The 57,671-nt window shown below is 61.1% G+C and carries 45 protein-coding genes and 2 pseudogenes (1 of these 47 running past the window's edge); 13 read left to right on the top strand and 34 right to left on the bottom strand.

Annotation, left to right across the window (positions count from 1 at the left end; genetic code table 11):
• The 3 genes in view from CF137_RS09060 to CF137_RS09050 are tightly spaced (at most 43 nt apart) and all read left to right on the top strand, a layout consistent with a single transcriptional unit that may run on beyond the window.
• A protein-coding gene (locus CF137_RS09060; protein ID WP_101317835.1) for a YggT family protein crosses the window boundary here: on the top strand, positions 1-451 show its 3' portion. It extends 101 nt beyond the left edge of the window; only the last 451 of its 552 coding nucleotides appear in the window; its start codon lies off the left edge, out of view; its stop codon occupies positions 449-451.
• Positions 451-753, top strand: coding sequence for a DUF167 family protein YggU (gene yggU, locus CF137_RS09055; protein WP_098972109.1), 303 nt, complete (start codon positions 451-453; stop codon positions 751-753). Before CF137_RS09060 ends, yggU begins: the two co-directional genes overlap by 1 nt.
• A 43-nt stretch (positions 754-796) precedes the next feature.
• Entirely contained in the window at positions 797-1,216 is a 420-nt protein-coding gene (locus tag CF137_RS09050) for a DUF4426 domain-containing protein (protein ID WP_101317833.1), read from the top strand.
• Between the two features lie 101 nt (positions 1,217-1,317).
• Here CF137_RS09050 and CF137_RS09045 read toward each other — a convergent pair whose 3' ends face one another.
• The 7 genes from CF137_RS09045 to CF137_RS09015 form a co-directional block, all read right to left on the bottom strand.
• Entirely contained in the window at positions 1,318-2,514 is a 1,197-nt protein-coding gene (locus CF137_RS09045) for a NupC/NupG family nucleoside CNT transporter (protein WP_139718805.1), read from the bottom strand.
• A gap of 182 nt (positions 2,515-2,696) precedes the next feature.
• Entirely contained in the window at positions 2,697-3,632 is a 936-nt protein-coding gene (locus CF137_RS09040; RefSeq protein ID WP_162515907.1) for a LysR family transcriptional regulator, read from the bottom strand.
• Positions 3,633-3,714: 82 nt separating this feature from the next.
• Positions 3,715-4,251, bottom strand: a complete 537-nt coding sequence (locus CF137_RS09035) for a glutathione peroxidase (RefSeq protein WP_139718803.1) — start codon at positions 4,249-4,251, stop codon at positions 3,715-3,717.
• 58 nt (positions 4,252-4,309) lie between these two features.
• Positions 4,310-4,873 carry an NnrU family protein gene (locus CF137_RS09030; protein WP_139718802.1) on the bottom strand — a complete coding sequence of 188 codons (564 nt, stop codon included), beginning with the start codon at positions 4,871-4,873 and terminating at the stop codon, positions 4,310-4,312.
• A 227-nt stretch (positions 4,874-5,100) separates the two neighbouring features.
• On the bottom strand, positions 5,101-6,234 hold the full coding sequence (locus CF137_RS09025; protein ID WP_139718801.1) for a glycerate kinase: 1,134 nt from the start codon (positions 6,232-6,234) through the stop codon (positions 5,101-5,103).
• A gap of 9 nt (positions 6,235-6,243) precedes the next feature.
• Complete coding sequence (locus CF137_RS09020) at positions 6,244-7,506, bottom strand: GntP family permease (protein WP_042024193.1); 1,263 nt, start codon at positions 7,504-7,506, stop codon at positions 6,244-6,246.
• 117 nt (positions 7,507-7,623) lie between these two features.
• On the bottom strand, positions 7,624-8,739 hold the full coding sequence (locus CF137_RS09015) for a sugar diacid recognition domain-containing protein (RefSeq protein ID WP_139718800.1): 1,116 nt from the start codon (positions 8,737-8,739) through the stop codon (positions 7,624-7,626).
• Between the two features lie 209 nt (positions 8,740-8,948).
• Between CF137_RS09015 and CF137_RS09010 the strand changes: the two genes are divergently transcribed.
• Positions 8,949-9,323, top strand: a complete 375-nt coding sequence (locus CF137_RS09010; protein WP_042024453.1) for a YacL family protein — start codon at positions 8,949-8,951, stop codon at positions 9,321-9,323.
• 53 nt (positions 9,324-9,376) lie between these two features.
• Complete coding sequence (locus tag CF137_RS09005) at positions 9,377-9,673, top strand: hypothetical protein (RefSeq protein ID WP_042024188.1); 297 nt, start codon at positions 9,377-9,379, stop codon at positions 9,671-9,673.
• A 117-nt stretch (positions 9,674-9,790) separates the two neighbouring features.
• Here the strand turns inward: CF137_RS09005 and CF137_RS09000 are convergent, their stop codons facing one another.
• Positions 9,791-10,537 carry a substrate-binding periplasmic protein gene (locus CF137_RS09000; protein ID WP_139718799.1) on the bottom strand — a complete coding sequence of 249 codons (747 nt, stop codon included), beginning with the start codon at positions 10,535-10,537 and terminating at the stop codon, positions 9,791-9,793.
• 119 nt (positions 10,538-10,656) lie between these two features.
• Here CF137_RS09000 and CF137_RS08995 point away from each other — a divergent pair, with 119 nt between their 5' ends.
• Positions 10,657-11,487 (top strand): CPBP family intramembrane glutamic endopeptidase, encoded by an 831-nt coding sequence (locus CF137_RS08995; RefSeq protein ID WP_101317822.1) that lies wholly within the window; start codon positions 10,657-10,659, stop codon positions 11,485-11,487.
• 3 nt (positions 11,488-11,490) lie between these two features.
• Here CF137_RS08995 and CF137_RS08990 read toward each other — a convergent pair whose 3' ends face one another.
• Positions 11,491-12,720: a DEAD/DEAH box helicase gene (locus CF137_RS08990; protein ID WP_139718798.1), complete on the bottom strand. Its 1,230-nt coding sequence runs from the start codon at positions 12,718-12,720 to the stop codon at positions 11,491-11,493.
• A gap of 140 nt (positions 12,721-12,860) precedes the next feature.
• On the opposite strand from CF137_RS08990, the gene CF137_RS08985 reads away from it, so the two are divergent.
• Positions 12,861-13,688: a type 2 periplasmic-binding domain-containing protein gene (locus tag CF137_RS08985; protein WP_139718797.1), complete on the top strand. Its 828-nt coding sequence runs from the start codon at positions 12,861-12,863 to the stop codon at positions 13,686-13,688.
• Between the two features lie 76 nt (positions 13,689-13,764).
• Here the strand turns inward: CF137_RS08985 and tpx are convergent, their stop codons facing one another.
• Entirely contained in the window at positions 13,765-14,265 is a 501-nt protein-coding gene (gene tpx / locus CF137_RS08980; protein WP_139692225.1) for a thiol peroxidase, read from the bottom strand.
• 229 nt (positions 14,266-14,494) lie between these two features.
• Here tpx and CF137_RS08975 point away from each other — a divergent pair, with 229 nt between their 5' ends.
• Together CF137_RS08975 and CF137_RS08970 are read left to right on the top strand one after the other, a co-directional pair.
• Positions 14,495-16,915, top strand: a complete 2,421-nt coding sequence (locus CF137_RS08975) for a zinc/cadmium/mercury/lead-transporting ATPase (RefSeq protein WP_162515899.1) — start codon at positions 14,495-14,497, stop codon at positions 16,913-16,915.
• Between the two features lie 414 nt (positions 16,916-17,329).
• A complete protein-coding gene (locus CF137_RS08970) occupies positions 17,330-17,743 on the top strand; it encodes a hypothetical protein (protein ID WP_101317812.1) in 414 nt (137 codons plus the stop codon).
• Positions 17,744-17,798: 55 nt separating this feature from the next.
• Here the strand turns inward: CF137_RS08970 and dmeF are convergent, their stop codons facing one another.
• The gene (gene dmeF / locus CF137_RS08965) at positions 17,799-18,749 is read right to left on the bottom strand and encodes a CDF family Co(II)/Ni(II) efflux transporter DmeF (RefSeq protein WP_139718795.1); all 951 of its coding nucleotides are present in this window, start codon (positions 18,747-18,749) and stop codon (positions 17,799-17,801) included.
• Between the two features lie 71 nt (positions 18,750-18,820).
• Between dmeF and CF137_RS08960 the strand changes: the two genes are divergently transcribed.
• The gene (locus tag CF137_RS08960) at positions 18,821-19,096 is read left to right on the top strand and encodes a metal/formaldehyde-sensitive transcriptional repressor (protein WP_139718794.1); all 276 of its coding nucleotides are present in this window, start codon (positions 18,821-18,823) and stop codon (positions 19,094-19,096) included.
• A gap of 39 nt (positions 19,097-19,135) precedes the next feature.
• Here the strand turns inward: CF137_RS08960 and bcsC are convergent.
• The 7 genes and pseudogenes from bcsC to bcsG form a co-directional block, all read right to left on the bottom strand.
• Positions 19,136-22,582: pseudogene (bcsC, locus tag CF137_RS22255) on the bottom strand (cellulose synthase complex outer membrane protein BcsC).
• On the bottom strand, positions 22,564-24,024 hold the full coding sequence (gene bcsZ, locus CF137_RS08935; protein ID WP_139718793.1) for a cellulose synthase complex periplasmic endoglucanase BcsZ: 1,461 nt from the start codon (positions 24,022-24,024) through the stop codon (positions 22,564-22,566). Before bcsZ ends, bcsC begins: the two are co-directional and overlap by 19 nt.
• Positions 24,025-24,027: 3 nt before the next feature.
• On the bottom strand, positions 24,028-26,271 hold the full coding sequence (gene bcsB / locus CF137_RS08930) for a cellulose biosynthesis cyclic di-GMP-binding regulatory protein BcsB (protein ID WP_139718792.1): 2,244 nt from the start codon (positions 26,269-26,271) through the stop codon (positions 24,028-24,030).
• Entirely contained in the window at positions 26,268-28,871 is a 2,604-nt protein-coding gene (gene bcsA / locus CF137_RS08925) for a UDP-forming cellulose synthase catalytic subunit (protein WP_240038533.1), read from the bottom strand. Before bcsA ends, bcsB begins: the two co-directional genes overlap by 4 nt.
• On the bottom strand, positions 28,844-29,506 hold the full coding sequence (gene bcsQ / locus CF137_RS08920) for a cellulose biosynthesis protein BcsQ (RefSeq protein WP_139718791.1): 663 nt from the start codon (positions 29,504-29,506) through the stop codon (positions 28,844-28,846). The genes bcsA and bcsQ overlap by 28 nt, the downstream gene beginning before the upstream one ends.
• Positions 29,503-29,706, bottom strand: a complete 204-nt coding sequence (locus CF137_RS08915) for a cellulose biosynthesis BcsR family protein (protein WP_101323548.1) — start codon at positions 29,704-29,706, stop codon at positions 29,503-29,505. Before CF137_RS08915 ends, bcsQ begins: the two co-directional genes overlap by 4 nt.
• Positions 29,707-29,721: 15 nt before the next feature.
• Positions 29,722-31,380: a cellulose biosynthesis protein BcsG gene (gene bcsG / locus CF137_RS08910; RefSeq protein ID WP_139718790.1), complete on the bottom strand. Its 1,659-nt coding sequence runs from the start codon at positions 31,378-31,380 to the stop codon at positions 29,722-29,724.
• A 316-nt stretch (positions 31,381-31,696) separates the two neighbouring features.
• On the opposite strand from bcsG, the gene CF137_RS08905 reads away from it, so the two are divergent.
• The gene (locus tag CF137_RS08905; RefSeq protein ID WP_139718789.1) at positions 31,697-32,893 is read left to right on the top strand and encodes an amino acid aminotransferase; all 1,197 of its coding nucleotides are present in this window, start codon (positions 31,697-31,699) and stop codon (positions 32,891-32,893) included.
• Between the two features lie 168 nt (positions 32,894-33,061).
• Entirely contained in the window at positions 33,062-33,994 is a 933-nt protein-coding gene (locus tag CF137_RS08900) for a LysR family transcriptional regulator (protein ID WP_139718788.1), read from the top strand.
• 63 nt (positions 33,995-34,057) lie between these two features.
• Here CF137_RS08900 and CF137_RS08895 read toward each other — a convergent pair whose 3' ends face one another.
• From CF137_RS08895 to CF137_RS08870, 6 genes are all read right to left on the bottom strand, one after another.
• Positions 34,058-34,381 (bottom strand): DUF1820 family protein, encoded by a 324-nt coding sequence (locus CF137_RS08895; RefSeq protein ID WP_042024162.1) that lies wholly within the window; start codon positions 34,379-34,381, stop codon positions 34,058-34,060.
• A gap of 138 nt (positions 34,382-34,519) precedes the next feature.
• A complete protein-coding gene (locus tag CF137_RS08890; protein ID WP_139718787.1) occupies positions 34,520-35,422 on the bottom strand; it encodes a YjjW family glycine radical enzyme activase in 903 nt (300 codons plus the stop codon).
• An 11-nt stretch (positions 35,423-35,433) separates the two neighbouring features.
• Positions 35,434-36,960 (bottom strand): YjjI family glycine radical enzyme, encoded by a 1,527-nt coding sequence (locus CF137_RS08885; RefSeq protein ID WP_139718786.1) that lies wholly within the window; start codon positions 36,958-36,960, stop codon positions 35,434-35,436.
• A gap of 122 nt (positions 36,961-37,082) precedes the next feature.
• Positions 37,083-37,418, bottom strand: coding sequence for an AzlD domain-containing protein (locus tag CF137_RS08880; protein WP_139718785.1), 336 nt, complete (start codon positions 37,416-37,418; stop codon positions 37,083-37,085).
• 1 nt (position 37,419) lies between these two features.
• Positions 37,420-38,127, bottom strand: a complete 708-nt coding sequence (locus CF137_RS08875; RefSeq protein ID WP_101323542.1) for an AzlC family ABC transporter permease — start codon at positions 38,125-38,127, stop codon at positions 37,420-37,422.
• A gap of 123 nt (positions 38,128-38,250) precedes the next feature.
• Complete coding sequence (locus CF137_RS08870) at positions 38,251-38,727, bottom strand: L,D-transpeptidase family protein (protein ID WP_042059638.1); 477 nt, start codon at positions 38,725-38,727, stop codon at positions 38,251-38,253.
• Positions 38,728-39,006: 279 nt separating this feature from the next.
• Between CF137_RS08870 and CF137_RS08865 the strand changes: the two genes are divergently transcribed.
• On the top strand, positions 39,007-42,174 hold the full coding sequence (locus CF137_RS08865; RefSeq protein ID WP_139718784.1) for a S41 family peptidase: 3,168 nt from the start codon (positions 39,007-39,009) through the stop codon (positions 42,172-42,174).
• A 10-nt stretch (positions 42,175-42,184) separates the two neighbouring features.
• Here the strand turns inward: CF137_RS08865 and CF137_RS08860 are convergent, their stop codons facing one another.
• The 10 genes and pseudogenes from CF137_RS08860 to CF137_RS08815 all read right to left on the bottom strand — a co-directional run.
• Positions 42,185-43,489: a ferredoxin reductase family protein gene (locus CF137_RS08860; RefSeq protein ID WP_139718783.1), complete on the bottom strand. Its 1,305-nt coding sequence runs from the start codon at positions 43,487-43,489 to the stop codon at positions 42,185-42,187.
• A gap of 183 nt (positions 43,490-43,672) precedes the next feature.
• Positions 43,673-43,987 carry a hypothetical protein gene (locus CF137_RS08855; protein WP_139718782.1) on the bottom strand — a complete coding sequence of 105 codons (315 nt, stop codon included), beginning with the start codon at positions 43,985-43,987 and terminating at the stop codon, positions 43,673-43,675.
• Complete coding sequence (gene pgaC / locus CF137_RS08850) at positions 43,974-45,224, bottom strand: poly-beta-1,6-N-acetyl-D-glucosamine synthase (RefSeq protein ID WP_101346208.1); 1,251 nt, start codon at positions 45,222-45,224, stop codon at positions 43,974-43,976. The genes CF137_RS08855 and pgaC overlap by 14 nt, the downstream gene beginning before the upstream one ends.
• A complete protein-coding gene (gene pgaB / locus CF137_RS08845; RefSeq protein WP_101346207.1) occupies positions 45,221-47,179 on the bottom strand; it encodes a poly-beta-1,6-N-acetyl-D-glucosamine N-deacetylase PgaB in 1,959 nt (652 codons plus the stop codon). The genes pgaC and pgaB overlap by 4 nt, the downstream gene beginning before the upstream one ends.
• A complete protein-coding gene (pgaA, locus tag CF137_RS08840; protein WP_240038532.1) occupies positions 47,179-49,563 on the bottom strand; it encodes a poly-beta-1,6 N-acetyl-D-glucosamine export porin PgaA in 2,385 nt (794 codons plus the stop codon). Before pgaA ends, pgaB begins: the two co-directional genes overlap by 1 nt.
• Before the next feature lie 703 nt (positions 49,564-50,266).
• Positions 50,267-51,154 (bottom strand): DUF4434 domain-containing protein, encoded by an 888-nt coding sequence (locus CF137_RS08835; RefSeq protein WP_162515898.1) that lies wholly within the window; start codon positions 51,152-51,154, stop codon positions 50,267-50,269.
• Entirely contained in the window at positions 51,154-54,093 is a 2,940-nt protein-coding gene (locus tag CF137_RS08830; RefSeq protein ID WP_139718779.1) for an NfrA family protein, read from the bottom strand. Before CF137_RS08830 ends, CF137_RS08835 begins: the two co-directional genes overlap by 1 nt.
• Positions 54,093-56,336: a cyclic di-3',5'-guanylate-activated glycosyltransferase NfrB gene (gene nfrB, locus CF137_RS08825; RefSeq protein WP_139718778.1), complete on the bottom strand. Its 2,244-nt coding sequence runs from the start codon at positions 56,334-56,336 to the stop codon at positions 54,093-54,095. The genes CF137_RS08830 and nfrB overlap by 1 nt, the downstream gene beginning before the upstream one ends.
• 5 nt (positions 56,337-56,341) lie before the next feature.
• The gene (gene wecB / locus CF137_RS08820) at positions 56,342-57,424 is read right to left on the bottom strand and encodes a non-hydrolyzing UDP-N-acetylglucosamine 2-epimerase (RefSeq protein ID WP_204787365.1); all 1,083 of its coding nucleotides are present in this window, start codon (positions 57,422-57,424) and stop codon (positions 56,342-56,344) included.
• Between the two features lie 111 nt (positions 57,425-57,535).
• Positions 57,536-57,671: pseudogene (locus tag CF137_RS08815) on the bottom strand (IS5/IS1182 family transposase); the annotation flags it as partial.

Genomic DNA, 57,671 nt, shown 5'->3' with positions numbered 1-57,671 from the left:
CCCGATGAGCCAGATGGTGGTCAAGTTGACCAATCCGCTGGTGATCCCGCTGCGCCGTGTTATCCCCGGCTTTGGCGGCATCGATCTCGCCTCCATAGTACTGGCGCTGCTGATCGCGTTTGCCAAGCTGGCGCTGCTCAAGAGCATGAACGTACTGCTGGCCGACTGGCTCAACATCAGCCTGTTCGCCGCCCTCACCGTACTGAAGAAAGCCGGTTCGATGATCTTCTGGGTGCTGCTGATCCGCGCCATCCTGAGCTGGGTCAGCCAGGGTCGCAACCCCATCGAATACGTGATGCATCAGCTGACCGAGCCCTTCCTTGCCCCTATCCGCCGCATCCTGCCGGCACTGGGTGGACTGGATCTGTCGGTACTGGTCGCCTTTATCGGCCTGCAAGCCATCAACTACCTGCTGGGCGACCTGTTCGGCCAGCTGTGGTGGATGATTTGATGCCAGCCGTCCTGCAACAAGGGGATGAACTGGTACTGCATCTGGTGATCCAGCCCAAGGCGAGTCGGGATCAGATCATCGGATTACACGGCGAAGAGCTGAAAGTGGCCATCACGGCGCCGCCGGTCGATGGCCAGGCCAACAGCCATTTGATCAAATTTCTGGCCAAGCAGTTCAAGGTGGCCAAGGGACAGGTCACCATAGTGCGGGGCGAGCTGGGGCGGCACAAAACCGTCGCCATCGACAGCCCCAAACAGTGGCCGCCAGAAGTGAGTGCACTGCTGAATGACCCGCAAGGCTGAATGAGTCGGCCTGTGCCAACCGTAGATATGAGAGGGATGACAGATGAAAACAGTCTGGATGAGTGGCTTACTGGCACTGCTGATGACCCTGCCACTCAAGGCAGAACAGATGAAGGAGCTGGGGCCCTGGCAGGTTCACTACAACGCCTTCAACTCCAGCTTCCTCACCCCCGAGGTTGCCAAAGCCAACGGGCTGGAGCGCAGCCGTTACAACGCCATCATCAATATTGCGGTGCAAGACAAACAAGGGAAAGCACAGGCGGTCGGCATCACCGGTGAGGCCAAGAACCTGACCGGCACCATCCGCACCCTGAGCTTTCAAGAGGTAAAAGAGGGTGATGCCATCTACTATTTGGCGACCCTCCCCTACCGCAACGAAGACACCTATCAGTTCACTCTGAAGATCATGGGCGGCGGGCAGCAGCAGAACCTCACCTTCCAGCAGACCTTCTACGTCGACTGAGTACCAACAAGAAGCCCCGACCAAGGTCGGGGCTTCTTTTATCCATATGACAAGGGCGCCATCAGGGCGCCCTTGTTGCATCCAGTTCGTGCTGCCGTCAGTTACAGGGCGAGGAACAGGCCAGCCAGACAGGCGCTCATCAGGTTCGCCAGCACGCCGGAGAGAATAGCGCGCATGCCGTAACGGGCGATGAAGGATTTGCGCTCCGGCACCATGGAGCCCAGACCGCCGATCAGGATCGCCATGGAGGAGATGTTGGCAAAACCGCACAGGGCAAAGGTCACAATGGCCTTGCTCGACTCGCTCAGGGTTTGATCCTGCACCAGACCAATGAAGGCGACAAACTCGTTGACCACGATCTTGGTACCGATCAATGCGCCAGCGGCCTGCGCCTGCTCCCAGGGTACACCGATCAGCCAGGAGACGGGGGCAAACAGCCAGCCCAGAATGATCTGGAAGCTCAGATCCAGCCCCACCAGACCGCCAGCCCAGCCGAGCAGTCCGTTCAGCATGGCAATCACACCGACGAAGGCCAGCAGGGTTGCACCGACCGCCACCGCGATATTGAGGCCGGACATGGCACCATCGGCCGCCGCTTCAATCACATTGGTAGCGCGGGGGATCACCACATCCTGATGATGATCGACCTCGCCTTCGCTCGGCGGCACCAGGATCTTGGCCATCGCCAGACCGGCTGGCGCCGACATGAAGGCGGCGGCGATCAGGTATTTCAGCTCAACCCCGAGGCTGGCGTAGCCCACCAGCGTACCACCGGCGACTGAGGCCAGGCCGCAGCTCATCACCGCGAAGAACTGGGAATCGGACATCTTGGAGAGGTAGGGTTTGACCACCAGCGGCGCTTCCACCATACCGACGAAGATATTAGCGGTGGCGGAGAGGCTCTCGGCACGGCCGGTACCCAGCAGCTTCTGCAAGCCACCACCCAGCAGGGCGATCACCCGCGGCATGATGCCGATGTGGTAGAGGATGGCGATCACCGCAGAGAAGAAGATGATGACCGGCAATACGTTGAAGGCAAAGATGAAGCCCAGTTTGAACTTGGCCAGATCGCCGAACAGGAAGGCGATCCCCTCCTGACCATAACCGATCACGCTGCTGACGCTCTCGCTGACCCCGTTCAGCACGTGCTGACCGGCAGGCAGCCAGAGCACCAGACCGGCAAACATGATTTGCAGGCAGAGGGCAAGGCCAACTGTTCGCAGCGGGATACGACGACGATTATCAGAGCAGATCACGGCAAGCGCCAGGATACTCAGGATGCCGAGCAGGGCAATCATAGGGACTCCATCAGGTGGGGCAAAAGATGGGCGCGGATTCTGCGCCTCTCCCCCCGTCACTGCAAGTCCGCTTGGTTACAAGCTTGTTGGAAAAAACGTTTGCACGATATCGGTTGCGCCAACTGGCTGATTTGGTTCAATTTTAGTATCAGGAGAAATCAAGAGTTCTTATATGGAAACAATCATTCCTCACTGCCGGACAATTTCCCCCCGAGCCAGGGAGCCAGCCGCTGCTCCCAATAGGGTTCGGGGCCAAAGCGGGCCTTGAGGAAATCGATGAAGAGACGGATCTTGGGATCCAGATGTTCGCGCCGGGCGTAAACGGCGTGCACCGCCATCTGCTGGTTCGGTCGCCACCCGGGCAACACCGGGATCAGCTTGCCGCTCTGCAGCTCCTTGTCCAGCAGGTAGTTGGCGATGTAGGCGATGCCCAGACCAGCCAGGGCCGCATCACGCACCGCCTCCGCCATATCCACCCGATAGTTGCCCGCCACCTGCACCGTCTGACGATCCTTGCCCTGACGGAACGACCACTGATGATAGCGCCGCTCCCGGCTCTGGTAAGTAATGCAGTTGTGCTGGCCCAGATCCTTCGGATGTAGCGGGGTACCGTGGCTCATCAGATAATCTGGCGAAGCCACCACCACGAAGCCGATGTCGGCCAGCCGCTGTCCCACCAACCCCTCCGGTTTGTCCTCATAGGTGGTAAGCCAGAGGTCCAGCCCCTCATCCACCAGATTGGTTCTGTGGTCGAACAGGGATACCTCCAGCTCCAACTCGGGATAGCGATCCTGAAATGCCTTGAGATGGGGAATGACATGCATGCGGCCGAAGGATTGGCCCACCCCGAGATGGAGCACGCCGCTCACCTTGCCGCGCCGCTCGGCGATCATGGAGTCCGCCTCCTGCGCCACCGCCACCAGCGCATGGCAGTGACGGGCATACTCCTGACCCAGCTCCGTCAGGACGAAGCGGCGGGTGGTGCGCTGCACCAGTTGGGCGCCGAGGGTGGTCTCCAGCAGCGCCAGCTGTTTGCTGATATGGGATTTGGAGACCCCGAGACGGCGGGCGGCGGCAGAGATCCCCTGCTCGCGCACCAGCGCATCGAAGATCACCATTTGGGGAAGACGTTGCAGCACAAAATAACCAGATTGAGTGGCGGGAGCCCATTATTCCAGAGCCGCCCGCCAAGGGGTAGGGTCAGAGCCCCAGCGCCCGGGTGATCTGCAACTTGAGGGGGTCGTCGGCCGGATTCTGATTGGAGCCATAGCTCGCAATCAACTTGCCATCGCGTCCCACCAGATACTTGTGGAAGTTCCAGTTCGGCTCATCCCCGTCGGCGGCCGCAGCCAGCCCCTTGAATAGCGGCACCGCATCGGAACCCCGTACCGCCACCCGATTGAACATCGGGAAGGTCACCCCATAGTCGCGGCGGCACACCTCGGCCGTTTTGGTCTCGTTGCCCGCCTCCTGCCAGAAGTCATTGGAGGGGAAGCCCAGAATAATCAGCCCTTTATCCTTGTAGCTCTGGTAAAGCTTCTCCAGATCCCGGAACTGGCCGCTATAGCCGCAATAGGAAGCGGTATTGACCACCAGCACCACCTTACCCTCGGTCAGCTGACAGAGGTTGTGGCGCTGGGCATTGTTGAGCTCCCGCATCTCCACATTGAAGTAATCGGGGCACGCCGCAGAGGCCGCACCAGCCCCCAATAACAGCAACAGAGTAAACCATTTCATCGCCAAAACTCCTTTTGTTTTGTCCGTCATACGCGGTTACCGGGCCTGCAGTTCACTCTCAATGCAGGGGAATGCCGGTCAGCCAGCCGTGGCCCCAGAAAACCAGCAGGGCAGTGGCCGCCAACCCGGCTCCAACACTGATTCCTGTTCCCGTCCAGTTAGCCGCCGGACGGGGATATCGCTGCCAGTCCCGCACCGAAATCCAGACGATGCTCACCAGCGCCCACAACCCGATACCGCCAAACAGCAGTAAAGAGCGCGCCTCGCTGTTGACCAGCAGATGGGCCACCGCCCACATCAGGGTGCCGAGCAGTTGAGGATGCACCAGCCAACGGCGCAGATGGTTGGGCCCCTGACCGGAGAAGAAGAGGATCAGGGCAAACGGCATCATCACCGTTATGGTCATCGGCCCCCATTCGGGCAGGAAGTAGAGCGGCAACGAACTGGCACTGCGCCAACCGGCGATGATGCAGGCGATGGCGACAAACACCAGCAGGGAGAAGAGCCCCTTGTAGCGGTTCTCTCCCAGGCGTTCCCGCACGCGCGCCCGATGGGCCACCGCAAAGCAGGGGTAGAGATGGATCAGGGTAAACAGCGCCACCCCCAGAGTCAGCAGGAACATGAGTCTCTCCTTGTACTTGGTTCGACCACTATGCCGTAAAGGGAGAGATGCGCCTATAGAAACCAATGGGACGGCAAAACGCAGTGAGCGCAAAGGAGATAAAAAAAGCCGATCTCGATGGATCGGCAAAAGTGCTAAGGGCAACCGGATTTCTCATGAGATGAGAATGGCCCCCTCACGGGGCAAGGAATGGTCGATGCCCGGATAGCAGGCACCGGCCAAAAAAATCAGCGGGGCAACCGATAGAGCGCAGCCACGTTGCGCGCGGTCAACTCGATATTGGTGCTGGCGCTGGCCAGTGCTTCCGGCAGGGACATAGCGCGGTTGACCACGGCGAATACCGCGTCCAGCCCGTGCTCATGCACCACACCACAGTCATCGGTCAGGCAACCGGAAATACCGATCACCGGCTTGCCGAACTGCTTGGCGCAACGTGCGACACCGATTGGCGTCTTGCCATGGATGGTCTGGCTGTCGATGCGACCTTCGCCGGTGATGACCAGATCCGCATCGGCCACTTCATCGGCCAGCTTCAAGGCTTCGATCACAATCTGGATGCCGGGCTTGAGCTCGGCGCCGAGCAGGCCAACCAGCGCAGCGCCCATGCCACCGGCGGCTCCGGCACCGGGCAGATCCTTCACCTGCTTGCCGAGCACCCGCTCGATGCAATCAGCGTAGCGGGCAAGGTAGCCATCAAGCTGCGCCACCATCTCGGGGGTCGCCCCCTTCTGCGGGCCAAACACCGCGGAGGCCCCTTTCGGACCGCACAGCGGGTTATCCACATCGCAAGCCACTTCGATAGCCAGATCGCTCAAACGCGGATCCAGGCCACTCAGGTCGATGGTCGCCAGTTCGGCCAGACCAGCACCACCCAGCGCAATAGAAGTGCCATCTGCTTTGAGCAACTTGCCGCCCAGCGCCTGGATCATGCCGGCACCGCCGTCATTGGTGGCGCTGCCGCCGATGCCGAGGATCAGGTGCTTCACCCCCATCTCCAGCGCAGCCAGGATCAGCTCGCCGGTCCCGAAGCTGGAGGTGAGCAGCGGATTGCGCTGCTCGGGAGCCACCAGATGGATGCCGGAAGCGGCCGCCATCTCGATGACAGCGCGCTCGCCATCTCCCAGCAGGCCGACGAAGCCCTGCACCTTGTTGCCAAGGGGCGCGGTCACTTCGACCGGCAGGATGTGACCACCGGTGGCATCTACCAGTGATTGCACCGTGCCTTCGCCGCCATCGGCCATCGGCAATTTGATATAGGTGGCATCCGGCAACACCTGCTTGAAACCGGCCTCGATGGCATCAGCCACCGCCATGGCACTCAGGCTCTCCTTGAATGAATCGGGGGCAATAACAATTTTCATATCAATTCCTTAGGCGAGGCCAAACACGCCAAACATCAGGGTGGAGACAGTTGCAATGGTCAGACCGACCGCAGTTTCGTACGGGATCAACTTGAGGCGCTCGCCCACCCCCATGTGGACGCTGCCACCGGTGGCGTGGAAGAAAGAGCCGTGGGGCATGTGGTCAAACACGGTAGCACCGGCATGGATCATCGCCGCCCCCGCCAGACTGCTGATCCCCAGTTCAATCAGGGTGGAGCTGAATACATTGGAGGCCACCACGGTACCGGCAGTGGTCGAGGCGGTCGCCAGCGACATCATGGCACCGGAGATGGGCGCCAGCAGGTAGGAGGGCAGACCGGAAGCGGTCAGGCCGCTGATCAGCACATCTTTAAGACCGGAGTTGGCGATGATGCCCGCCAGGGTACCGGTACCCAGCAGCATGATGGCGACCGGCGCCATGCGAGCAAGACCCGCGACCGCAAACTGATTCACCTTGCTGAACTTGCCCATCATCAGGGCACCAACCAGACCACCGAGGGGCAGTGCAATCAGCGGGTCCACCACGATACCGGCGACCGGACGCAGAGCCAGCAGCAGGATGGCAACCAGCGGCGCACTTATGGCAGCGGCAAAGCCCGGCAACTTGGCACCGTCAAAGCTCACCACCTCGTCGGCGGCAACCTTGCTGCCCTTGTTGTTCAAACGCTTGGCCAGCCAGTAGGCCATCACCAGACCGAACAGACCCGGGATGATGCCCGCCGCCATCACCGAAGTCAGGGGCAGATGGAAGGCATCCGCCGCGGCAATGGCGTTGGGATTGGGGGACATGACGTTACCCGCCTTGCCGCCGCCGATCATCGCCAGCAGGATAGCCGCCTTGGAGAGGTCGGCACGGCGGGCAATGGCCAGCGCAATGGGGGCGACCGTGATGACGGCCACGTCCACGAACACGCCGACCGCAGTCAGGATCAGGGTCGCCAGCGCCAGTGCCAGCAGGGCGCGGGTTTCACCGAGTTTCTTGACGATGGTTTCGGCGATGGTGGTGGCCGCACCCGATTCGATCAGCACGCCAGCCAGCACACCGGCCGCCAGGATCCGCATCACCGCCGTGGTGATCCCCTGGGCGCCACCGATCATCAGGGCCACAGTCTGGGTCAGATCGGCACCGCCAATCAGGCCACCGGCCAGGGCACCCACGATCATGCCGTAAGCCGGCGGAACCTTCTTCAGAATAAGGAAGATGGCGATGGAGAGCGCAGCGATAGCGCCAAGCGCGGTAACTGGGATCATGACGGGCACCTTGGATAGATAGAGTGCTCGCCATTATGGGGATGCAAAACGATAAATCTTTAGACGAAACGACAAATAACAGGCACTGAAAAGCAGGTTAATTGTAATTAATCACAATCACATGCTCAGGTTAAGCCCGAGATAAAGCTGAAATTTGTCGTCTAACTTGTTGAAATTCAACCCGGTTATCTGCTCGATCCGCCCCAGTCGATAACGCAGGGTATTGGGGTGGATAAACAGCGCCTCGGCACAGCGATGCAGATCACAATCCTGCAAGAAATAGTGGCGCAGGGTCTTCTGCAAAGCGCCTTTGGAGTCCTCTTTGGCAAGCCTCAGTAAGGGGGCGCGCAACTGATCCGCCTGCCAGGAGTCCATCAGACTCCCCAGCAGCACCGGCAAGCGGTAATCCTCGAAGAAGTAGACCTGCTTGCGCGGTGCCTGCCGCATGCCACGGCGCAAGGTATCCCGCGCCGTCTGGTAAGAGCGCGTCAACCCGTCGATGCCGGTGAAATAATCGCCCACCGCGATATGCACCTTGAAGTGGGGAATCCGCGCCAGCAACTGCTTGATCCGACTGCGCTCCTGATCCGATTGCCAGACACCGTTGCAGAGCTGGGCCGGTTTGAGCACCACTATCTCGTCGAGCCCATGGATAGCCACTAAATTGTCCCGCTCCGGGTTTTCCAGCTGATGCACCAGCTCTCTTAACCGGGCGGGATCCGCCTCCTCCAGCGCCAGCACGGCCACCACCCGAGGCTGGGCCAGATCCAGCCCGAGAAAACGGGCCGCCTGCTGCAGCTGATCGACTCGCCCCTCGCCACGGATCAGCTGCAGCACCAGCTCCTCCTTGTGGCGCTTGTCCCACTGCAACTGTTCGGTGAGCGCCGCCTGCTCCATGATCAGCTCGGCGGTCATTCGCACCAGCTCGGCGTAAGCGCGAACTTCCTCCGGATCGCCGGAAATACCGATCACCCCGAGCAGTTCCCCCTGATAGGAGATGGGTAGATTGATGCCGGGCCGCACCCCCTTGAGCTGCAGAGCGGTCGCCTCGCTGATCTCCACCACCCGGTTCTCGGTCAATGCCAGCACGGCCCCTTCGTGGCGCTGATGGATCCGCTCCGGATTACCAGAAGCGATAATGATGCCGCTCTCGTCCATCACGTTGACCGAGAACGACAGGATCTTCATCGCCCGACTGACAATCTGATGAGCAAGGCTCTCATTTAGCTGCATAACATCTCCGGACAATTGGCGGTTTGGACGGTGCTGCCTGGCACCAACCCGCAGCAGATGGGCGCAAAGATGCCACATCATCAAGACAAGCGAGAGGGGGATCGCTAGAATAGGCCACTTTACCCGATGTGTGCCCCGCCATGGAGCAGGAATTGCGTGCTTGCACCCGCCTGTCCGTGATGGCCCATCCCTCCGATATGGACTGCGCTATGGATTATGAGTTTCGCCGCGACCCGTTTGGTGGCTATCGCGCCCGGTTCTCCATGGGCCATGAAGCCATCGGTCAGTGGCTGATCGACGAAGTTGGCAAGGATGAAGAGAAGCTCGACGAGCTCTTCTCCATCATTGACCAGCTATCCAACCGCACCCGAGTCGAATACCGGCTCAATGGCGGTGACTACTCCCTGCTGCTGACCCACGAAGAGGCGGAGGTGAAAGCCAACGCCCTCAATATCGAGCTGGATGAGGATCTTGACGATCTCGCCTACTACGATGATGAACAGCTGGCCATGTGCGGGCTGGAAGATTTTGCCCAGGTGCTCGGCTCCTGGCGCGCCTTTATCCGTAACGAGGATATGGGCTGATTAACCCAATGTCGGGCAAACTTGCCCTTTTGCCTAACCCAACAGGATTGACTATGTCTATTTACGATTTTGATGACGAACTGCCGGAAGACGAAGAACAGGAATCTACCCAGAAAGCGGCTGTGCCTGCCAAGAAGAAAGGCAAGCAAGTGATGAACACTCAGGTTAACTTGAGCCCGCGCGATGCCAGCCGTCTGAATGGGATCCATATTGAAGCGATCGCCACGCTGGACGACGTCAGCCTGCCGAAGAACGTCATCTTCAAAGCTGGCCTGATCGCCCTGGGCGAGCTGAAAGCCGACAAACGTGCCGATATCATCGCCCGCGTGATCGCTGAATCCGGTCGCTAATCCCCCGGGAAAACCGACTGGCCAGCCTATCGCCCATTGCGGCGATACGAAACGCCATAAAAATCAAAGCCGGAGCCACTGCTCCGGCTTTGTTGTTTCTGTCATCCCCTTCCGCACTTACTGTGGCTCACAGCGCAGTAAGCGGGGCTGCTCCCTGGGCACCAGCTTGTCGTAATGCCCGCTGGCACGAGCCGCCGCCAGTGCTTCGTTGAACCGCTCGATCAGCTCGATCCCGCCAGGCATCTGACGTGAAACCAGCAGATAGAAGGTATCACTCTGGCGAAAATAGGGTAACGGCTGCAGGTGATGGGGATCGCCGAAGACCGCCATGCTGGCATCTGCCGTGACGGCATCGTTCATCGGCATCAGGTCAACCCGCTTGAGTTCGAGCATGCGCAAGCACTGCGCCAGCGTTTTGGGGCGAGTGAGCTGCAAAGAGAAACGGGCAATCACCTCATCCGCGTGGCTGGTACTCCAGCCCGCCGGAATGCAGACCCGCAGCCCCTGCCACTTGCCATCAAGCACAGCCTCGCTGCCTCGATAGGTAAACCAGGAGAGGTGATCAATATGGATGGGGGCACTGTAGTAGAAGAGTTTTGCCCGCGCCCGCGTCCAGGCGTAGGGGTAGGTGGCGGATGCCAGGCCATTGCGAGTCAGCTCATAGCCCCGGTTCCAGGGCAGGTAGTCCACCTTCAGATCCTGATAACCCGCCTCGTGCAGCAGGGTCGTCACCAGCCGGGTACTCTGACCGCCATCCGCCAGCGCAGCGCCGGTATAGGGTGAAAAATCCCCGGTCACCAGCGACAACGGAGCACCGGCCCCCCATCCACACCAACAACAGAACAACCACCCATAGCGCGTCATCACCACCCCCTTCTTACTCTGTTACTGAGTATAGGAGAGCGGCTTGGAAAACCCGGTCGAGTTGCCTTGCGGACGACGCCCCTGCTAAGGTGCAGCCCTTTCACTACAGAGGTGTTTCGATGTTACCCCTACCCGATACCCTGATCTGGGGCGCACTGGCGCTGGCCACCCTGCTCTGTCTGGCACGACAACGGCTGCCCGGTTTCCTGCTACTGGCGGTGGCACTGCTGCTGGCGCTCTGGCTGGATCGCATCACCACAGCGGCCCTGCCGGTGACGCTGGTAGCCCTGCTGCTGGCCTGGCGTCTGCCGTCACTGTCAGGCCATCGCCGTACTCTGGCATGGAGCGCGCTGTTGGCATGGGCAGTGGCACTGACCCTGCACCTGGTTCCCGGTTTCAATAATCTCAAGGTGCTGGATCAGGCGCTGGCGGGCCCCGCCAGCGTGCCGTTCAACATGTACCTGAACCTCGACAAACCGCTGCTCTTCTTCGGCTTGCTGCTGGCCTGCCCGACCCTGCTCGGCAAGGGAGGTGCCATCCGTTGGCGGCCACTGGCCATGTTGCTACTGCCGCTGGGGGCCCTGCTGGTGATCGCCTGGCAGTTGGGGGCACTGCGACCGGAAGTGGGACTGCCCCACTGGTGGTGGCTGTTCGCCCTGAACAACCTGCTGTTCACCTGTGTGGCGGAAGAGGCGCTGTTTCGTGGCGCGATCCAGCAGGGGCTGGCAGAACGCTACCGCCCCTGGATGGCCATAGTGGTGGCCGCCATGCTGTTCGGCGCCATCCACCTGCCCGGCGGCCCACTGCTGGCGCTGTTTGCGACCCTGGCGGGCGTTTGCTACGGCTTGGCATTCCAGCTAAGCGGGCGGCTCTCGGTGGCAATCCTGATCCACTTCGCCTTCAACTTCGCCCATCTGGCGCTGTTTACCTACCCGTTGGCACGCACCTGACCCTCAGCCGCGCGGCGTCTTGCCCTTGAACTGCTTGACGCTGCGCTTGGCCTGAGTACGGCGATTGGCCTGCTTGTCACGAGGGGTGCGCTTGCCCTCGCCGCTGGCGGGCTGGTCGGTGACCGGAAATCCCGCCAGCTCCTGCAACACCAGCTCGCGGCCGGTCAGGGTCCGAATAGCCGTCAGGATCTCGTTCTCACCATGGCAAACCAGCGAGATCGCCAGCCCCTCGCGGCCCGCCCGGGCAGTACGACCGATGCGATGTACGTAGACAGGGGCGCTGGCGGGTAAGTCCAGATTTATCACCACCGGCAGCGCCTCCACATGGATACCACGCGCCATCAAGTCGGTAGCCACCAGCACCCGCACCTTGCCAGCCTTAAATTCGGCAAGTGCCTGCTCCCGCACCGCCTGCTCTTTCTCGCCATGCAGGGATGCAACCGCAATGCCGGCTTTGGCCAGCTTCTTAGCAACCCCATCGGCGTCATCCCGCGCACTGATAAAGACCAGCACCTGCGGCCACCCCTGCTCCTTGAGCACACTGATGAGCGCGGGCACCTTGCTGCTCTTGTTGACCAAAAAGAGCCGCTCTTCAATCTCGTTCACCACGCTGTTGAGGGGATTTGCTTCGAGGCGGATGGGCTCGCGCAACAGGCCGTTGGCCAGCGTCTCCAGTTCGACCGGCAAGGTGGCCGAGAAGAGCAGGGTCTGGCGATCCGCCGGAATAAAACCGAGCAGCGCCTTGATATCGGGGGCAAAACCCATCTCCAGCAGGCGATCCGCCTCATCCAGCACCAGCAGTTGCAGACCATCCAGCCCCAGCAGTTGCTGGGTCAGCAGATCCCGCAGCCGCCCCGGCGTCGCCACCAGCAGCTGTGGCCCCTGCGCCAGCTCGGCCTGTTGCCGCTCCTGCGCAACGCCCCCACACAAGGTCACTATGCGTAGCCCCAGCGCCTCGGCACCCTCTTTTAGCGCGGCTGCAACCTGAGTCGCCAGCTCGCGGGTCGGCACCAGCACCAGGCCTTGCACCTGACTGGAGGCAGGATCCAGCCGTTGCAGCAGCGGCAGGCCAAACGCCAAGGTCTTGCCGCTGCCGGTCTGGGCCAGCGCCAGCAGATCCTGCCCCGCCAGTGCCGCCGGTATAGCCAGCTGCTGGATGCGGGTCGGGCTGTGCAAGGTCGCTGGCAAAGAGGCCAGCAGAGCGGGATGGAGGGCAAGTTCGCTAAAGGTCATGGCGCTACGTCAACAAAGAAGTGGGAGGCGAAGTCTAGTGAGCGGGGAAAGAGAAGTAAAACCCTATCCACCATGGCCCGGCAGAGCGCGGATGGCAACAGACTACACTTGAGCTGACTCATTGGACAAAGAGACACGCCATGACCAGACATATCCCCCTCCTGCTGCTCGTGGCCGTCCTGCTCGGCAGTACCACCCTCGGCTTGTCGCAGACCCCGGAGAACGACCCCACCCCCGAGCCGCCCAAACCGCTGCGCATCCTCAATGCCCACCTTGGCGAGCTGCCGGGGCTGATCAACGCCGACAAGACGGGCCCCTTCGTCGATCTGGTGCACGCCATCGACGATCTCTACCCCGATGTGACCATCAAGATCACTATCTACCCCATCGCCCGCGCCATGGCTGGCGTGATTGCCGGCAAGGCGGATCTGGGGCTACCCGCCATCCGCAACCTCAAGGATGTCGATATGCTGGCTTATCGTTTCAGTACCCGCAGTTTTGGCAAGGTTGCCCATGTGATTTACAGCAACACCACCCAGCCGGTCAGCACAGATATGGCCTACGGCATTGTGCCCACCAAACGGGACCTGCTGATCGAGGCCGTTCCCGACTATATGCCCTTCCCGGTACAGCGCTCGATGAGTATCGAGCAGTCACTGCGCAAATTATCGCGCGGTCGTATCGACGCCTTTGTCTGGGCGCAGGAGGAGGCCGACCTGATGCTCAGGCAGCTGGGGCTGACCAATATCAGGCGAGAGTTTTTCGGGAATTTCGAAGATGTCTTCATCATCCAGAAAGGGGCAGATGGTGATGAGATGGACGAATTTCTCCGCCAAGCCATCGATCAGCTGGCCGCCACCGGCAAACTGGCCGAGATCTACGAGAAGATCCACCGCCCCTATGTGGAGTGGCAACCATCCCCGCCCGCCAAAGCTGAATCGGCGACCACCCCGCCCGCAACCCCCTGAACAGGCCATTCCCGCATAAAAAAATCCCGCCAGGGCAGAAACCCTGGCGGGATTTTTCATTTAGCGTAGCGGGAGCTTACAGCACAGCGAGAGCAGCGGCGTAGTTCGGCTCGTCGGCCACTTCGGCAACCAGCTCGCTGTGCAGCACCTTGTTGTCACCATCCAGTACCACGATGGCACGAGCGGTCAGCCCTACCAGCGGGCCGGAAGAGAAAGCCACACCATAAGCCTGCATGAAATCAGCGCCACGCAGGGTGGAGAGGGTCACCACCTTGTCCAGACCTTCGGCGCCGCAGAAGCGGGACTGGGCGAACGGCAGATCGGCGGAGATGCACAGCACTACTGTGTTCTCCAGCGCGCTGGCCTGCTCGTTGAACTTGCGAACAGAGGTGGCGCAAGTCGGGGTATCAACGCTCGGGAAGATGTTCAGGATTTTGCGCTGACCGGCAAAGCTTGCCAGGGTCAGGTCGGCGAGATCCTTGGCCACCAACGAGAAGGGCTTGGCTTGCTCACCGGCTACCGGGAAGTGACCAGCGACGGAGACCGGGTTGCCTTGCAGAGTGACTGAGTTGCTCATGTGTTATGTCCTTTTTATTGGTGTAGTAAAAATCAGGCCTCCAGTATAAGCGTGGCCAACGCTTACAAACACCCGCCAACCACAGGGATATATGCGGTAAAAAACCGCTCTCCCGTCGCGACGTCAACACCATAAAAGGGGGTTGACCTTGGATATAACACCAAGGTTTACACTCACCTCAGTTATTCAGGTTCCCGCAGGGGCGGGAGCCAGCCAAGAGGAACACTCCATGAGCAAATCCTGCTGCTCCACCCAGCATGCCGCTGCCCCCATCAAGGCCGTCAGCAAGACCAGCCCCATCGAGCACAACCATGACAGTCACTGCTGTGACAGTGCCGCGCCGGTCAGCTGCTGTGGCGGCTCCGCCCCCCATGATCATCAGGATCATGAGCAGTGCGACCCACAGGGAGATGAAGAGCCCCCCCTGGGCGGCGCACAATCCCGGAGCTGCGGCACAGCGAATTCATCCCATGACCATCATGATCATGCAGCGCAGACTCCTGCCGATCCGCTGGTTGCACCGGAGCAAGGCAACAGCCGCCACAGCTGGCAAGTCATGGGGATGGATTGCCCCAGCTGCGCCCGCAAGATCGAGACCGCCGTCAGCCGGGTGAACGGTGTGCAGCAAGCGCGCGTGCTGTTTGCCACCGAGAAATTGGTGGTGGATCTGGCCCCTGGCCTCTCCCCCGATCCCGTCACCGCCGCCGTGCTGGCTGCAGGTTTCCAGCTCAAAGGGGAAAGCACTGGCAAGCAGGCAGCTGGCCGCGAGCACACTCCGCAGCCAACCCGGCTCGGCAACTTTCTCAATAAATACTGGCAACCCCTGTCACTGGCCAGCCTGATGCTGGTCGCCGCCCTGTTGCCAAGCGAGATTGATCAGCCGCTGTTTACCCTGGCCACCCTGTGGGGGCTGTGGCCCATCTCCCGCAAGGCATGGGCGCTGACCAAAAGCGGCTCCCCCTTCGCCATCGAGACCCTGATGACGGTGGCAGCGCTTGGCGCCCTCTTTCTCGGTGAAACCGCCGAAGCGGCCATGGTGCTGCTGCTGTTTATGCTGGGGGAGCATCTGGAGGCCTACGCCGCCGGGCGCGCCCGGGCCGGAGTCACCGCCCTGATGGCACTGGTGCCTGACAAGGCGCTGCGCATCCGCACCACTGCCGAGGGCGAAGTGCGGGAAGAGGTGGCGGCCGATGAGCTGCGTCCCGGCGATATCATCGAAATCGCCCCCGGTGCCCGCCTGCCCGCCGACGCCCGCCTGCTCGACCCCCTCGGAGCGTTTGACGAGAGCGCCCTGACCGGTGAATCCATTCCGGTGGAGCGTAATCAGGGTGACAAGGTGCCGGCCGGTAGTCTGGCTGCCGATCGGGTGCTGCGTCTTGAGGTGGTGTCCGAACCCGGCAACAACGCCATCGACCGCATCCTGCACCTTATCGAAGAAGCCGAGAGCCAGCGCGCCCCCATCGAGCGCTTTATCGACCGCTTCAGCCGCTGGTACACCCCGGCCATGATGCTGATCGCCCTGCTAGTCGTCATTGTCCCGCCGCTCGCCTTCGGCCAGAGCTGGGACGAGTGGCTCTATCGCGGACTGGCACTGCTGCTCATCGGCTGCCCCTGCGCGCTGGTCATCTCCACCCCGGCAGCGGTTACCTCGGCGCTGGCCGCAGCTACCCGTCAGGGGGCGCTGATCAAGGGCGGTGCCGCGCTGGAACGGCTGGCCCATATCGATACCGTCGCCTTTGACAAGACCGGCACCCTGACACTGGGCAAGCCGCAACTGACCGAGCTGGTCAGCCTCAATGGCCAGCCGGAGGCCGAGCTGCTGGCGCTGGCGGCCGCCATCGAGCAGGGTTCCCACCACCCGCTGGCCCGCGCCGTGGTGGCCCAAGCCAATGCACAAGAGCTGACGCTGGCCGACGCCCGCGACCTGCGCGCCCTGCCGGGCATGGGGGTTGAGGGACGCATCAACGGCGAGCTGTGGCAACTGCTGGCGCCGAGCCGGGTGACAACCCTCAATGCTGAACAGCAGATCCTGATTGGTACGCTGGAGCAGCAGGGCAAGACCGTCGTGATGCTCTGCCAGAGCAGCGGCGACAAGACTCTGCCAGTCGCCCTGCTGGCGCTGCGGGATCAGATCCGGCCGGAGGCGGCTGCTGCGCTGCAAGAACTCCATCAGCTTGGGCTCCAGAGCATCATGTTGACCGGGGACAACCCCCGCGCCGCCGAGGCGATCGCCACCGAGCTGGGCATGGGCTGGCGTGCCGGTCTGCTGCCGGAGAACAAGGTAGAAGAGATCGCCAAGCTGGCCAGCACTCGTAAGGTCGCGATGATCGGCGATGGCATCAACGATGCCCCCGCCATGAAGCGGGCCAGCATCGGCATCGCCATGGGGGGCGGCACCGATGTGGCGCTGGAGACCGCCGATGCGGCACTGACCCACAACCAGCTCGGCGGTATTGCCGCGATGATCCGGTTGTCGCGGGCGGCGCTGGCCAATATTCACCAGAATATCGCGCTGGCACTGGGGCTGAAGGCCATCTTCCTGGTCACCAGCCTGCTCGGCATCACCGGCTTGTGGATTGCGGTGCTGGCCGATACCGGCGCCACCGCCTTGGTCACCGCCAACGCCCTGCGACTGCTGCGCAAACGCTGATCCCGCACAGCCAGAAACCCTGAAATGACAACCGCCGCCCCCAACAGGGGCGGCTTTTTGCATCCGATGACGGAAAAGAAAAAGCGCGCCTGCCGGTCGGCAGTCGCGCTTTGTTTACTCTCTCGGAGTTATCCCACCCTTGGCAAGGTGGAATTCAACCCGGGGGCGCCGAGCCATCCCCCGAGCTCAATGAGCATCAGTTCCAATTTCCAGCGCGCAATTCTAATCAGCTGCAATCATTACAAATGTGAGCGGAAGGACAAAAACCAAACTTTTTCAACAAGATAACGTTTTCAGGTTGAAACTTCGATCCGGCTCACAGACCTCACGGCCATTTGGCCTCATATCTGGAAAATGGCAGTCACGGGGTCAGAAAAGCAATGTCTGATCAAGTGGATAGACAAGGAGCAAACAATGAAACGGATTGAAGAACAAGCCAGGCGGCTGGATGAGGAGTATCAGGCGATCGGGCAGCTGTTCGATCAGTTTTGCCAGCAGGCAGGCGCCCTGGCCGAGCAGTATCACTTCTTCAACTGGCCCGATTATGAAGACTCGCCGCCGCTGAGCCGCGCCTTCACTCTATTGGGGGAACCCCGCGAACTGCGGCTGCGCTGCCAGCCCGGTGAGCGCTCCGCCCTCAATGGCCTGATCCAGGTGATAGCAGCAAATGGCACCATAGATGCCAGCCTCGGGTTTCGCGCCGATGGCCAGCTGCTGCTGGAGTCCGGCAAGCTGCTGGACAACCCGCCCGGACTGCTGCTCAAGCTGCTGCTCGGCGCTGTGTGGCAACACAAACCCCAGGAGGAGAGCACCGGGCAACCGCACTGACATCAGGGGCCAACGGCACTGAAACAAAGGGGACCAACGGTCCCCTCTGTTTACCCTATTCGCTGGCGATCTCGATGGTCACATGCACCAGCTCTTCATGGATCACCAACCGTTCGCGGATCTGCTGCGCCGGTAGCGGATTGACCATCAGCAAAGAGAGCACGCAGGCATACTGCTGCTGCCCCACCCGCCAGACGTGCAGATCGCGGATCTCGCTACCCGGCAGCTCGGCGATCACCTCGCGGATCTCCGCCACCAGCGGGGTATCCATCTCGGCATCCAACAGCACCCGACCGGAGTCCCGCAGCAGACCCCGGGCCCATACCGCCACCAACCCGGCGCCCACTATGCCCATCAGCGGGTCGAGCCAGTCAGCCCCCCACAGCATGCCCCCTACCAACGCCAGAATTGCCAGCACGGAAGTGGCTGCATCCGCCAGCACGTGGATATAGGCGGCGCGCAGATTGAGATCCTGATGGCCGTGGTGATCGTCATGGTCATGATGATCATCATGGTGGCCATGCCCATGACCGTGCTGATGGTGGTGATGACCGTGATCACCCTTGAGCAGCCAGGCGCAAGCGAGGTTCACCAGCAGCCCCACCAGCGCGATGGCGATCGCCTGTTGATAGTGGATCGGGCTGGGATCGAGCAGCCTAAACACCGACTCGAACAGCATCAATCCGGCCACCCCCACCAGCAACAGGGCGCTGGTGAAGCCACCCAGCACCTCGATCTTCCAGGTGCCGAAGCTGAATCTGTGGTCGCGAGCAAAGTGGCGGGCGGCACGATAGGCCAGCACCGAGAGACCGAGCGCCAGCGCGTGGGAGCTCATGTGCCAACCATCCGCCAGCAGCGCCATGGAGTTGTAAAACCAGCCGCCGCCGATCTCCGCCACCATCATGATGACGGTGAGCAACACGGCCCAGCGGGTCTTCTGTTCGGCCAGTGGATTACCCTCGTGAATGACGGGGTGATGGCAGTGTGATTGAGCGAGGGATGACATGGATTTCTCCTGAGAGCGATGATGCAATATACTATACCCCAGTATAGTTTTATTGATCGAGAGGATCCGCCATGTCCCATACCATTCACGACAAAAAGAAGCTGCTGGCACGGGTGCGCCGCATCAAGGGACAGGCCGGTGCGCTGGAGAGCGCGCTGGAGCAGGAGAGCGACTGCGCCGCCATTTTGCAGCAGATCGCCGCCATCCGCGGCGCCGTCAACGGCCTGATGCTGGAGGTGCTGGAGGGGCATATGCGCGAGCACCTCGGCGCCGCCAATGCCACCCCTGCCGAGCGGCTGGAGGATCTGGATCAGGTGGTCAGCGTCCTGCGATCCTATTTGAAGTAGCGCAATGCAAAGACGCCCGGCAGCAAGCCGGGCGTCTCGTCACTCAAACTCCCCGTAGGGGGTCAGGGGCAGCGGTGGCATATCGAGATCCCCCCGCCACGGCTTGAAGGTGTAGCGCAAAAACAGGGTGGCATGGCTGGGGGCGTAGTCATCCGCCTGCTGGATATCGATCCGGCCACCGATGCGCCAGTGATCGGTCAGCCGGTGCTCGACCAGCGCGTTGACGGTATAACCCGTGCCACGGCTGCTGCCACCGGCCACGGTGGCATCCTGATCCGGCAAACCATCCGGCAGCAAACCGGGCAGAGGATAGCGGCGACTCGCGTTGCTGTGAGAGCGGGACCAGGCGAGCGTCCCGCCCAGATCCCATGATCAGTCGCCACTGCGTTGACTGAATCGCACTGGCACACCGAACGAGAGATAGCGCTCCGGACTGTAATATCCGCCGCGACCCAGGGTGTAACCGCTCAAATCCTGTTCATGGTGCCAGGCCATGACCCGCCCCCCTATGGTTACCCGTCGGTTGGCCTCGTTGATCAGCTTGTAGTAGCTGCCCCCCATCAGGCGGGTACGCCAGTTATCCGGCACATTCTCGCCCGTCAGCAGGTGTTGTTGCAGGCTGCCCCAGTGACCCAGTGCGCCACCCTGATCGTGACTCAGGTTGAGGCGCACACCGTTGGCCCGGATGCCCCCCCAGCGGATACCGGTCGCAGGATCCACCGCCCCGCCATAGGAGAGCAGCGAGCTGTTCAGCGGCCGCCGCGACAGGGTGGCGCGCCAGCCAATCTCATGCCACTTGCCGCGCACCGTGGCCCCGCCAACCCAATCCACCACCTCGAATCCCAGCGGCGTGGTGCCGAGATCCGCCTGCCACTGATCCCCCTTCCAACCAACCGCCAGGGTGTGACCCGTCGCCTGCTGGGACTGGTTGCCCCAACACTCGCGCCCACTACAGCTGCCAAAACTGGCACGGTAAGGAGAGTCAGGGAAGGATCCGGCATCCATCGCCACCCGTTCGATACGACCAAACAGAGCACCGCCGGCCAGCGGGGTATCCAGCTGCAACATCTGGGTCAGGGCCTGCAGATCCGAGGTTCCCTCCGCTCCCTTACTCCCCCAATAGTCACTGTCAAACGACACAGTGGTTTGGCTCTGTCGATAGTGGCGGTCAAGATCACGGCGCACGCTGCCGACCAGCCAGTCATCCTGATCCCGGCTGAGCGCCCGGGCAGTCAGTGCCGCATCATCCAGCGGCTCAGCGGGTGCCAGCCCTGCGGCGGTGAGCGCCTTGCGATCCAGCGCCAGCGCACCCTGCGTATCACCTGTGGCAAAACGCTGGCGAGCCGCATCGCGCCAGAACAACACACTCCCTTGAGAAGGGGCAGCTGCGGCCACGGTGGGGGCATAGGCGGTGAAAATTTCGCGGGCAACCTCGGGCTCACCCAACTGCTGATAGAGATTGGCGACCCGGCGGTAGTGGCTGACATCATCACCTACCGCAGCGCTAGGCGACCAGACCGGCAGCCAGTGGCGGCTCCCAGCCTTGTCTCCCTGCGCCAGAGCCAGTTCCGCCATGCCAAGGCGAGCCCCTTGATGATCCTTGTCGTTGCTCAGGATCCCCCGATAGTAGTGCTCGGCCTGCGACCAGTCACCGCGACCGGCGGCCCAGCCAGCCAGTGTCAGCGCCACCGAATCATCCGGCAGCAGGGGGATCAGCAGACGCTCGGCTGCCGCCACCTCCCCCTGGTCATGGCGTGCTCTGGCCTCTGCCATCAGCTCCCGCCTTGCCAAGCGGCTATCAAGTTGTGCCATCTGGCTGCTCCTGCGCTGGGGGGACTCCTCGGCCAGGATCCTGCGGGCACGGGATAGCGCCCCCTGCCCGGAGAGATAGAGCGCAGTGGCATAGCGCAAATCACTATCTTGTGGATTGGCGGCCAGCGCACTTTGCAACAACACGCTGGCGGCCGTAGTATCGTTGGCCGCCGCCATGGCGACAGCGGTGTGATAACGCCGCCACGGATCCTCCGGTGTCAATGCCAGTGCGAGATGGCGTTTATTCAATGCCTGCGCCCGATAGCCGGATTGCTCCAGCAACGCCGCATCCCGATCCAGCAGATCGGCCCTGAGGCGATCCCCCTGTTTTTGCAATGCCGCTGATCCCCCCGGAGAGAGCAGCGCCAGTGCCCGCTCAGGATCCCGCTCCCGATAGAGCTCAAACAGCCGTAGCCGTGCCCGTTCATTGTTGGGGGCGATATTCAGAGCCCGCAGATAAGCCTGCTCGGCGGCGCCGTGCTGGTGACGCGCCAATTCGCAATCCCCCAGCCCCAACCAGGCCTCCTGCCTGCTGCCATTCAGGCCGATCACTTGCCGATAGAGCGTGGCGGCCTGCGCCCACTGCTGACTGGCCTGCGCCTGTTTTGCCCGATCGAGGATCAGCCAGTAACGATTGTTCTCCCACTGCCGCTCCCAGCGACCTCGCTGGGGGAGATCGGGATGGCGTAACAACCGCTCAAACAGGCGGTTGGCCTGCTCACGCTGATGTTGGCGGGCATAGGCCACCCCGAGTACCCCCATCACTTCGGGATCATCCGGGTAGCTTGTTTGCAGCCGCTGCAACTCGGCCAGGGTGGCGCGCTGGTCTGCCGCCCGTGCCAGCATGGCCTGACGCTGGCGAAATGCAGGAGAGGCCCAGAGCGCCTCCTGCTGCGCCAGCAGGGTCTGGGCCTCGTCACTGCGGCTGTCGGCCGCAAAGGTGACGATAAACTGCTGCAAGGATGCCAGACTGGCGGGGCCAACCGGCATGCGGCGAATATCCGCCAGCCAGACCCTGGCCGCGCTGTCTCGCGTCGGATAACTGGCCGCCATCTTGTGCAGCAGGGCCATCCCCTCGTCACGATGGCCGGATAACAGCAGACGCTGAGCGAGAAAGGTTCGCAATCTGTCGTGCCCGGGATAGCGCAGGTCCAGCGCCCGCATCATGGCTAGCGCCTCGGTACGGTGTGCCGGGATCCGGTCGTTGAGCACCGCATATTCAACCGCCAACTCAAGGTTGGGCGCCTCATCCCCGCCAAACAGGGCGCGATAGCACGCCCGGGCTCCCTCCGGATCCCCTTCGTTGGCCAATTGGCGAGCCTGCTGTAGCCGAGCTCTCGACGCCTGCTCATTGATCCGCAGGTTGCGCATGCCCAGCCGGTAGAGGGAGGAGTCGGGGGCCAGCTTGCCAAGTCGTTTCAGCAGCGCCTCCGCCTCCTCCAGCTTGCCGCTGGCAAGGGCAAACCTGGCCTGGGCGGCCAGCAACTCGGGATGTTGCGGCTCAATCAGGGAGAGCGAATAGAGTGAGTTGCCGAGCAGATCTTCGTTATGGGTCACTTCCCCCAACCGGATCTGGGACAACAGCCACTCAACCGGCTCGACCACCGCCTCCGCCTGCACGCTTCCCAGCAGGCTGGCCAGCAGCCAGATCAGGGTCAACGGACGCGTTGGCATTCATCACTCCAGCGCGGCAACAGGGTGCCATCGGCTGCGAAACGGAAGCGCCCCTGCACCCAGCCATGACCAAACAGAGTCAGCACACTGGCGTAATAGCCATCGCCCTGAATAAGGGGCTGCTGCTGCAGTTGCGCCGCCAGCGGCAATCCGCTGGCCAGTGGCAACCCGCTAGCCAGTGGCAGCAGCGCGGCAGCAAAGCCGTGATCGCCCCGACTCAGCACCTCGCCGGTCAGGGTATCCACCCGTTCCGGTACGCCCTGCTCAGTCAGCGCCGCCAGCATGGGATTTAGGTGATGCACCCGCGCGTCTCTGGCCGGGTCATCCTCGCGCAACACCTCGCCGGTCAGGGGATCTACCAGTTCCGCTGCGCCCGGCTCAGTGAGCGCCGCCAGCATGGGATTGAGGTGATGCACCTGCGTATCTGTGGCCAGGTTATCCTCGCGCAACACCTCACCGGTCAGAGTATCTACATCTTCCTGTACGCCTTGCTCAGTGAGCGCCGCCAGCGTGGGGTTGCGGTGACTCACCTGCGTGTCTGTGGCCGGGTTATCCTCATGCAACACCTCGCCGGTCTGGGGATCTACCGGTTCCGCTACGCCTTGCTTGGTCAGCGCCGCCAGCATGGGGTGGAAGTGACGCACCAGCGCCTCTCTGGCCGGGTCATCCTCGCTCAGCATGCCGAGCCAGAGGTAGACCCGGATCCCGTCATAACTGCCCACGCTGCCTTTCCCTTCGGTCACCTGCCAGCCAGACGCCTGCCGCCAGTCGATCCAGTCCGGGGCAAAACCACGGGGCGCGCTGGCGGTCAGTAGCGCAGGCAACAGGTCGCGCATCTCTTGCCACGGCCCCTGCATGGCGGCAAAACGGGCCAGCAACTGGGGCGGCAAGTAGCTCGGGTTGAGGGTCCAGCGCCCCTCCCCGGTAAAGCCGCGGGGAGCAGGCAACAGCACGGGGCCAAGGCCCGGCAGCCGGGCCACCTCTTCACGGGCGATGCGACGCAGCAGCATGGTACCGATGGACTGGTAGCTGTGGTTTTGCCACAGTCGCCCTGCCTCCAGCAAGCTGTAGGCAATCCAGAGATCCGAATCGGCAGCACTGTTGTCATCGAGCACACCGAGGCTGCCATCACTGCGCGGCCCCCACTGCCAGGCTGGCAAGAAACCGGTCAGATCCCCTCTGGCGAGCTGCACCTCGGTCCATTGCAGCAGGCGTTCGAAGGTCTCCCGATCGTCGTTGACCAGCGCAAAGAACAGGCCGTAGCTCTGCCCCTCCGACGTGGTGATGCGGCGACCATCGGCAGGATCGATGACCCGCCCCTCCTCGCTGATGTAGTGATCCTTGAACTGCTGCCATTCGGGCCAGTCACAGCCCGCTCGGGCAGGGTGCAGCGAACAGGCCCACAACAGCAGGCAACCCCAGATACGCAACGCGCTTCTCATCTCTTACTCTTCCTTCAAACGACGACGGCTGATCCCGGCCAGCAGGACTCGCAGCCCCCAGCCAAGCAACAGCATGCACGCCACGGTCAGACCAACCAGCCGCAATGGATGGTGGGCAAACTGCTGCCAGATGTGCTCCCACCAGGGCAGGTAGCCCACTGTGTAGCGATCCCCCACCGCCAGACTGTTCACCCCGGATGCCCGGATGATGGCCACCGACCCCGCCACCTGCGCCCGCAGCTCGTTCTGCTGCAGCGCCTCATTGAGCAGCCTGGCACCAGCCGGGCCATCGGCCAGCATGGCCACCAGACTGCGCTGGGGATGGACCGGGGATTGCAGCCCCACAATGGCGGCAATGGCGCGGTTGCCGGTCATGGCGACCCGACTCTCGGGCTGGCGATCGCTCGGGGAGCCCGCCAGCTCCGGTCGATTCTCCCGTCTTGGCTGGTTGACCCAGCTGCGGGTCGACGCCAGCAGGGCATCCGGTTTTGCATCGTGGCGAAATTCGGCGGGCAGCTCGCCGATCAGCAAGGTGTCGAGGTCGGCCTCCCGCGCCTGCTGCCAATCACTGGTCAGGGTCACCGCCAGCGCCGGATAACCGGTCTCGGCACCGATAGCCCCCAGGGTATCGAGCAGAGTCGTTATCTGTTCTGACGATGGATTTTGCGGCATCACTATCTGGGTTTGTGAGAGATCAGCCAGCCGACTGAAGGGGAAACCGGCGCCAGAGAAGGCCCGCAGATCCGGCATCTCGATAAAATGGCGATAGCCGGTGAAGTCGATGGTCGACTCGTCATCGATACGCACCAGATGGGGTGGCGGCAGGGTCAGATCGCAGCGCCCCTCCTCATCCCCGCCCATCATCTGGCGGGCATATTCGAACTTGAATCCCAGACTGTTGGCCTGGCTGGTCTTGAGACCGGGCATGGTCAGCGCCCGGGTGCCGTCATCCCCCGCCAGCCAGAGCGGCAGGGTGAGCCACTGCTGGCCACGGGTTGCATCCGGTTCGAGGGTGAAGGACTTCATGAACTGGCCATTGACCATCACATCCAGTCGGGAGCCGTTGCGCAGAGTCGGCGTGCTGTAGTGATAATCGAGATTGAGTTTTACCCCTTGCGAGCCCGCCATGTAGAGATCGGGGGGCAGCCGCAGGGTCAGATTCATCGGCCAGGGGGCATAGCCAGAGGCTTGCAGCTGGGTCGGGTAGTCGAGCAGCTCGGCAAAGCGCATCGGCCGATCCAGCCGCACCCAGTTGGGTGCGTCGTAGGGGACTCTCGACGCCAGCGGGGTGACGGCTTCCACCTGCACGCTCTGGCCACGCAGCAGCACATGGCCCTGGGCAATCCCCTTGCTGGCGGTGACCAGATCCTGATCATCCCGCCCCAGGATCAGCAGCAATTTCACATAAGGGTTATCGGGGGCACTGATCATGTCGATGGTCGGCCCGCTGACCTCGGGGTAGTCGCGCAGGAACGCGGGACGTTGCCCGTTGGTCGCGAAGATGATGCCATTGCGCTCCGGCACCTTGTCCATCAGCACCGGAAAGTGCTGCCCCCGCCATTTGGCTTTAACCCCGAACCAGGAGGCGAGGATCGCCGCCGCCTGCTGCTGGACGGGGGAAACCTCACCGGCAAACACCATGGGCAGCACCAGCTTGCCCTCATCACGGGTATCGAGGAAAGGCATGGGAAAGAAGGAGAGCTCGTTGCGCACCGGCAGGGTCTGCAACTGCAGCGTCAACCGGGAGTCACGATTGATATTGAGCCACAGGGTATCGCTGGCCGGGTTCTCGCACACCCGCTGATAGTGGCCGATGAAGTTGAACTTCAGGTTATTGAAATCCTTGGCGTAACGGGGATCCAGCTCGAAACGGGCCTGACTGCGCTGCCCCATCTGCTCCTTGGCAAATGCCGAGACCCCCATCAGCTCGTTATTGAAGTAGATCTTGAGCTGGGAGATCAGCGGCAACAGTGCTGGCGATGGGGTGAAGTCCACATCGACCGCCGCCTTTGTCACCACCTCGTCGCGCCGCACGGTGAAGTCGGCCAATCCATCCGGCAGATTGCCACGCAGGGAGAGGGTGCCCGGTGCGGCTGCCAGCTGCTCGAGGGTCAGCGCCAAGGTGCGCACCGGTGCAGCCACGGGCGGTTGTGGCCCAATCTCTGGCGAATCGGCAGGCAAGCCGGTGGCGAACGCAACCGGGGTGGCCAGCAGCAGCGGCAGTATTAGGTGTTGTAGTTTCATCATCCTTTCACCGTCTGGGTCATCGATGTCGGCAACCGGCCTGCAGGCGCAACGCGACGTGGAACATAGGAGAGCAGCCAGCGAGCCAGCCGCTCGAACAGATTGCAAAGGGGGAGTAGCGGGGTGCCCCGGGCGAGGCGCCCATAGGCCCCCCATCCGACCCGGGCAATATCGAGCAGGCTGTGCAGCGGGCGATCCTTACCCAGCCCCTGCTGCCAGAACGACCAGCTATCGGCGCGGGCGAAGGTGCACTGGATAAAAGCGATGTGTTGCGCTTTATCCATATCTTCCAGCTCCAGACCAACCCTATGCCCCATCACACGCCGCACCCGGGCGGCAAAGGCCGACTCCCGCAGGCCATTGCGCAGCAGCAACCAGACCCGGTCGTTCTCTTGCAGGGGCAGCGCTGTCGCCAGCTGCAGACCGACGCCGCCGTTGGAGTAATCCGTCAGGGTGCCGGGGTAGATAAAACCATTACCCAGCTTGATGGCGGCGCTCATGTTCATCTCCACTCTGGGGTTGCTGCGCACCTGCCTCGCCTCGAATGCCACCGCCAGCGCCCCGCCAAGAATGGTCAGGTTGTAGAGGGTCCAGATCATGCTGAGCAGCACCGCGGGCACTTCGTCCGCTTGCCCGGCCTGCAGCCGCCAGAGCCCGAATCCCAGCCCGCAGAAGTTGAGCAGCACCAGCACCAGATAGGGGCGTGACAGCGGCAGATCGAGATAGCCCTGCTCGTTCAATCCCCCCTTGGCGGTGACATTGAACTTGCCCCGGTGGGGAGCAAACAGGGCAACCGTGGTGGGCCAGGCGATATACCAGGCCAGCACAGTCTCGTAGACCTCACCCCAGAAGGAGTGGCGCACCTTGCCCTGCAGCCGCGAGTTGGTGATGGCGCTGTGGAAGATATGGGGCAACATGTAGAGGGCGATGGTCATGGCCGGGGCGTAGATGATGTAGGCATGCAGGATCAGGAAGGCGAGTGGCGCAGTCAGGAAGATCATGCGCGGGATCCCGGAGAGAAAGTGCAGCATGGCGTTGAAGTAGCAGAGCCGCTGACCCAGGCTTATCCCTTTGCCAAACAAGGGGTTGTCCAGCCGCAAGATCTGCACCATGCCGCGCGCCCAGCGGATCCGCTGGCCGATATGGGCCGACAGACTCTCGGTCGCCAGCCCGGCAGCCTGGGGAATGTTGATATAGGCGGAGTGATAGCCCTTGCGATGCAGTCGCAACGAGGTGTGGGCATCCTCGGTCACCGTCTCCACGGCTATGCCGCCAATCTCATCAAGGGCGCTGCGCTTGATCACCGCACAGGATCCGCAGAAGAAGCTGGCATCCCAGATGTCATTGCCATTTTGTACCAGACCGTAGAAGAGGGCCCCTTCGTTGGGCATCTTGCGAAAACGGCGCAAATTGCGCTCGAAGGGATCGGCCGAGAAGAAGTGATGGGGGGTCTGTACCAGCCCGAGGGCAGGATCTTTGAAAAACCACCCCACCGTCATCTGCAAGAAGGAGCGGGTCGGTATGTGGTCGCAGTCGAAGATGGCCACCAACTCGCCGCTCGCCATCTGCAGGGCATGATTGATATTGCCCGCCTTGGCATGCTCATGGGTGGGGCGCGCCACGTAGCGGATCCCGGCCTCTTCGGCAAACTGCCGGAACCCCTCTCTCCCCCCATCATCAAGCAGCCAGACGGTCAGCTTCTCTTGCGGCCAGTCGAGCGCCAGCGCCGCATAGACGGATCCTTTGACGATGGAGAGATCCTCGTTGTAGGTCGGGATCATCAGATCCACCGTCGGCCAGCACGACCGCTCCCTTGGCAGCGGCACCGGCTTGCGATGCAGCGGCCAGGCGGTCTGCCAGTAGCTCAGCAACAGCACCAGCCAGGCATAGGTCTCTGCCAGCAACAGCAGCAAACCGCAAAACAGGCTCACGGGATCGAACCAGTCGAGGGTCGAGGTGTAGCGCCACCAGATATAGCGGCAGGAGACGGTCACCGACAGCACGATCAGCATCAGCGCCGGATAGCGCCCCGGCACCACCCGCAGCAGCAGGGCGATGAGAGCCAGCAACAACACAAAAAAGAGCTGGGCCTGCGGGTCAAAGGGCTGGGTGATGCAGAGCAGCGAGAGCAAGCCAGCCACAGTACCGAGCAGCTTACCCTGCCAGCTCAGGGTGCGGGCCGTCAGCGGCATCTCATAGCGCGCCACCAGATCTCCCGTCACCCGTTGCACTCGCTGCAAGTGCGCCTTGCCAAACCCGGCAAACCTGACCCGCCAGCGGGAACGGCCAGCGGCCCGACTCCCCGCTGCTGTTCGCCAGCAGAGCAGCCAGAGCCCCTGCAGCAACAGCCGCAGCGGATCACCGGCGCCGGGGCGCGTTCTCACTGACGCAAACTCCGCGCGCCGAGCCAGCAGCCACTGCCAGTTGGCATTCTCAAGGGGAAAGAGCGCCCAGGCCAGCAACCCGCAGCTGGTCAGGGTGAAGGCAGCCCAACGGGAGGCTTGGCGCTGGCGCAGCAGCCGGTAGCGGGTACGGATCCGCGTGCTGGCCTCGGGGGTCACCAACCAGAGCAGGCTCACTGTGCCAGCTCGCCCCGCAGACACCAGCTGGCAATTTCCGTCAGTTCATGGGCAATCATGCTCTCTGGGGCATAGGCCCCTGCCGGTTGCTTGGCCGCCAGCGCACAGGCCATGACCTCGTCTCGATGCAACCTGACGCTGAGGATCGGCAGTCCGGCTTGCAGCCAGAGCTCCAGCAGATCTTGCTGCAGGGCACGGCGACTGCTGAACTGGGTCAACAACAGCCGCTCGTTGGGGGCCAGCTGATGGCGATAGAGACGCGCATGGCAATTGGCATCGGCATGGATCACCGTCAGTTGCAGACTCAGCCACGGCAGCGCGAGTCCGGGTGGCATATCCAGCAAGATCAGATCATATCCCGACAACTGTTGCAGCCAGTCGAGGGAGCCCGACACCTCCGCGCCACCGTGGGCCAACAGGTCGATATCGGCAACGCAGTGCAGCACCTTGTCGCGCCACTGGCGGGCGGGGGCCGTCAGCTGGCTCCAACCCGACTGCTCATCATGGGGGCGGCCAAGATGCAGCCCGAGCAGATTATCCTGACAGAGATCGACCACCAGCACCCGGGCCCCCTGCCGGGCGGCAGCCCAGGCGAGACCGGCCACGATAGAGGTCGCCCCCACGCCACCACGCAATCCCCGCACGCCGATCACCCTCATTGGCCGCGGTGTCTCATGTCACACTCGACCAGCAGGGGATAGCGCTGGCGGATGACGGCCAACTGCTCCTCTAGCAGGATATTCTGATAGCTCAGATGCAGGGCAAACTCCTGCTGCAAACGGCCCACGTCGCACTGGCTCTGCGGCTTGCCAGTGCTGGCAGTCAGCGGCGGGTTGACCGTCAAGATTCCCAGATTCATTGCTGATACGCTCCGTTAACGGGGATAGGGAACCCAGTCCCCTTTCCCCTGCTTGATGTAGTACTGGCCCTGATACTGGATGACGCTGGCGCCCTGGTTTTCAGAGACGGCCGGAGTCTGGGGCAAGTTGTTGAACAGCCCGCCCCAGTCGATGGTGTCGCTGCCGAAGTAGTTACCCGCCACCACTCTGGCGACCAGTTCCGAGATCACCAGCAGACTGCTGGGCTGATCGATGATCCGGGTGGGGGTATGCTCTGCACGGGCCCCCACCAGCCGGATACCAACCGGCACCCGGGTGATGGCGGGGCTGGGAATATCGCGCAAGCCGGACATCTGCAGACGATCACCGGAAAGGGCTGCGCCATGCTCCGGCACCATCACCACCATCACCTTGCGACCGGACTGCTCCAGCCGGGTGATGAACTCATCGAGTTGATCCATCAAGGCACGCAGCCGCGCCTTGAACGGGGCGATCTGCCGGGAGCTGGCCCAGCGATTGCCATCGTGCAGGGTGGTGATGTTGAAATAGGCGATGTTGCGGCTGGATGGACTCTCGACACGCCGCTGCAACCAGCGCGTCAGCAAGGCGTCGCTGTTGGGGATCGCCTCCCCGATGAAGGAGGTCACCTCATAGGGCAGACCCTGTTTGTCCATGGGCTCGCTGCTGACCCCGGCATAAGCCTTCAATGACTTGAGGTCGTTGCCATAAGTGCCCGAGTGATCCATCACTATCTCTTTTGCAAATCCGAGCCGGGCCAGGTTATCCATCAGCAGACACTCTGCCTGGGGTGCCTGATAGAGATCGTGATGGCTCACCTGACCGCAGCTGGATCGCAACAATCTGATGGCGGCAGGCCCGCTGTAAGAGGTCGATGAGTTGAAGCTCTTGAACAGGGCATCGAAGCGGCTCAACAGGGGGTGATCGGTCAGGCCGCTCGCCTCGATATCGCTCCAGGAGAGAGAACAGATTTGCAGCAACAGCACATCAAAGGGTTCAGCGTCGGCTGGCAGGGATGATGCAAAGCTGACCCGCCGATCCCGCTCCGACTGGTAGAAGCGATCCAGATAGCCATTGAGGTTATCGCTGGTGGGCGCAGCCCCCTGATCCGGCGTCTGACTGGCGGTAACCGGCATGGCGACCACCGTCGCCCCACCCGGCACATTGGCTTGTGCTTGCGCCTCACGGAAAGGAGATTGCAATCCCAGCGAAGCAAGATGGGGTGAGAGGGTTAGCCACAACAGGGAGATCAGCATCCAGGGGGTAAAGCGCAGCCATCTGGCCAGAAACAGGTACCCCGTCAGCATGACAAAGGCGACCCCCACCATGTTCCCGTTGATGAAGCGACCCAGCAGCTCGAGGAAGTAATCGAAGGTGAACGAGAACACCATCTTGCCCTGCCCCATGATGCTCTCGATCCCCGGCAGCCAGGTATCGTGATAGAAGAGCCCGACACCTGTCGGCAGGGCAATCAACAACCTTGCCCGCCGCAGCAGCGTCGAGGGGAGCGGAAACAGCAGAAACGCGGCAAAGACCAGATTGGCCAGCGGGTGGAAATTGAGATATCCCCCCCACAACAGCGCCAGTTTGCCCAGAAAATAGAGGTTCCAGCCGCCCAGCCCGCGCCAGTTAGCACCGGGGGCAGTGAGAGAATCAGAAGGTGTAGGTTGTGTCATTGAATCCGGTCTACCCATCGCCACCGAACCGGACAGTGACCGCTCTGGTATAACGTCTGTAACTAGATGAAATAATTGATGATTCACCATATTAATCGATGAACCATGTACTGGAGCTTAAGCGACCTCAAAGTCAGCACGGGGTTTGGCGATAAATCTGGCTATCCCTGTGGAGCGACCGCCAGCCACCGCAACTTGCAACGAAGGGGAGAGCGGGGATGGATGCGAACTGCTTGAGGCAACATGGGGATTACGCCATGATGTTCAGCCCGGCTGACCGCCGGTTTTACTGGACAGTCAATTTCAAGGATCCCCCATGTTTGAACACGTCGATGCCTATGCTGGCGACCCCATCCTGACCCTGGTCGAGACCTTCCACAAAGACACCCGCGAGCAGAAGGTGAACCTGGGGATCGGCCTCTATTACGACGAGCAGGGCCGCATTCCGCTGCTGCCGTCAGTGCAGCAGGCCGAAGCCCAGCGCGCGGCCGCCCCGGCGCCGCGCCCCTACCAGCCGATGGAAGGCGCCGCCAACTACCGCACCGCAGTGCAGCACCTGCTGTTTGGTGCCGACCATGAAGCGGTCAAAGCAGGACGCATCGCCACCATCCAGACCATCGGCGGCTCCGGTGCCCTGAAGATCGGCGCCGATCTGCTCAAACGCTACTTCCCGAGCTCCGAGGTATGGGTCAGCAATCCAACCTGGGATAACCACAAGGCGATGTTCGAAGGCGCTGGCATCAAGGTGCATGACTACCCCTACTACGATGCAACCACCGGCGGCGTGCAGTTCGATGGGATGATCGACTGCCTGAGCGCCCTGCCGGCGAAAAGCATCGTGCTGCTGCACCCCTGCTGCCACAACCCGACCGGGGTGGATCTCTCCCGCGCCCAGTGGGATCGGGTGATCGCGCTGGTGGTCGAGAAGAACCTGATCCCCTTTATGGATATCGCCTATCAGGGCTTCGGTGACGGACTGGAAGAGGATGCCTACGCCATTCGCGCCATGGTGGCCGCGGGTGTCAGCTTCTTCGTCAGCAACTCGTTTTCCAAGAACCTCTCCTTCTACGGCGAGCGCTGCGGCGGCCTGTCGGTGATCTGCAAAGATGCCGAAGAGGCGAGCCGGGTACTGGGCCAGATGAAGGCCACTGTGCGTCGCAACTACTCCAGCCCCCCCACTCACGGTGGCCAGATCACCGCGGCTGTGATGAGCCAGCCAGATCTGCACACCCTGTGGGTCGATGAGGTGACCGAGATGCGCACCCGCATCAAGGGAATGCGCCAGAAGCTGTTCGAGGTGCTGAGCACCAAGGTGCCGGGCCGCGATTTCAGCTACTTCATCAGCCAGCGTGGCATGTTCAGCTATACCGGCTTCACGCCGGAGCAGGTTGACCGCCTGCGCGAGGAGTTCGCCGTCTATCTGGTGCGCTCCGGTCGCATGTGCGTGGCGGGCCTCAACAGTCGCAACGTCGACTACGTGGCCGATGCCATGGCGGCCGTGCTCAAGGGCTAATCCGCTCCAGCCCCGCTTTGGCGGGGCTTTTTTTGTCTGTTGCGCTCGCTGTCACCCCGTGATGGGTCTGCTCACCCTCCCCCGGCTGTGAGAGAATGCCAGCCGGTCACGCTGAATCTCCCTGATCCCGAACCTGTTTATTTCATCTACTTATCTTCAGGAGCCACTATGGATCTGATCGCTCTCTCTCGGCTGGGAGGTCGCCATCTGGTCACCCTGCACCTGCTGCTCGACAACCAGAGCGTCACCCGCACCGCCGAGCGGCTCTGCACCACCCCCTCCACCGTCAGCAAGACCCTCAACCAGCTGCGGGATCTGCTGGGGGATCAACTGCTCTATCGTCAGGGCAACCAGCTGCTGCTCACCCCCATGGCCGATCGACTGGCCCCCACCCTGCACCGACTGCTGGGGGAGCTGGACGGTCTCACCCGCCAGAATGCCTTCAACCCCCAGCAGTGGCAGGGCAGCTTGCGGCTGGGCTTGCGCGAGAGCGTGATGACCTGGCCGGTGGGCCCCATTCTGGGTCAATTGATGAAGGAGGTGCCGGGCATGGTGCCGGAGATCTGGAACAAGGATGAGCAGGGACTGGAAGCACTGACGGCGGGCAAGCTCGACTTTGTGATCCTGCCCCATGACCAGAGCCAGCCGTTGCCGCGCCAGCCGGGACTGGTGTGGGAGACCCTGCGGGAGGAGAAGCTGGTCTGCCTGCTGCGTAAAGATCACCCGGCACTGACCCAACCCTGGGATCTCGATGCCTACCTGAGCTGGCGCCATATCGCCATTCGGGATCAGGAGCTGGCCAACCCCTTCTTCGAGCAGAGCCTGGCCCAGCAACAGGTGCGCCGCCAGATTGGCGCCACCCTGCCCGATTTTGCCAGCGCCGCGGCCCTGCTGCCCCAGACCGACCTGATCCTCACCGCCATCGGTGGCTGGGCGGCCTGCATGGCCAGTCAGCCGGATCTGGTGCTGCGCCCGGCACCATTCGATTACGGCAAAGTGAGTCACAGCCTGGTCTGGTACGGCCCGACCGGAGACGGTTCGGCCCGCCACTGGTTCCGCCAGCGGATCCTGCAACTGGGTCGCGAGTTGATACAGCCCTGAGCCGGGCGACAGAAAAAAGAGGTTGATGTTTCGCCGCGGCGAAACATCAACGGCAATGAGGGGTCAGGGGCGTTTGGTATAGATGGGGCTGGGGAAGGAGGCAACGTTGTTGCCCAGATCCGTGATGCGGGCCGCCCCCTGCTTTCTGACCTGATCGATGCGCAGCACCTGATGCATGGGGATCAGGGTGTGGCGCACATCGGCAAATTCGCTCTTGAGCTTCTCGTGGCTGGGATCGACGATAAGCGCCGTGTGGTTGTCCCAGACGAAGTCGGCAATCTCGATAAAACCGAACAGCTGGCCCTGATTGACTTCACGCACATAGACTTCGTAGCGCTCGCTGTGGCAAATAAACTGCACCCGATATAACGCCTTGCTTTCACTCATGATTATCTGTCATTGAGGGGGAAGATGGTGGCCATTATTCTAGCCGCCGTTGCGCTCCCCTCCAATAGACAGAAATCACAGTTGCGGTCTTTACATGCCGCTCCTCACGCAATGACGGTCACCGGATGACGCAGCCACTCAGCGCAACAAGGCAGGCAGTGACACCGGCCCCAGCCCCGCTGCGCGCAAACGGCTGGCTAGCTGTTCCAGCTCGGTTTGGCTGGCCTCTGGCCATTGCGCCGCCGCCCCCCGCACCCCGTGGTGGCGAAAGCCATTGAGGCGAATGGGCACAGGCCCAAGCTGCTGCAAGAAAGCGGCGAGATCCGCTTCCAGCTCACCACGCTCATCCAGAAAATCGCTCTTGCCCGGCACATGGAGCAGCCGCAGTTCAGTCAGCTTGCCGTGGCGTGCCAGCAGTTGCAGCGAGGCCAGCACCCGCTCGCGACCATAGCCGGTCAGGGAGTGATGTACCGAGTCGCGCCACCCCTTGAGATCGAGCATGGCGCCGTCGAGCACCGGCAATAACCGCTGCCAGCCGGTCTCGGCGAGCGAGCCGTTGCTGTCGAGCAGGCAACTGAGATGGGCCAGATCCGGCGATCCCTTGATGGCGGAAAACAGCGCAACCACGAACGGGAGCTGGGTGGTCGCCTCGCCGCCAGAGACGGTAATCCCGCTCAGCAGCGGGCCGTAGCGGCGCAGCAGGGCCAGCACTTCGGCCACCGTCATGGTGGCGGTCTTGGGATTGGCACTGCGGGGGCAGGCATCCAGACAAGCGTCGCAGTCGGTGCAGAGCGCCGCTTGCCAGCGTACCTTGCGCTCGCCAGGGCGGCCCTCATCCAGAGAGAGGGCACCGCTCGGGCAGACTGCAAGGCAGTCACCGCAATCGTCGCACAGCCCTATGGTGTGCGGGTTGTGGCAGCCGGGGCAGCGAAAGTTGCACCCCTGCAGAAACAGCACCAGCCGGTTGCCCGGCCCGTCGACACAGGAGAACGGCAGCACCCTGCTTACCAGGGCGCTGCGTGTTGGCAAGGCATCAGCCATCAGGAGCGAACTCAATACTCGCAGATGGTCGATTCGTGGGCGACCACTCGCGGTGCCCGCTGGCGGATGGCGGTCACTTCACTCGCCTCGGCACCGAGACAGGTGGTCTGTAGCCGCGAGCCCTCCTCTGCGAAGCGTGCCAGATCGCTCTTGCGGATCATGTAGCCGGTCACCCGCATCAGATCGCTGTCGGCCACGTTGGCGGTAAACTCGCGCATGCCGATGGCGAGCGCCCCCTTGCAGAGCTGCAACAGCGCCTGCGGGTTCTGGCGGATGGTGGGATCCAGGGTGAGGATCTCGCTGATCCCCGAGTGGTAATAGCTGTGGTGCGGTGCCAGCGCCAGCACATGGCTAGCCGGATCCAGCTCTTGACCGTAGGGGATGCGCACCCCGGGGGTGACGGCCACATCGACGCTGAGGCCACCCTGCGAGTGCAGCAGCGCGCGGCCACCCCAGGCGTGGGTCTGCGGCGTGCTGGTCACATAGCCAGAGAGCTGGGCCGAGATGCGATAGCCAAGCTGGTTCGCCTCCTCGTCACGGCCGTAACGATCCGGCAGATTCTCTTTATCCATCAGGATATTGACCGCTTCCGCCATGCCGTAGATGCCGAACATGGGGACGAAACGATCCTCATCCAGCAGCCCCTCCTTGACCAGAAAGCTGTCGAAGAAGCCGGACTCCTGATGCAGGAAGGCGGCACGCGCCTCGATCAGCTGGGAGGCCAGACGGCAGTAGTGGGGCAGCAAGCAACCGAGGAAATCATCGATCCCCTGGCACTGCTCGGCGACCCGCTTGAGGGAGATACGCACCAGGGTATTGGCGCCACCGGCCTGCGGCAGGGCGTTGTAGCAACTGACGATACCAAAGCCGCGATTGTCGAAAGTGTCACGATGGATCGGGTAGTTGGCGATGTGCGGCTTGCTGCACTCGGCGATGTTTTTCACCGCCTGCAGCAGCAGGCTGTCCGGGGTCTGCTCGGGATCGTGGAAGAAGGTAAGGTTGGGGGCAACCTGCTTGAGCTCGTTGTCGATGCGCAGGATCAGGCGGCAGATACGGTTGTCATCCGGCCCGATGTTGACGTGCATAAAGGCGTCCGGCAGCACCCGATCCAGATAGACCCAGAACCCCTTCAGCTTGCGATAGAGGGTCTCGTCATCCAGCTCGCCAACAAACGGCAGCAGCAGATGATCGAGCCGACCCAGCCAGACCGGCATGCCGGTGACCGAGGGAACGTGGTGATAGAGGATACGCAGGGCGTTGAGCGCCTCGTCGAAATCCTGCGGCGCCGCCAGCTCCAGCCAAGGGGAGCCCTGAGTCAGGAATTTTTCATAGTCCGGCAGCACATAGCGCGGCTTGTAGGGAGCATGCCCCTCAAACATGTCACAGAGAAATCCCTGATCCATCGCCTCGGCGACTGCGGCAGGCAAGTCGGGGTAAGGCAAGGCATTCTCGGCGCTCAGCGCCAGCGCACGGCTCTTTTGGGCGGCGGAGAGATGGGGATCGCGCACGATGCGCTGACAGGTTTCGATCAAAGACATGGGACACTCCTTCACGGACAGAGCCCATATCCTCACCTTTTGCAGGCTTTTTTTGAAGTGACATTCATGACATGGCGAATGTCAGATAGAGACATCCGCAAGGTAAAATCACCACTCGCTCTTCACCAGGGCCAGAGCTCGACCACGCCTCCCAGCCAGCGCAACAGGAAGAAGCCCCCCATACCGGCCACCACCACGACCAGGGTCGGCAGCCGCAGCAGGGTCAAGAGTGTCACCCACAGGGTGGCGGCCAGGTAGTCAGGATCCCAGTCAAGACCGATCCCCGGCTCGTAGCTAAAGACGATGGGCAACCAGATGGCGGTCAGCACCGACTGGGCCGAGAAGCTGAGAAACGCCCCCATCTCGGCGCCCGGCTGATAGCGGGTCAGCCGAGAAAAGAAGGCGAAGCGGTTGAAAAAGGTGATCAGGGCCAGCAGGCCAATCATCAGCCAGCTCACGTTACCTCCTCATCCGATGCAGCACATAGCCCACCACCATGCCAGCCAGGGCCGAGACGATGATGTGGATCTCCGCCAGCAGCGGCTTGGTCAGCAACGCAGTGCCGCCGCTCACCAGGGTGGCCGCCACCATGGGCACATTCTTCATGGCAGGGAGCGTCATGGCGATAAAGGTGGCGGCGATAGCAAAATCCAGCCCCATGCTGTCCAGTCCGTCGATGTACTGGCCAGCGGCAATGCCAAGCAGGGTCGCCAGATTCCAGCACAGGTAGAAGACGAAGCCCGCGATCAGGGCGTAGGCCGGGTTGAAGCGGCCGCTACGCTCCCTGTCTTTCAGCGCCACCGCGAACATCTCGTCGGTCAGGAAGAAGGCAAGGCTAGCCCGCCAGCGCAGAGAAAGCGGCAAGACATCGCGGCGGAAGGTGAAGCCGTAGAGCAGATGCTGGGAGGTGATCACCATGGTGGAGCCCATGATGGGCAGCAGAGGCGTGCCCGCCCCAAACAGGGTGGTGGCCGACAGCTGGGCGGCGCCAGCGTAGACCAGCAGCGACATCAGCTGGGCCTGGAGCGGACTCAGCCCCGCCTGCAGCGCCAGGGCGCCACACAGGATCCCCCAGGGGATCACCGAAATGGAGAGCGGTAGCATGTCCAGCGTAGCGCGCCACCAGAGTCTCCCCGTAGGCTCGGGCAAGCTCGTTGCTGACATCATGTGATCATCCTTGTCACTGCCAATGGGAGCCGAAAAAGCTAACACGGGACAGCAAGCGCTGTCACGCCATCACAGGGGGGGGGAAATAAAACGCCCGCGGAGTCGCGGGCGTCAATGAGGGGATCAGGGCTCGATGATGATGGGCGTGCCCGGTTCGATGGCGCTCCACACCTCATCCAGCTCGTGATTGAGCATGGCGATGCAGCCGTTGGTCCAGTTGGAGGGCTGAACCCTGCGGTTGCCAATGCTGTTGCGCTGGCCGTGGATCATGATCATGCCACCCGGACGAACACCCAGCTCATTGGCTCGCTTGATGTCATCAAGGTTCGGGTAGTTGATATGGATGGCTTTGTAGTAGCCGGAATTGGTCTTCTTGTAGTCGAGGGTGTAGCGCCCTTCCGGGGTACGCTGATCCCCTTCCTGCTGCTTGTGCCCCTTGGGCGCCGGGCCCAGAGCAATCCAGTAGCGTTTCACCTCTTTGCCATCCTTCATCAGGGTCAGGCTATAGGTCGACTTCTTGACTATCACCATGTCGGCAGACAGGTTGGCAAAACTCAATGCGGGCCAAAGCCCCAACAAACACAGTAATACGGCTCTCATTCCATCCCTCGACAAGCCTCTGGTGCGGGCTTTTCTTGTTACCAGATCATCTGAACTATGCCCGCCGAGCGGCGAGCGAGCGCCATGATATTGGATCGCCATCAATACTCAATATGCCCGGCAAAACATATCTTGCCGCGGCAACGACACCGGCCCTGAATACCGTCAGTTTGTTTTGGCAATTAACAGTTAAAACAACAAGATACCAAAAATTATCGCGCTGGCACCCGGGGCAATGATCGGCGAAGATAACACTCCACTCTCCGACAGGATCATGCCATGGGCTCTTCGTGCCGCCTCGCCACCCTGCTGTTCTCGCCGCTACTGCTCTGGCTGCCCGCTACCTTCGCGGCCGATGCACTCTGGCTGCGCGAGCCCGCCCTCTCCCCCGACGGCAAGCAGCTTGCCTTCACCTGGCAGGGGCGCATTTTTGTGACCAGTGCCGAGGGTGGCCCCGCCACGGCGCTCACCGGCAACGACTACCTGAGCCAGCGGCCGCTCTGGTCGCCGGATGGCAAACAGCTCGCCTTTGCCGCCAACCTCTATGGCAACGAGGATGTGTTCGTGATGCCTGCCAGCGGCGGCGCCATGGTGCGCCTCACCCGCGATTCGCGCGCTGATCTGCCGCAGGCCTTCAGCGCCGATGGCAAACGGCTGCTGCTGAGAAGCCAGCGCCCCTGGTCCGCGGATGCCGACCATTTCGTGGCCGAAGGAGTTCAGGGGAGCGCCCTCTACTGGACACCCATTGGCGGGGGGTCGCTACAGGCAGACCTGCCGCTGCCCGCGACCCTGGCTCGCCCCCGCGGGCAGCAGCTCGCCTACCAGATGCCGGCGATGGATCAGCCCTTTCGCAAGCACCAACAATCGTTCGCGGTGCCCCGCCTCTGGCTGTTTGATGGCCAGCAGCATCGCCAGCTGACCGAAGATCGGGTCGCCGCCACCGATCCGGTCTGGAGCGACCAGGGGGATAGCCTCTTTTACCTGAGCGAGCGCAGCGGCGATTTCAACGTCTGGCGCCGGGATCTTGCCAGCGGCCAGGAGCAACAGCTGACCCACTATCAGGGCCATCCGGTGCGGGGGCTCAGCGCCTCCCGAGCCGGGGATCTGGTCTGGTCATGGCTGGGGGAACTCTATCGCCTCGATGCCGGTAGCAACGAGCCACGCAAGCTGGCTATCACACCGCAAGTGGCCAGCGAACCGGATGAGGAGAGCCAACAGCTCACTCTGGCGGACGAAGCGCTGGTCAATGAAGAGGGCAATGAGCTGATCCTGGTCAGCGAGGGTAACCTGTTTGCCGTCGGTCCCGCACGGGAGCGAGTGCGCCAGCTGACCCACTCCCCGAGCGAGCAATCCAGCCCCCTCTATGCCGAGCAGGGGAGCTCCCTCATCTACCTCTCCGAGCAGAAGGGGGCTGCCGCCCTCTATCGGCTGCACAAGACGCAGCCGGATCGGCTGTTCAGCGATCCGGGTGCCCTGACCGAGAGCCTGCTGCTGGCCATTCCCGGCAAGGGGATCAGCCGACCACTGCTCTCCCCCGACGGCAAACAGCTCGCCTTCGTGGTGGATGGTCAGGCCATCCACCTGCTGGATCTGGCGAGCAACCAGCAGCGGGAGCTGGTGCCTGCCAGCTTCAACCCGTCACGCCATGAGGCGCATCTCGCCTTTGCCCCCGACTCCGGCCATCTGGCTATCACCTTTCGCCCCGACTCTGCCCAGCAGGAGATCGCCGTCATCGACACCCGTGACCCCAAAGCCACGCCGGTCAATGTCAGCCTCAACGGCTATCAGGATGGGGCGCCGGCCTGGAGTCAGGATGGCAGTGTGCTCTATTGGCAATCGACCAAATACGGAGTGCTGGCCGCCGATGGCGAACCCCTTGGCAACACCCTGCTCGGCATCTATAGCAGTCGTGCCGCCAAGGCTGACTTTCTGGCAGAACAGGTGCCCCCCAAGGAGGGCTATGGCTTTGAAACCGATCGTCTTGCCCATCGGGAGGCACTGCAACTGTTCCCCACCGGCAATCTGCTGGCCAGCCGGATCGTCGATGATCAGCTGATCTACCTGGTGGAGGAGATTGGCGCCAACGAGGAGAGCGAGATCAAGGGGTACGCCAGGGACCTGCGCAAGGGTGATACCAAGCTGCTGTTTGCCGAGCAACCGGGCCCGGCATTGGCCAGCCTCAATCAGCAGGCCACCCTCGCAACACTGGTACGGGATGGGGAGATCAGCCAGATCACCCTGAAGTCTGGCGACGCTATCACGGCCCCGTTCACTCTGCAGTCCGATGTCCGCTGGCAAGGACGGATGGAGGCCGCCTTCGATCAAATAGCCCGGCTCACCCGGGATGAGTTCTATCGGGATGATATGAACGGCGTGGAGTGGGATAGCTATGTCGCGTCTTACCGCCGCCTGCTGCCGGGTATCGGCAACCCGCGGGATTTTGGCACATTGCTGGCAGAGCTGGCCGGTGAGCTCAATGTCTCCCACACCTGGGGGGATGGTCCGGCCCCCTTCCCGCGCATGGCGGACGACACCGCCAGCCTCGGCGGCTACTGGCAAGAGAGTGCGCACGGGGTAGTACTCAGCGCCCTGCTGGCGGGTGGCCCGCTGGATCAGGAGAGCGATATCGCCCCGGGCGCCCGCCTGCTCGCCATTAACGGGGTGGCGATTGCCAATCTGGCCGAACTGGATCAGGCCCTCAACCATCAAGCCGGTGCCCGGCTTGCCCTCACCTTCCAGCAAACCGGCAGCAAAGTTCCTGACGAGATCGAGGTCAGCGCCATCGATCTGCAACAGGAATATCGCCTGCAACTCGATAGCTGGATTGCCAAGCGGCGAGATCTGGTCGCACAACTGAGCGCTGGCAAGGTGGGTTATGTCTATCTGCCGGAGATGAACAGTGCCGTCTATGAGGAGCTGGTGGCGGAGGCGCTCGGGCGACTGCGCAGCAGTGAGGCGCTGATCGTCGATGTTCGCTTCAACAAGGGGGGCTATCTGGCCAATACCCTGGTGGAGTTCCTGACCGGCAACGGCAGCACCAAAGGGATGGCCAGCAGCTGGCCACGGCTTGGCAAGGGAGAGACTGACGCAGCCACCCGCCAGTGGACCAAACCCTCGGTGGTGCTGGTCAATGCTGGCAGCTACTCGGAAGGGTCGGCCTTTCCCGAATACTACCGCGCCCTGAAGATTGGCCCCATTGTCGGCGAGCCAGTGCCGGGCACCGGCACCATGGTGTATAGCCACGAATCGCGGCTGATCCCGGGGCTGGCCTACGGCATTCCGACCCTGGGGCTGCGCAAACCGGACGGCACCTTCTACGAGAATCAGGAGCTGATCCCGGACGTGCAGGTGCCACTCACCCCCGCCGATATACTGGCCGGGCGCGACCCGCAACTGGAGGCGGCGGTACAAGCCGCGCTCAAGCAGTTGCCAGCCAGCGCCCGGTAACGGTCAGAGCTCAACGAAAGCGAAACAGCTCGCGATGCAGACGCCCGTCCGGCAACAGCCGGGTCAGGACGTCTGCCATCCCCTCGGGCCCGCAAAACCACACCTGCTCAGGCGCATCTCGCGCGATGCGTGTCAAATCCAACCGCCCGGCCGCCTTGTCCAGATGCAGCTGGTAACTCACCCCGGTACGCTGGCAAAGTTCAGCCAGCCGCTGTTGATAGACAGCGCCCGCCATATCCGGCGCGCACTGGATCAGGGTGATCCCCTCGCCACTGCCACCCTGTGCCGCCAACGACTCCAACCAGGCGACAAAGGGGGTGATACCGATCCCGGCCCCCAGCCAGAGGGCTCGCCCTCCTCTCTGGGGCGCGACAAAGGCGCCATAGGGCCCGGTCACCACCACCCCATCCCCGGCGCGAGCCTGTGCCACCAGCTGACGGGTGTGATCCCCGAGCGCCCGTACCGCGATCACCAGCTGCCGTCGATCCGGCGAGAGTCGCACCAGGGTAAAGGGGTGCGGCCCCTCCTTGGCGTCAAACTCGAAGAAGGCAAACTGCCCCGGACGGTAATGGGCGAGCGGCCTCTCCAGTTGCATGGTCAGCTCGCAGGTCTGATCCGCCAGCGCCCGCACCGCAATGACCCGGCCCGGATGGCGATCCCGCGCCCCCACTTGCCCCAGCAAAGAGTAGAAGGCGCCGAGCGCCCCCAGCCCGCCAATCAGCCAGATCGACACCCCCACTGGGGTCATGGCCCCCACCTGAGGCAGCAAGCAGAGCCCGTGACCCCAACCCGCCAGATAGATGATCGGTGCCAACCGGTGGATCAGTCGAAAGCGGCCATAACTCACCAGCGCCAGCAAGCTCACCACCACCAGCGCGATCAGCAGATAGAAACTCCACTCACCAAGGGTATTGCCAAGGGCATGGAGCGACATGCCATTGCCTGCACCCGCACCACCCCCAACTCCAGCACCAGCAGCCCCGCGCCGGGCGGGACGACTCAACCAGCCGGCCGTGACCGCCCATTTGGGCGCCTCCACCAGCAGCCAGTGCGCGGTCAGCGCCAATGCGCCCCCGATGGCCGTCTGGCGGTGCAACCGCAACATCCGATCCAGACCGCCACACCAGAGCTCCAGCTGCGGCAGGCGCAACGCCAGCACCAGCGAAATCGCCATATAGGTCAATCCCAGCAGACCAGTGAGCAGCAACATCTCATGGCGCCAAGGCCACACCCCGTTGGCATCCCCCCCATAGCCCAGCCACCAGACCCCGACCGCCAGCAGTGGCAACAGCCACCACATCCGTTTGCCCGTCATAACATGCTCCTTGGTTCCATCGCTGCAGGGCCTCATCTCCCTGCTCATAGCACCATTAAAAACCCTACAAGTCACAAGACTTTGCCAGAGGGGGAAGGTTGTGTGGCAATGTGTGACAAACGAGTGTGACAACACAGGTTCAAGAGGGACGAAAAGAGTGAGGGGCCGATCGGCCCCTCATCATCACGGCGCTTTCGAGGCCAAGCGCTTACCCACCAGCCGGTGCAGCAGCTTGTTGTATTTCGCCCAGGAGTGGATAAGCAAAAAGATGCCGAACAGCAGTACCAGAAACAGTTGCCCTACCTCGACTCCATCCAGCGAGCCGATAAAGCTCTCGTTCTCCTCCGTCTCCAGATAGTTGAGCCAGGGTTGCAGGGCCAAAAAAAACCAGCCCCCCCAGGTCACCAGCAGGATCAGCACATCCCGCAGCCGATACTTCCAGCTGCGCCGGGTGCCGTTGCTGATGATCATCTCGTTCGCCAGCTTATGTTTTGTCACGGAACGACTCTCCCCTGTCAGGACTTTCCCAAACGGCCAGCTGGCCACGGCGACGCAGGATCGCCTTGGGCACCGCCACCACTACGGTCACCAGATTGAGCAACCAGTAGATGAGCGGATACCAGACGCACCAGATAAAGCTGCGGGCCATGCTCTTGTCGTAGTTGTTGTCGATAAAGATACTGACCCCGAACTGTACCAGACAGATGGCGGTCATCATCACCCCGGTCCACTGGAACAGGTGACCCACCGCCAGTCCGCTCAGGTCCGGCTCAAGCAGCCAGATCAGCGCCAGCAGCAACATGCTGTAGCACCAGGCAACGCTAGAGAGATACTCCAGCAGCAACAGCCAGAAGCGGCGATTGCGCCAACGCATCGCCTGCAACCCGTAGCGCAGAAACACCTCGGCGCCCCCCTGCGCCCAACGCAGCCGCTGTTTGTAGAGGCCGCGCACAGTCTCCGGCATCAACACCCAGCAGAGCGCCTGCGGCTGATAGTGAATGAGCCACCCAGCCAGCTGCAGCTTCCAGCTGATGTCGATGTCCTCGGTCACCATGTCATTGCTCCAGCCACCGACCGCCTCGACCGCCTGCTTGCGAAAGGCCACCACCACCCCGGAGACGGTAAAGACAGTGCCGTAAATCCGCTGGGCCCGCTTGATAAGACCGATGATGGAGCTGAACTCGCCAGTCTGGATCTTGCCGATGATAGTGGAGCGGGTGCGTACCCGTGGATTGCCGGTGACCGCCCCGACCCTCGGGCTCTCGATGAAGTGCTTCACCATCCAGCGCACCGAGTCATAGTCGAGCACAGCATCCCCGTCGATGCCGACCAGGATCTCCCCGCTGGCCACGGCCAGCCCGTTGTTGAGCGCCATCGCCTTCCCCTGATTGTGCTGGTGGAGCACAGTCAGGCGCGGATCCTGCTGCGCCAGCCGATCCAGCCGGGCGCCGGTGTCATCCTTGCTGCCGTCATTGATGGCCAGCACCTCGAAATCGGGATAATGCTGGCGCAGCAGGTGGCCGATGGTCTCCTCAACGTTGGCCCCCTCGTTATAGCAAGGCACCATTAACGTCACCCTGGGGTAATAGGGGAGCTCCAACCCCCGCTTGGCCAGCGCGATATCCCGCCGCTCCCACTGGAAGTAGTAATAGAGACCGCCACAGACCCACACCATGGCCATCAGACTGGGATAGGCCAGGGTAAAGATGGCTATCCCTTCCAGAAAATCCTTCACTGCATCGCCTCCCCGTGAGTTGCCGTGGCGGCACTGACTGCAACCGGCGTGGCTGGCAGCTGGGTCGGCTGAGGCTGGGTCTGCACCGAGAAGACTGGCTTGAGCACGGCCGGATCCGGCTGATTGTTGTGAAAATCATCCGGGTAGTAACCAAAGTTGGTCACCCCCTTGCGCTGAATGATCTCCATCCAGCGCACCAGCTCGGCATCAGGGATGGGCTGGTCGGTACGCCAGTTGCGGCTCTGCAGCTCGAACACCAGCCGATTGGCCGGCACCTGCGCCAGTGAATCTTCCGCCAGCCTGGCCAGCCACTCGTCGGGATTTTCGGCCTGCTCCATATAGGGCATGGCCATCACGGCGGTGTAGTCATAGGCCTTGGCAAACGCCGCCATGCTCTGGGCAAACCACTGCTGGGATTGCGGCTCGGTCACCAGCGCCGCATAGATATTGCGGGCACTCTTGAGCCCATCAGCGCCCCCCTGCCGATAGCGGGCGGCGGCATCACGCAGCGCCATGGTGAAGTCGATCAACAGATCGGTCTTCTGCTCCCCTTGCGCCTGCAGCGCATCCGGGGTGCGAGCCAGCGGCATCGGCCCCTCGTAGTCGCTGAGGAAGGCGTCATCGTGGAACAGCAGGCCGTCAAACTTGGTGTAGAAGCCGAGATCCTCATAGATATCCAGCAGCAGCTGACGGCTGGCAGGATCCCAGGGAGAGAGGCGCAGATACTGCCCCTTGGCGGGGGCGCCGGTACGGCTGTCGGTGACATAGGCGTGACTCGGTCCCATGTCGTAGGCCATCACCGGCATCCAGGCGAACACCTTGACCCCGGCACGGGTCTTGAGCTGCCAGGCGACCCGGTTGAAGAGATCCGCCTTGACCGGCATATGACGGTTGGGGAAATAGAGCGCCTCCGCCACCCCGTCGCCATTGTCATCGGCATAGGCCTGCAGATAGACGGTGGTGATGCCGTAGCCCTTGATCCGATCCAGCAGCATGTCGATGTTCTTATTCATCTGCTGCGGATCCTTGTCGTAGACATAGTCCAGATCCACGTGCACCAAGCGCTCCACCTGCCGCTCCCAGGTGTTACCCCCCATGATCTCGTCCAGGGTTTCGAGGCTGGTGTCCTCTTCCAGCAGATAGCGGCGCACCGTGCTGCCCGAGTCACTCAGCTTGTTGAGCCCTTCGGCCAGCGTGAAGGTGTAGGGCATCCCGGCCGCACTGGCCAGCTCCAGCGCCGCCTGGTTGAAGGCGCCGTAGGGCCAGACCAGGATCCGTGGTGCCCGACCAGTCTGCTCCCTGAGCTGGCTGGCCGATGCGTCGAAGTCGGCTTTTATCCGGGTCAGGTAGTCGGCCATGCTCTCGTAGCCATTCTGGCTCCAGCCTGCGGTGGTGACCGCTGGTTGCACGTTGCCCTGCGGGTTGGCGAGCAGCCCGTAGTGGGAGGTGAAGGTGTGGGATGCCAGCTCCACCAGCCCGGACTCCTGCATCTCGCGGATCTGCGGCCAGCCGACGAAGTAGCTGCGCGGCAGCTTGTCATTGCCGTACGGGACCATCTTGTCATCCGCAACATCCAGCCAACTGCCTACCAGCGCAAAGACTGCCGGGTAGTTGTAGAGCTTGAGCAGCGGATAGACCAGCCGGTAGAAGCTCTCGTAGCCATCGTCGAAGCTGAGCAGGATCGCTTTCTCCGGCAGCGGTGCCTTGCCCGCTTTGGCATCCAGGATCTGCTGGAAGCTGACCGGGTGATAGCCCTGCTGTTTGATCCAGTTGAAGTGGCGGATCAGGGTGTCGCGCCGGATGGTCTGGGGATAAAGCTTGAGGTTGGGGGTCAATTTCAGATCGACGATATCGTGGTAGCAAAGCACCACATAGTCATCGGGTTGCCGGGCCGCCTGCGTCAGCGAAGGCAGCAGTGCAAGCAGCAAAACGAAAGGAGCAAGCCAGCGTCTCATTACATGAAACTCCATTGCAGATTGGCGAAGATGAAATTTCCGAACTCGGGGTTGCCGTCATAGATGGCCTGACGGCGGCCAAGGCCATAGCCTAGGCTAAGGGTGGGAGAGAGTATCCAGTCGTGGCGATAGCTGAGCTGCCACCCCTGATCGCTGCCATAGCCCTGCTGCCAGTAGTGGTTGCCACTGATGATCAGACTCTGCAGCAGCGAGCGACGTCCATCCAGCGGCAGCCGGTAGCGCCCCGCCAACTCCAGCTCCAGATTGCGATCCTGCAGGGGATTGAAGTAGTCGACCTCCACCGCCTCGTTGCGGGAGGTGGCGCCGCGCAAGGTGGTATCGAACCACCAGCGATCACGACGCCAGAGATCCTGACGCAACCAGCCGGAGGCGGTCAGCCGCCGGTTGCCGTCGTTGATATCCATCCGCTCCAGCCGCAACGCACCCTCGCGGGTCTCATCCTGACGCCAGCCCAGATCGAGCTGGTATTGATCGGCGTAGTTGCCGCGCGCCAGTGCCCGCAACGGGGTATCGGCACTGTTGAGGTTGATGGCAGTGCCCAGCGTCCAGCGATCGTCGAGCCGCCAGTCGAGGCGACTCCACAGATAGCCTTTGTGGTTGAGCTCGCTACCCGTGCCACCCTCCAGCGTCAGCTGCAACGGGTAGAAGGAGAGCTCGGCCCCCAGCCCGGTATAGGCGGCGCGCTCAGGCTGCTGGTCGAACTCGCCAAAGCTGCCCTGACGGCGGACAAACAGTCGATCGCCGCCATCGCTGCGAGCGCTGTAAAGGCGGCTGTCGTAGCTCCAGTCACGGCTGGCCTGCACCGAGCCCCCTTCGTTGCGGCCATGGGTCAGCTCGGTGACCAATTGCGGGGCCTGCTCCAGACTCAGCCGCTGCTGTAGCTCCTGACGATCCCGGGTCAGGTTGCCAAGGGTGCGCACGGCCTGCGGCGTGCCCCGCCAGTCGCCCTTGTCGAGCCGGGCGTTGAGGCGACCGGGCTCGGCCAGCACGGTGCGTCCGGCAGGCAGCCAGCGCACCGCCTGCTGATACGCCTGCTCGGCCCCGTCGGGATGACCCCGCCAGCGGCGGATATCCCCCAGTTGCAGCCAGAGCCAGGGATTGGCAGGCGCGCTCTTCAGCCACCCTTCCAGCTGTTGCTCTGCCGCACCCGCCTCACCACGCCAAGCCTGCAGCAAAGTTTTCAGCTGCAACACCTTCTCGTAGTCGTCGTTGGCCATCCGCATGTTGCCGGTGAAATCCCAGCGAGTCGGTGGCTCCTGCCAACCGGCCAGCAGACCCTGTGCCGCACCATAGCGCTCGCCATCCGAATAGGCGTAGAAGCGCTTCTCCAGCAGGCGCTTGTCTTTGGCCCGGGCCGGGGTCGCCAGTTGCTGGTAAATCAGGGAGGCCTCATCCACCCGCCCCAGCCCGGCCAGTGCATCGGCGCGCGCCTCCAGCACATAGTCGGGTAGCGGCCCTTCGGCCTGCAGCGTAGCGGACTCCCGTTCGGCCCGGGCAAAATCGCCAAGGGCCACCAGCGTCACGACTACATCGCGACGGGCACTGATATAGAGCACATGATCGTGAGGTGCGCGGGCCAGGATCCGCTCTTGCAGCGCAAGCGTGCGGGTAAGGGTGTTGCGGGCCAGCGCCGGATCTTCGGTCTGGGCCGAGATCCGCAGCAAATTGACCGCCTGGTAGTAGTCGAGCCAGAGCCGGTCGACCGGTTTGAACAGCTTGGGGTAACGACCCATCAGATCCGCAGCCGCAGGCCCCGCCCCCAGGCTCACCGCCACCCGATAGAGTGCGAGCACCTGCTCGTGATTATCCGGTTCCAGCTCCAGCCACTGCTGGCGAGCCAGCAGCTCGCCCATGGGATCTTCACCCTGACGGGCGGCATAGATGCGGGCTTCGAGGATCGCCTGATCGCGGCCAAAACGGGCTTCATATTCACCCGCAGCGCGGCGAGCCAACTCGCGGTTGCCCTGATCACTGGCGGTGAGAAACAGCCCGAGCCAACCATTGGGATTGGCTGGTTCGCGCCCCTGCAGGATGCGGTAATAGCTGATTGCCTCGGAGTAGCGCTTCTCGTCGCGGGCGGCACGGGCCACCCCTTCTAGCGTACTGTTACTGATGGGGCTGAGCTCGCACGGCTCACAGGCGGCCAGCGTCCTCTTGCGATCCCCCCGCCACAGCTGTACAGCGATCAAGTCATCGAGCACCTTGCCATCACCACTTTGTCGATAGAGGGCATCCAGTCCATGCGCTGCCGCATCCAGCTCTCCCACCCGGGCCTTGATCACCCAGGCTTCGCGCGCCCTGTCTACCTCACTGGCACACACCAGCAGAGGTAACAGCACCAACATCAAAAAGATGCGATTCATTCGCAACATACCATCCATAACAAACGCGGGTCGTTTCGTCCCTGCACAACCACACGCATACACACATCCGTCCGCTCCTGCCTGATGAGCAAGAGGGCTTCCTGACTTGTGTGCTGATTTTGAGGGTAAAAGGCGGGCGATGAGCCGACACCTTTCTTGTGTGCGGCCCAGCCATCTCCGGGCGGAGATCTGAGGCTTTCCGAACCCGATTCACATCGGGAGTGGCAAGGAGAGCGATTCTGCAGCTGTGGACAATTTAGTCAATCAAGTAGGATGGGAATGGTTATCAACTAGATGAATAGATCAATCTTTATGCACAAAGGTGACTGTAAAAAAACTATTAACAAAATAGACAAAAAAGCGTGGGCGCGGAATCCATTACCTTGCAGCCCACTGTTCGTATGAATATTCATACGAATACATATGTGATGAAAATATCGCGGACCCCATCGACAGTGCGACAGGTGGCGTCGCCCGCCTCCCCAGTGAGGTAGCACCGCTACTACGGCAACAAGGGATAACAACGAGGTGCGGTACTCCCGGTCTGATCACCGAGAGTACAAAGGATTACACGGGGATAGTCATCAGTCCCCACCTCAAAATCGACCTAATGCGAGTTCCTTGTGAAGGACAAACTTACCGAACATTTACATCACATTGATTTAAAAAAGATTGTTGGTCTATCCATATCAGCCCGCTCTTTTCAGAGCATGTCGGCCAATCCGGGCAAGTAACGCAAGGAGAAAAACCAGCGCTGGCTACCGCATTGGCTCGGAGATGACCAGAGAACTCTCTGTTGTGGCTCAGCAAGCGGTTCGGCATTAAATGCAGATACTCCGCTCTTCTGCACAAATAGCTCGTGAATCAAACCTGTAACACGCCCCTCACAAGGGTAAAGAGCGTCCAGATAGAGCTCCCGCTCGGACTTGCTCAACACTCCGGTTCCGCTTCCATCCTGCACCATCAAGTTCACACCTGTATCTACCAAGCGGGTGAGAAGATCCCGATAGGCTTGTGGACTCATTTTGCCGGTGAAGAAGCTACTGATATAGACGGGCTCCGGGCTCACCTCGCGCAACACCTTCACAGAGTTAGCCAGATGACTGGCTAGCAGAGCCTGTCGCTCGGGCTCACGCCAGTTAGCATCATCCAACTCTGCAGGTAGATACCAGCCCGCAATATTTCCCTTCCCCAAGCGTTTCAACCACTCTTCGGCCAAACGGAGGTTGTAACTCTCCTGCTGACCGAGATAACGAGCGAGAGAACCTGCACTCTGAGCCTGTAGCTGAAAAAATGCAGGATCAGCGTAGAGCCCAATGACTAGCCTCAACCCCGCAGCCTGGGTTCGCTGAAGTCGAGCAGCCAACCAGTCACTCTCTTCTGGCTTAGCGAATGCATCACCGTAACGAGTCCACTGCACGATGAGCGTATCGAACCCCTCCTTTTTTACTTGGGCAACTATCTCGTCCCAACGTGCCTCGCTGAGTGCTGCGTCCCGCAATTGGGGTTGATAGAAGAGTCCCTGGCTAGCCTGGGCAGGCGCCACTATCCCCAGCAAAATGAGTACCAACCCCTTGATCCAATATCTCATTACCATCTCACTCCCATGGTCATCATCAGGGTACCCTTCTCATCCTCCCGGTCGGGATCAATCGCCAACAGGCGCTGATATTCGACCCCCACGCTGAGCTTGTGGGGCCAGGCATCATAGCGGGTCTCACCGAACCAGTGGTTCCAGCGTATTCCTACCCCCCCCATCAGGAGGCTATAGTCGTCAGCATCGGGGGTAAATCCTACAATATTGCCGTTATCGTTGTAGTAATCGCGATCTGGGCTCTTGTCGTTCCAATATTGGCGTCCCTGAACATGTGCATAAGGCTCCACAGTGTCACCCCGCTGGAGCTTGTAGTGATAGCTAAGCCGATAATCCGCCACCAGGCTGGTCTGCTGTGAGCGTAAGTAACGAGCCGCATCCAGATAGAGATTCTGTGCCCACCAGCCACTATCACCGACATGCCATTCATCGCTGTACAGGCCATCGTTCAGGAAGGAGGCACTGGCCCGGATCAGCGTGTCGTGCTCCCCCCCCTGACTACTGTTAAGTGGAAGAAGTTCTTCTGCAGAAAAGAAAAGTGCCTGGCTACTGAATGGCTTCCAGCGCAGCCCCAGCCCAACAGTTGGGTCCCTAAAATCGAGGGGGTTACCTTTACTATCAACGCCATAGCTGCCGCCTTCGGACAATGTTTCATTGGGACGATAAACCCGCTTACCCAAACTGCTGCCATAAAGGCGCCCATAAATAGAAAGAGTCTTACCATCACGAATGGGCTCATTACCCAGCCGATACTCTATCTCTGCCTGGGCATAGCTCTGGGCAACCGAATTGCCACCGATACCGCTGACCGTCCCCTGGCCATTGCCAGTCCATGCATCGAAACTGTAAGTCCAGCGTCGACCCAGGTCTTCATGCAATCGTCGCAGGTCATATCGTAATTGTTCTGGTGGATCACCATTGATAGCCTTGGTCGCATACTCTCGAGCTTTCTGGTTGTGTGCCAGAGACTGGTTGACATAGACCTGAAGTTCAGCGAGCTCGCCATCACCCTCTTTATAACTGGAGTCTAACCAGTCACTGGCCGCCTGCTTCTCGTCATTGTTCAGCAGGGCATAGCCGTAGGCTAACTGGTATTCCCGATTATTCGGTTCAAGGCGGTTTGCTACCTGCAATGCCATGCTCGCCTGTGCTGTCTGTCCGAGTTTCTGATGATGCTGCGCCAACTGAGCATAATCTTCAGCCTCCGGTGTCAAGGCGCTCGCTCGCTTAAGGCTGGCAATCGCTTGGCCATCCTGCTGGGTTCTGGCCAAGGTTCGCCAGTATTCAGCATCTTGAGGCAACCCTGACTGCAGATATTGAGCAAGCCACCGCCGAGCTTGAACAATGTCTCCGGCGGCCAGGGCAGAACGAATCGCCGCCATTTGCTCTTGTGGATCAGAAGCCAGCCTAACCTGCCGCCAGGCCTTGAGTGCGGCATCATAGTGATGGTTCTCATAAGCCTGATAGGCAAACTGACGCAGATCACTGGGTTGCCCAAAACTGGCGGCACGAGAGAAGGCGTATTCAGCCAAGCCCGGCTTACTCCTCCGATAACAGTTGCCGAGAGCACGCCAGCTGTCAGCATCATAACTGGCAGATAGATCCCCCAATACCTGCTCAACCCCCTCACATTGTTCCGACTTCGCCAGTAAATTAACCTGGAGGCTGCGCAGCGTCGGCTCAGCAAGCGGCTCATAGAGGCGGTCAGGCAATGAGCCAGACTCGGCATTCTCTTGTAACAGAGTCAAACGCCGGATCAGGCTCTCACGAGCTGACACATTGGCCCCCTGATAGGGCCAGTAGTCGATGAGCAGTTCACGTGTCGCCGCCAACAGGCCCGCCTGCTGCAGTCGGTAACTTACCTGATCCAGCTGTAACATGGGCTGCCCGGCATTCCGGATCAAACGGCGCCCCTCCCTGACCAGCCTGTCCCATTGGTGCTGATGCAACGCAGATTCGAATGCAAGTTCGGCACTGTTATGTGCAGGCAAGCTGGTCAGCAGTTTATCCAGCTCAACCCAACGCCCCTCGCGGCGCAATATCGGCAACAGCAAGCTGGCATAGAACTCATGATTCTCAGCATATTGCAGTGCCTCAGTGCCCGTTAAAGTACCGTTGTTGGCGGCCAGCTGTAGCCATTCTCGCTCCTGACCAGCGTTGGTAAAGTGCGGATAGTGTGACTGTTGATAACGCTTTAGCCCCGCACTGTCCTGCTCCTGACCAAGGGCAAACGCAATGGCCAAATCCAGCTCTCCATCCTGACTCGGCAAACGACGGCGCAACTCAACCGCATGGGCGACATCCCCTTGTGATAGCAACATGTTCAGCCACTGCCTCAGCTCCCCTTTGCTCAGATTGCCAGCCTCATCGAGACGGGCAAACTGTACCGCAGCCAGTGACCAGTTCCGCTCACCCAGTGAGCGCTGTAACAGGCCATGCCTCAACCTCAGTCCTTGGGGACTGGCTGCAAACTCCGGGTCCTCCAACGCAGTCGCCACCTTCTGCAAGTCTGCATCGAGCAAGTCACGCTCTGCCCGGGCAACCTTGCACTCAAGTAGCTGACAATCAGGATCGAGTGGATTTTTGCGCTGCAACCCATCGACAAAGGCAAGCAGATCGGCATCCTGTGGGGTAACAGCCAACTGCTGGCGAGCCAATGCCGCGGCCTGCTGGTCTTCACCGAAATGCTCGTAGGCTCGTGCCAGATAAAGCGCTATAACGGGGTTTTCAGGCTGCAACTTGCGAGCCTGCTCAAACTCTGCAATAGCTCGCGCACTGTGCCCCCGTTCCATGGCAGAGAAGCCCTTATGCAGATGGGGATAAAGCACGAAACGTTGATAGTTGGTCACCCCTGACCCAAGTTCATAGTCCTGCTGAGCCGCCATAGCCCCCTGACCAAATAGCAAACCAGAGAGCAGCAATATTTCTGGACGCATCAGATGGTCTCCTCCCGTTGCAGTGCCAACCAGGTTTCATTCACTCCGGCGTCTTGCAACAATTCATGCAGATTCAGTTGATAAACATCTTGCAGTGCCTGAGCTTGAGCCAGTACCTGCTCACTGATTACTTCCTGCTCGACCAGGAAACGGGCGAGGGTCATTTCGCTTCGTTCATGTCGCAGCAACAAGGAACGCAGGGCGGCTTCGTCGATGTGGCCCAACGTGATCAGCAATTCAGGTAGCATCACCTGGCTGGCAAGATATCGGTTCCAGATAGCAACCGATTTATCTTCACCAATCTGACCATCCGTCAGCGCTCGTTGCAGTAATGCTCGAGGATCGACACGCTGACCGCGGGCATACCAACGACGAAGCCCCACGGTAACTTCGCCACGACAGGCAATCACATAAGTAACAGGAGAGCGGAGCTTGCGAGAAAGTGCGCCAAGAGAAACTGGATCCAGGTAGGTTTCACAGGCAAGCACCAGTACACCGTTAACAATGCGCAGCGGTAATACACCATAATGCATCGCGACATTGGGGGGGACTCTGTGCAGCATATCTCGCGCCAGACTATAGGCATCAACATGCTCCCAGGTCACCCCGCTCTGCTCCGCCACACCGGCAGCCAGCTGCTCGCGGGTTATGAGCCCTTTTTGCACCAGGTTACTGCCAAGGCGCAGGCCTGGTAGCCTGTTTAACAACACCTCATCAAGCTGCAATCTGGTCAATCCACCCTGCTCAATCAGTATCTGGCCGAGCGGTCGTCGTGCGCGGTTTTCTTCTCCCAGACTTGGGAAATCGTGGGTAGTCTTGTCCCAAGCCACCCGACGAGGATCACCCTGGGCAATGATTTGAGAGAGCGCACGCCAGTTGGCCATGAAGTTGATGACATTCCCCCAGAACAGGCGGGGAATGGACATCAACCCCTGCACTATGCCGTAGTAGCGGGTCACGAAGATCAAGCGCTGTAACATTCGATTAAGCATCAGAAACAGATTGATCCAAAGCAGATTGACCAACCAGCTGTCGCCTTCGAAGATAGAGAGAAAGTAGTAGGGATCCTCTGCAAGCCACTGATACAAAACGAGAGTAAGTAACTGGAGCAAAATAAGGCTGGCGGTAAAACTGAGGAAATTGGTCAGAGCCCCCTTGCGATCGCGCCACAGGAAGTAGTTCAGCTTCCAGTTGCGGCTCCATTTGTGAGTCTTGAAGCCTTGATAGACTATGCCAATGATCCAGCGTGACTTTTGGCGCACTGCCGTCTGGAAGGTATCGGGGAAGTACTCCCGTACACAGATGACGTTGGTATCCCGCTCATGCATGCCAAGTCGCCAACGCTTATTCGGGGTACTCCTTGCCTCACGAATGACGGGAAAACGGACGAAGATCTCTTCCATCCCCTTTTCCTTAAGGCGGAAACCTATGTCGTAATCTTCCGTCAGACTCTGCACATCGAAGGCAATCCCATCACCATCCTCCAACAGCGCGATGATGGCACGACGGCTGAAACAGGTACCAACTCCGGCGCTGGGCACTTGGCCGGATACCGCTTCGCGCACAGGAACATCTTTGCTGTGCAGTTCGGCAAACTCGTCCAGATAGTGAAGGCTGGTGAAGTTGTACCAATTTCGTTCAAAGGGATAAACGGGGATCTGAATCAGATCCTTACGCCCAACCAGATAGTTAAATAGCCTTAGTTCCATATCCGAAATGACATCTTCGGCATCATGCAGAATGAAACCGGCAAAGGAGAGATTGGCCTTGCGCTCGAACTGAAAAATGGCATCAAGCACATTGTTGAGGCAGTCCGCCTTGCTGGTCGGCCCGGGACGAGCACATACGACTTTGTGCACATTGGGAAAACGGGCGCACACTTCATCCACATCTTTCTGGGTATCAGGATCATTGGGGTAGGTACCGACGAAAATCTGATAGTTTTCATAGTCGAAGCGAGTTGCAGCCAATTCTGCCATCTGACCGATGACGCCCGTTTCATGCCAGGCGGGCACCATGATGGCAAGAGGCTGCTCATCCCGTTCATAAAGGCTCTGGTAATCCAGTCGATCATGGCGGCGATATACGGTCTGTCGTCGCCAAGTGGTTCGCACCCAGTAGACGATATCAATGAAAAGATCATCGATTCCACTGATCAGCATGGCGATAGCTACCGTGGTAGCGATCAACTTCAGGCCATAAAGATAAATAGCGAAACTATCAACCAGCCAATATTCTGACATTGTCATTACCTCAGCAACGCATCTGCCATGATAGCGGCAATGCGAGAACAGGCTTGGCCATCCCCAAACGGATTAGCCATAACCCGGGGAGCAAAGTCCCCCGTTTGCCATAGCTCGCTGACCCGTTGGACAATGCGCGCCTCATCCGTCCCCATCAGCTCTGCGTAACCAGACTCGATGGCCTCGGGTCGTTCGGTTTCCTCACGTAGCACCAAGAGTGGCACACCATAAGTGGGCGCTTCCTCCTGCAGACCTCCCGAATCCGTCATTACTAACCAAGCATCAGCAATGGCCTGCTGCATAGCCAGATAATCAAGCGGTTCTGTCAGCGTGACGTTGGGCAAGTGGCCAAGCAATGGGTAAACCGCCTGTTTGATGACAGGATTGAGGTGCACAGGGAAAAGCACACGCATGTCGGGATTTACCGTTGCAAGACGCGCGATGGCACGGCAGATTCCCGCCACCTCATCACCCCAGTTCTCCCGCCTATGTACCGTCACTAGCAAGTGTCCCGGTTGATCACCTTTGCGCTGGATTCCGTGACGCTTGTTGGCCCATAACTGTGCATCGATGACAGTATTGCCAGTGACATGTACCTTCTCGGCGGGCACCTGCTCAGCCAGCAGGCAAGTGCGAGCACGATCAGTCGGCGCAAAGTGCAATTGAGCAAGACGCCCAATCATCTGGCGCAGACCCTCTTCAGGAAAAGGGCGATCGAGACGATAAGTGCGCAACCCAGCCTCCACATGGGCAACGGGTACCTGATGATAAAAACCGGTCAGAGCCCCCAAAAAAGCACTTTCCGTATCACCCTGCACAATCACCATGTCCCACGCTTCTTGCGCCATCAATGATTCGAGCTGCGCACGACAACCCTGACTAAATTCGAACAAACTGGAACCGTGACGCACCAGCACCCAATCAGGGCTGATATCAAAGCAATCAAGCAGTTGAATGGCCATGCTGTCATGCTGGCCTGTATGAACCCAGGATACATCGACCCATGACTCCTGCATGAGCGCATGGTAGAGAGGTGCGAGCTTGATTATTTCCGGACGAGTACCAGACACCAGCATGATCTTTTTCATCACAAACAACTCCATTCAGAGAATCTGATATCACTGCAGGCGGTTCAGCAAACCAAGGATTCACTGGTTGTCATAACCGACTAAATGATTTCAATACGTTAGGGACTGTCGTCATAAGATCGAGGCCCACAAGTATGTGCAGCGGATCTGCACCGCTGCCACAAACGAGCCAGTGTTTTTGGCGTATCTTGTCGCAATTCCTCGCCATTGTTTCAGATGGAGGAAGGCGTTTTCCACCAGATACCTT

The organism is Aeromonas sobria (assembly GCF_006243315.1).
GTDB classification, from domain to species: domain Bacteria; phylum Pseudomonadota; class Gammaproteobacteria; order Enterobacterales; family Aeromonadaceae; genus Aeromonas; species Aeromonas sobria_A.
Note: the sequence above shows the minus strand (reverse complement) of the source record. Positions and strands in the feature narration are given on the sequence as shown.

Bases quoted from the DNA above. Each gene is read 5' to 3' on its own strand.
- CF137_RS09030 (WP_139718802.1), bottom strand. From the start codon at position 4,873: ATGTTCCTGCTGACTCTGGGGGTGGCGCTGTTTACCCTGATCCATCTC.
- CF137_RS08875 (WP_101323542.1), bottom strand. From the start codon at position 38,127: ATGATGTCAGCAACGAGCTTGCCCGAGCCTACGGGGAGACTCTGGTGG.
- CF137_RS09035 (WP_139718803.1), bottom strand. From the start codon at position 4,251: ATGAAATGGTTTACTCTGTTGCTGTTATTGGGGGCTGGTGCGGCCTCT.
- CF137_RS09015 (WP_139718800.1), bottom strand. From the start codon at position 8,739: ATGCAGCTAAATGAGAGCCTTGCTCATCAGATTGTCAGTCGGGCGATG.
- CF137_RS09050 (WP_101317833.1), top strand. From the start codon at position 797: ATGAAAACAGTCTGGATGAGTGGCTTACTGGCACTGCTGATGACCCTG.
- CF137_RS09045 (WP_139718805.1), bottom strand. From the start codon at position 2,514: ATGATTGCCCTGCTCGGCATCCTGAGTATCCTGGCGCTTGCCGTGATC.
- CF137_RS08985 (WP_139718797.1), top strand. From the start codon at position 12,861: ATGACCAGACATATCCCCCTCCTGCTGCTCGTGGCCGTCCTGCTCGGC.
- bcsZ (WP_139718793.1), bottom strand. From the start codon at position 24,024: ATGAGAAGCGCGTTGCGTATCTGGGGTTGCCTGCTGTTGTGGGCCTGT.
- CF137_RS08885 (WP_139718786.1), bottom strand. From the start codon at position 36,960: ATGTCTTTGATCGAAACCTGTCAGCGCATCGTGCGCGATCCCCATCTC.
- bcsG (WP_139718790.1), bottom strand. From the start codon at position 31,380: ATGACACAACCTACACCTTCTGATTCTCTCACTGCCCCCGGTGCTAAC.
- nfrB (WP_139718778.1), bottom strand. From the start codon at position 56,336: ATGTCAGAATATTGGCTGGTTGATAGTTTCGCTATTTATCTTTATGGC.
- CF137_RS08865 (WP_139718784.1), top strand. From the start codon at position 39,007: ATGGGCTCTTCGTGCCGCCTCGCCACCCTGCTGTTCTCGCCGCTACTG.
- CF137_RS08900 (WP_139718788.1), top strand. From the start codon at position 33,062: ATGGATCTGATCGCTCTCTCTCGGCTGGGAGGTCGCCATCTGGTCACC.
- CF137_RS08995 (WP_101317822.1), top strand. From the start codon at position 10,657: ATGTTACCCCTACCCGATACCCTGATCTGGGGCGCACTGGCGCTGGCC.
- yggU (WP_098972109.1), top strand. From the start codon at position 451: ATGCCAGCCGTCCTGCAACAAGGGGATGAACTGGTACTGCATCTGGTG.
- CF137_RS08970 (WP_101317812.1), top strand. From the start codon at position 17,330: ATGAAACGGATTGAAGAACAAGCCAGGCGGCTGGATGAGGAGTATCAG.
- CF137_RS08915 (WP_101323548.1), bottom strand. From the start codon at position 29,706: ATGAATCTGGGAATCTTGACGGTCAACCCGCCGCTGACTGCCAGCACT.
- bcsQ (WP_139718791.1), bottom strand. From the start codon at position 29,506: ATGAGGGTGATCGGCGTGCGGGGATTGCGTGGTGGCGTGGGGGCGACC.
- tpx (WP_139692225.1), bottom strand. From the start codon at position 14,265: ATGAGCAACTCAGTCACTCTGCAAGGCAACCCGGTCTCCGTCGCTGGT.
- dmeF (WP_139718795.1), bottom strand. From the start codon at position 18,749: ATGTCATCCCTCGCTCAATCACACTGCCATCACCCCGTCATTCACGAG.
- CF137_RS08870 (WP_042059638.1), bottom strand. From the start codon at position 38,727: ATGAGAGCCGTATTACTGTGTTTGTTGGGGCTTTGGCCCGCATTGAGT.
- CF137_RS08990 (WP_139718798.1), bottom strand. From the start codon at position 12,720: ATGACCTTTAGCGAACTTGCCCTCCATCCCGCTCTGCTGGCCTCTTTG.
- CF137_RS08830 (WP_139718779.1), bottom strand. From the start codon at position 54,093: ATGCGTCCAGAAATATTGCTGCTCTCTGGTTTGCTATTTGGTCAGGGG.
- pgaA (WP_240038532.1), bottom strand. From the start codon at position 49,563: ATGAATCGCATCTTTTTGATGTTGGTGCTGTTACCTCTGCTGGTGTGT.
- CF137_RS09000 (WP_139718799.1), bottom strand. From the start codon at position 10,537: ATGACGCGCTATGGGTGGTTGTTCTGTTGTTGGTGTGGATGGGGGGCC.
- CF137_RS09025 (WP_139718801.1), bottom strand. From the start codon at position 6,234: ATGAAAATTGTTATTGCCCCCGATTCATTCAAGGAGAGCCTGAGTGCC.
- pgaB (WP_101346207.1), bottom strand. From the start codon at position 47,179: ATGAGACGCTGGCTTGCTCCTTTCGTTTTGCTGCTTGCACTGCTGCCT.
- CF137_RS08895 (WP_042024162.1), bottom strand. From the start codon at position 34,381: ATGAGTGAAAGCAAGGCGTTATATCGGGTGCAGTTTATTTGCCACAGC.
- CF137_RS09010 (WP_042024453.1), top strand. From the start codon at position 8,949: ATGGATTATGAGTTTCGCCGCGACCCGTTTGGTGGCTATCGCGCCCGG.
- CF137_RS08835 (WP_162515898.1), bottom strand. From the start codon at position 51,154: ATGAGATATTGGATCAAGGGGTTGGTACTCATTTTGCTGGGGATAGTG.
- CF137_RS08860 (WP_139718783.1), bottom strand. From the start codon at position 43,489: ATGACGGGCAAACGGATGTGGTGGCTGTTGCCACTGCTGGCGGTCGGG.
- bcsB (WP_139718792.1), bottom strand. From the start codon at position 26,271: ATGATGAAACTACAACACCTAATACTGCCGCTGCTGCTGGCCACCCCG.
- CF137_RS09005 (WP_042024188.1), top strand. From the start codon at position 9,377: ATGTCTATTTACGATTTTGATGACGAACTGCCGGAAGACGAAGAACAG.
- CF137_RS08890 (WP_139718787.1), bottom strand. From the start codon at position 35,422: ATGGCTGATGCCTTGCCAACACGCAGCGCCCTGGTAAGCAGGGTGCTG.
- CF137_RS08905 (WP_139718789.1), top strand. From the start codon at position 31,697: ATGTTTGAACACGTCGATGCCTATGCTGGCGACCCCATCCTGACCCTG.
- CF137_RS08975 (WP_162515899.1), top strand. From the start codon at position 14,495: ATGAGCAAATCCTGCTGCTCCACCCAGCATGCCGCTGCCCCCATCAAG.
- CF137_RS09020 (WP_042024193.1), bottom strand. From the start codon at position 7,506: ATGATCCCAGTTACCGCGCTTGGCGCTATCGCTGCGCTCTCCATCGCC.
- wecB (WP_204787365.1), bottom strand. From the start codon at position 57,424: ATGAAAAAGATCATGCTGGTGTCTGGTACTCGTCCGGAAATAATCAAG.
- CF137_RS09040 (WP_162515907.1), bottom strand. From the start codon at position 3,632: ATGGTGATCTTCGATGCGCTGGTGCGCGAGCAGGGGATCTCTGCCGCC.
- CF137_RS08960 (WP_139718794.1), top strand. From the start codon at position 18,821: ATGTCCCATACCATTCACGACAAAAAGAAGCTGCTGGCACGGGTGCGC.